The sequence below is a fragment of the Chondromyces apiculatus DSM 436 genome (genome assembly GCF_000601485.1).
GTDB lineage: Bacteria > Myxococcota_A > Polyangia > Polyangiales > Polyangiaceae > Chondromyces > Chondromyces apiculatus.
On record NZ_ASRX01000097.1, the window covers coordinates 1 to 41,627 of the forward strand.

A 41,627-nucleotide genomic window follows, 5' to 3' on the forward strand; every position below is an offset into this window, starting at 1 on the left:
CCTCCCCACCTCCCCACCTCCCCACCCCATTGCATCCGCCGTACCGACCCGCCCCCTGAGCGCCTCCCCCGGACCACACGCCCAGGAGCCCACAGGGACCGTCACGGCGCCGTACCAGTGGCATGCGCGCGCGACGGTACGTGATGGCGGCGTGACAGATGCGAAAGGTGGGAAGACGTGCGAGGTGCGACGGAGCCTTCCTCCCCGACGCGGTGCGCCCTCCGGCCGAGAAGCCGATGAGGCCCTGGCGGCTGCCGTCTGCCGCTGTCGCCAGGTCGCGATCCGCGCCTCCGAGCGAGGCGATCGCCTTCAAGACGAACGCGAGGTCACCAGGTTGACGGCTGATGTCGGCCGCGGTCGGCCCCCCCGGCGCGTCACCGCGGCTGAGCGGGAACAGGGGCGCCGCCACGTTGTAGCCATGCGTGGCCAGGTGCTCTGCCACGTGCCGCGCCGGCTCTCCCCGGCTGGTGAAGCCATGCGCGTAAGCCAGGAGCGGGAACCGTGCCCCGCCCGCCACGGGTATGGGCTGTGCCGACGGCGGCGATGTCGAGAGAGAAACGGGGAACGCCGGGTAGTAGACCCTGGTGGGCAGGATCCGCACCGGCGAACCGGGGTAGCTGCGGTTGGGCGGCGTCGCGCGCGTCGTGTCCACCAGCATCAGATCCCGCGTCGCGAAGCCGTACGGCCCCTGCATCGACAGCGCCTCCAGCGAGGCGGGGGACCATGATGTGGTGGGAGCGGCGGACGAGGGATCGAGGCGCGCCTTGGCGGCAGAGAGAGGCAGTTCGTCCTCGATGCCCATACCCTCGTGGCAGGCTGCGACGAGCGTTGCCACGCCGGACGCAGCTACGACGGCCAGCATGGCTTGAGCGCAGCGCCACGGCGAAGGAGCCCGATGTTCCTGGTGCATGGTCCACCACCTGTTCACCACGTGCGGCACCCGACATGGCGTCGGTGCGGGACATGGATGCGCCATGGACATGGCGCCGTGTCTTGCGCATCGCAAGGGCACGGAACCGCGGGGGCGTGGCGGAGCGTGGCGGAGCGTGGCGGAGCGTGGCGGAGCGCGTCGCGGAGCGCGTCAACGTTTGCGTCAACGATCGCGCCGACGTGCGTGGACGCGCGCTACCCGCGCGGCGTGACCCACTCGACCAGCTCGATGGTGACCCCGTTGGGGTCCTGGACCTGGAACAGACGCTCTCCCCAGGGCTCCTCCCGCAGCGGCATGGTGATGGTGACCCCCTCGCTGCGCAGGCGGGCCTCTTCGGCGGCGAGATCGGTGACGACGAAGGCGACGATGACGCCCGCTGCGTGCTGATCGCGGAAGCCCTCGGGGAGCACCGCGATACCGCGCTGCATGAAGATGACGTTCATCGCGGCGTCGTCGCGTCCGAGGGAAGCAAAGCCCTCGGCAGCCATCTGCTCGCGAAAGCCGAAGTGCGCGACGAGGAACTTGCTGGACGCAGCGACGTCGTCGACGGTCAACGACACAGCGGAGGCGGTGATGCGCATGAAGACTCCGTAATTCGGGGTTGCGCCAGGCGACCCACGCGCCTAACGTACGGTGTACGCTATTTGGTACGGAGGTCGAAAGGCAATGGCAAGTGCGCGCGGCTGGTGAGGCATGCCGTCGGTCCTCGCCCGCGAGGCTTGCTCGATGTTCCATGACCTCGAACAGCCGGGCCGCTGCTCACCGCGGCGCCCACCGCACGTCATCCGTGGGGACCACGCCGAGTGCACGCCCTCCGTGCCGCACCACCACCCCCTTCGGGTCATCGTGCACCCAGAAGTCTCCGGGACCTGTGCGCAGCATCTCGATCTCCCGCACGGGGGCGCTCTGGCAAGCTTCCATCAGGTACAGACTCACCCGCACCACCTCGATGTAATCGCGGCTCACCCGCACCACGTAGCTCGTCGGGCTCTCGCCCACCCAGCCCCAGTCGAAGTCCACGCCGACGCCTTCCGTGGACTCTTCCAGCGCGGAGCGTGACGCTCCTCGGGTGCACTCCAGGGCGAGCGTCTTGCCATCCGCGGAGGGTCGCTCGGTCAGGTGCACGTCGTCGGGGCGCTGCCCGAGGGGCAGATCCCGCCCCTCTTCAGGGTCGCGAAACCCGGGAGGCTCCGCGGGGTCGACCTCCACCTTGAGCGATGGCCAGAGGCGCGCGTTGACCCATGCATGGCAGCCCCCCGCGTCGAAGGCGATCCAAAACGGGCACCTCGACAGCCACACGCCGTCCGCGCGCACGGACAGATGCACCTTGTCGCTGGGCACGAGGCCGTCCACGGGGTGACCCTGGGCATCGCGCGGCTCCGGTTGCTCCCAGGTGGACGGGGGCGGCTGGGACAGTTCCTGCCAGCGACCGTCGTGGAGCAGCGCCACCTCACCCGAGGCACGCAGGGCGACGAGGCGCTCCCGGTCCACCCAGGACCACTGGAGGATAGGCTCGCCATGGGCGATGCAGCGCGCCTCGGCAAGCCGATCGGGCCAGGCGTCCCGGATGCAGAGCGCCGCGCCGTCGTCGTAGGCCAGCCTCGCGCCTGGTTCGGGTGCTGCTCTCTGCGCGGAGGCCAGCGCCGGAGCGCGGGGCGAGGGGTCAGGAGAGAGGGGCGAAGGCGGAGACTTCACGACGGCGCCACTGCACGTCGCGGCCATCCAGGCGGCACCGCCGCACGCCGCGGCGACCAGCGCCACCGCGAAGGCCGTGAGGGCGGGTCTGGAATTGCGAGAGGAAGGACGCCGCATGGTTCCTCGTCCAGAAGGACTTTCGAGACATCGCAGGGCTTGGAGGCTGAGGGCGGTGGGTAGAAGTGGCTCCGCAGCGACCTCACCGGGACGCGGGGGAGGGGGCGAACGCGGCGAGCGCAGCGGAGAAGGCGTCGAGGTCTGCAGGTGAGAAGAGCACGAACACGATGTGCTTCACGGAGCGCATGGCGCCTGCGAGGTGGTCGATGGCTTCGCCGAGCGCGATGGGGGCGGCTTTGTGGATGGGGTAGCCGTACACGCCCGTGCTGATGGCGGGGAAGGAGACGCTCTGGATGGCGTGCTCCTCGCAGCGGCGGAGGCTCTCCTCGTGGGCGCTGCGGAGGAGCGCCGCGCACTCGGCGTCACGCGAGGCGCTGTAGCGGGGGCCAACGGCGTGGACGATGAAGCGCACCGGCGGCGGGATGCGGCCGGCGCCGGTGATGACCGCCTTGCCGGTCGGGCAGCCGCCGAGAGGGCGGGTCAGCTCGTAGAGTTCCGGCCCGGCAGCGCGGTGGATGGCGCCGTCGACACCGCCTCCGCCTGCCAGCGCCGCGTTTGCAGCGTTGACGATGGCCTCGGTGCTGGCCTTGACGATGTCGCCTTGGACCAACTGCACTCGCCCTGCGCCCACCTGGAGTTCTTTCATTGTGCGCCGCAGTGTAGGCGTTCTTGCGGGGAGGCGCCGGTAGTTCCTCAGGCAGCGCCGTGGGCCTCGACGAGGTGGGTGCGCAGGCGTCGCTCCGACCGGGGACCACTCGGCCAGGGCTCTCCTGGGCTCGACACCCGACGCTGACCGGGAGTGATCGCACCGCGCGCGCGGCCCACGATTCAGTCGAAGCGGCGCGCGAGGTCGTCCGATGAATCGGGCGGCTTCACCGGGCGGAGCGAATTCAAGAAGCGGCACCGCTGAATGAACCAGATCAGCACGAAGAAATTGCAGGTGACGATGCAGAGGCCGATTAACTAGGCGATGCTCATGTACGGCACGGCGATTGCCGGGGCACGTTTCTTCTTGCGGGTCTTGGCCATCGTCGGGAGTGTACCAGAGCGAGAGCGCCACCAGGCCCCCAGGCAGAAGCCTCCGCGCAGGTGAGGGCCCCGCGCGCGCCGTGTCGCCACCACGCTTTTGCGGGCGCTCGCTGCGGTCGGCAGTGGTATGGGGCCTGGATGAGCAGCAGCGGATTGTCGAAGGAGCGGCTGCGCCGCATGCACGAGGCCATGGAGGGTCACGTCGCGCGCGGGGCCATGCCCGGGCTCGTGACGCTGATCAGCCGGCGCGGTGAGGTGCACGTCGATGCGGTGGGCATGAAGGCGGTCGCCGGCAGCGACCCGATGCGCCGGGATACCCTCTTCCGCATCGCCTCGATGACCAAGCCCATGACGGCTGCGGCGGCGATGATCCTGGTGGAGGAGTGCACGCTGCGGCTGGACGATCCGGTGGACCGGCTGCTGCCCGAGCTGGCCGATCGGAGGGTGCTGAAGCGGCTCGACGGGGCGCTCGACGACACCGTGCCGGCGCGGAGGCCCATCACGCTGCGTGATCTGCTCACGCTCCGGATGGGGCTCGGCCACATCATGGCGCCGTCGAGCGATTACCCGATCCGGAAGGCGCTGAACGAGCAACAGCTTCTCCTGGGGCCCCCGCACCCGCAGGAGCTTCCGACGCCGGACGAGTGGATCCGGCGGGTCGCGGCGGTGCCGCTGATGCACCACCCCGGCGAGATGTGGATGTACGATCTGGGGCTGGACGTGCTGGGCGTGCTGATTGCGCGCGCTGCGGGGCGGCCGCTGGAGGCGTTCATGCGCGAGCGCCTCTTCGAGCCGCTCGGGATGAAGGACACCGGCTTCAGCGTGCCGGCCGAGGCGATTGACCGCCTCGCGACCAGCTACGCACCCAACCCGAAGACGGGCGCGCTCGATCTGTACGATGTGGCGAAAGGGGGTCAATGGAGCCGCCCTCCGGCCTTCGCCTCGGGCAGCGGCGGCCTGGTCTCCACCGCCGACGATTGCCTGGCCTTCGCGCAGATGATGCTGAACAAGGGGCGCCACGGGCGCGAGCGCATCCTCTCTCGGCCCTCTATCGAGCTGATGACGACCGACCACCTGACACCGGAGCAGAAGGCCGGGAACCGCATCTTCTTCGGAGAGAACTGCGGCTGGGGATTCGGGATGTCGGTGATCAACAGGCGCGGCGATCTCGCAGAGTCTCCCGGGACCTTCGGCTGGGATGGCGGCCTGGGCACCTCGTTCCGGTCGGATCCCAGGGAGGAGCTGGTCGGCGTCCTGCTGACCCAGAGCGCCTTCACGTCCCCGAGCCCCCCGGTGGTCTTGCTCGACTTCTGGACGTCGGTCTACCAGGCCATCGACGACTGAACCATGCAGCCGGGGACATTGCCCGCTTCCTGAGGCGACGGACGTCAGGCCCGAAGCGGCAAGGGGATGCCGTTCACTTCTCGGCGACGGTCTTCATGGCGGCGAGGCCTTTCTCGAAGTCCTTGCCGATGAAGCTGTCCATGCTCACGAAGATGCACATGATCTTGCTGATGAACGAGTTGGGTCCGTGCATGGCCCAGGTGACGTTCGTGGTGCTCCCCTTGGGCTCCAGCGTGAACTCGGCGGTGTTCTCGGCCTCGAAGGGCTTGATGAAATTGAGCTTGATCACGATCTTGGAGAGCGGCGTCGCGTCCGTGATCTCCATGCGGCCCTGGCCCACGTCGTCATTGCCTTCCCAGGCGTACACGGCGCCCTTGCCGCTCTCCGCGCCGCTGTAGGTCTGCTTCAGCGAAGGGTCGAGGCTCTCGTAGGGTGACCAGGACTTCCAGCCGTGGAAGTCGGCGATGAGCGGGTAGATCTTCTCCGGGGGCGCGTGGATGCTCGTCGTGCGCTCGACGTGGAAGGTGTCGGGCCTCGTCGCGGCAAAGATGAGGAACGCGGCGAGGAGGACGGCAACGACGATAGCGATTTTCTTGGCCATGGGACTTTCCGAGACGGTGAGTGAAGGCGTGGGGGCTGTCGTGCGAACGATCCGTGGATTGCGCGAGGCGCTGATTACCGCGTACCCCCGACCGAGGCGTACCACGTGGGCGCCACGTCCGCGATGCGCGCGACGAGCTCCGGCGGGATGTCCGACTCTGCCGTCAGCGGGCGCACTTCCATCACCTCGTCCGCAGCGCCGCTCGGGTAACGCAGGGCCCACGCAATCGCCTCTTCCCGGGACTTCACGTTGATCAGGTAGAAGCCGGCAATCAGTTCCTTGGTCTCGGCAAAGGGGCCGTCGACCACGGTGCCCTTCCCTCCCGAGAACCGCACATGAGCGCCCTTGGAGGCGACATTGAGCCCCTCGGAGGCGACCAGCACGCCGGCCCTGTGCAGCTCCTCGTTGTACTTCATCTGCGCGTCGAAGAGCTTCTCGTCGAACGGCATGTCCGCCTCGGCCTTGGTGTCGCTCGGGATCAGGCTCGGGATGAGCAGGAATCGCATCGTCGTCTCTCCTTCAGAGGTGAACAGGCATGGGTCAACGGAGTGGAGGGGGGCCCCGGACGGTGCTGGCCGGAGGGGAACCGTGCCTTCACCAGCACGTCGAACGACGCTCGGCTGGATCGACACCCCGACCCAACTTTTTGTGCATGAGCATCAAGTGCACGAAATCATGAGGGTCCTGGGGCCCGCCTCCGCCGATTGTACCCCGGAGGTGCAGTGGAGACGGTTCTTGGCGCCGCAGGTAGACCTTGAACAAGCGTTGGCTGCCTGGCGTGTGGGCCTTGAGCAGGCATTGCGTGCGCTCTGTCGGGATTGCCATGGGCCTACAGCACGACCTGAAGCGACGCTACGGCACGGCCCGATTTGCAGCGTGCGCCGTTGAACCGAAGGCAGCGCGACCCCCTGACTGATTAGGCTCGACCCGGGACGGGTTGCCAGCCTGCGAAGCCCCCTCGGAGCTTGGCGGAGAGGTACGCATGTCGGTGATCAGGCAGGCGAGGGCATGGCGGCGAGCGGCGTCGGAGGGCCGGGAGGGGTCCGGGCTGGAGCCGAACCCGACGGTGGCCTCGGATCCGCCACCGCGCTCCGGGGCGGGGTGCACCACGGTGCAGCAGACCCTCGATGGGGAACTCACCGTGGTGCACCAGCAGCAATATGCGGTGCTCGCCGAGGTGGCCCAGGGCGGCATCGGGCGGGTGCTGGCGGCGCAGGATGTGCGGCTCGGGAGGGCGGTGGCGCTGAAGGAGCTGCGCGGGGTTCCCGGCGGGGTGGCCGAGGAGCGGTTCCTGCGGGAGGTGCGGCTGACGGCGCGGCTGCAGCACCCGTCGATCGTGCCGGTCTACGAGGCGGGGCGGTGGCCGGACGGAAGGCCGTTCTACGCGATGAAGCTGGTGTCGGGGCGCTCCCTGGCGGAGGTGATCGACGAGCATGCGCTGCTCGACGAGCGGCTCCCGCTGCTGCCCCACGTGCTGGCCGTGGCCGAGGCCATGGCGTACGCGCACCAGGAGCGGATCATCCACCGCGATCTCAAGCCCGCCAACGTGCTGGTCGGGGCGTTCGGGGAGACGCTGGTGATCGACTGGGGTCTCGCCAAGGATCTCGCGCTCGAGCACGACGATCTCGACAGGCGGGTGATGGCGCGGCCGCCTTCCGTGCCAGACCAGGAGGCGCTGACGGTCGACGGGTCGGTGCTCGGCACGCCGGCGTACATGCCACCCGAGCAGGCGGCGGGAGAGTCCGTGGACGAGCGCGCGGATGTCTACGCGCTGGGAGCGATCCTCTACCACGTGCTCGCGGGCGAGCCGCCGTACCGCGGCAGCCCCCTCGACGTGATCGAGGCGGTGATCGCGGGGCCCCCACCGCCTCTGGAGCAGAAGCAGAAGGAGATCCCCTCGGACCTGCTCACGGTGGTCCGCAAGGCGATGGCCAGGAGCCCGCTCTCACGCTACCGGACGGCGCGCGAGCTGGCCGAGGACCTGCGGCGCTTCCAGACGGGCCAGATCGTCAGGGCGCACCGCTACTCTCGCGTGGAGCGGGTGCGGCGCTTCGCGCGGCAGTACCGGGCGGCGCTCTCGGTGGGCGTTGCCGCGCTCCTGCTGCTCGTGGTGCTCGGCACAGTGAGTGTGAGGCGGGTGGTCGTGGAGCGGGATCGGGCCGAGGCGCGGAAGTACGAGGCGGAGGCGGCGCAGCGGCAAGCGCTCGATCGCGCCGACGAGCTGACCCTGATGCAGGCGCGCGCCGCGATCCCGGTGGTTCCGAACCGCGCGCTGGGGTGGCTGCGCAGCCTGTCGCCGCAGTTCTCCCGGTGGGCGACGGTCCGGCTCCTCGCGGCGGACGCGCGTGAGCACGGTCTCGCGACCTTGCTGCGCGGGCACACGGGGGCCGTGAACGCCGTGGCCTTCGGGCCCGATCAGGCGACGATCGCGAGCGGCGCCGACGACGGCGCGGTGTGGGTGTGGAACCTCGGCGCAGGCGCAGGCGCAGGCGCAGGCGCAGGCGTGCGGCTCACAGGTCACACGGACGAGGTGTACCGGGTGGTGTTCTCAAGCGACGGCCGGAAGCTCGCCAGCGCGGGCAAAGATGGGACGGTGCGCCTCTGGGACCTGGCGACGCGGGCGGGGCAGGAGCTGGGGCGGTACGAGGCGCCGGTACGCGCCCTGGAGCGCTGCGGGGAGGGGCGGGTCGCCGCAGCCGGGCTGGATGGCGCCCTGCGGATCTGGAGCTTCGGCGGCGAGGAGGTGCGCGTGCTCGCCCGGGGTGGCGCGCAGGGAGGGCCGCCGGTGCGGGTTCTCTCGTGCTCGCCGGAGGGTCGCGTGCTCGCGGCCGGAGGGCTCGATGGATCGCTGCGGGTGTGGGACGTCGAGACGGGGAAGGTGACCGCGCTGTCGGAGCAAGGCGCTGCGGTGGTGGCGCTGGCCTACGCGCCCGGGGCAGACCAGCTCGCGGCGCGGGACGCGGAGGGGACGGTGAAGGTGTGGAGCCCGTCGCAGCGTACGGAGCGGACGCTCACGCCCCTCGGCGGCTCGGGGCGCGTGCCTTCGGCGGTGGTCGCGGTGGGGGAGCTGGTCTTCTCGCCCGATGGCCGCCGGCTCGCGTCCGTGGGCGAGGATGCGCGGGTCCGGCTCTGGGACGTGCACGCGGGGCTCGGGAGGACGCTGGAAGGGCACACGGGGCGCACGCTGGGCGCGGCGTTCTCGCCCGATGGCCGTCACCTGGCCTCGACGAGCTACGACCGGACGGTGCGCGTGTGGTCGCTCGATGGCGGCGAGGATCGGGCGCTGAACGGCTTCGAGGATGCGGTGATCGCGGTGGCCTACGCAGCCGATGGGATGACGCTCGCCGCCGGGGGCGCGGACCACACGGTGCGGACCTGGGAGGTGGGCGCGTTCGAGGGGCGCACCCTGGCAGGCCACGCGGCCGAGGTGACGGCAGTCGATGCGTCGTCCGCGGGGCCCGAGCTGTTGACGGGAGACGCGGCAGGAAAGCTCTGGCGCTGGGATCTGCGTGAGGGGGTGACGCGCTCGCCCTTGCCCGCGCACGAGGGCGCGGTGCGTCAGGTGGCGTTCTCGGCGGACGGGAGCAAGCTCGCCACCGCCGGAGAAGATGGGAGGGTGCGGGTCTTCGGCCGAGAGTTGGCCGGTGGGGTGCTCTTCGAGGTGGCAGGGACTCCGGTGCGCGCGATTGGCTTCTCGCCCTCGGGGGTGCGGCTCGCGGTGGCGCGGTCCGATGGAGCCGTGGAGGTGCACCGCCTCGACGGAGCGCGGGAAGCGCGCGCGAGGGCGGGCAACAAGGGACACGACGGCGCCGCGCTCGCGCTGGCGTTCTCGCCGGACGGGCGGTGGCTGGCCACGGGGGGGGTCGACGGGGAGATCCACCTGCGTGATCTGGAGGTGGGGGGCACCCGGGTGCTGCGCGGGCACGAAGACGCAGTGGGCGCGCTCGCCTTCGCCCCCGACAGCGCGACGCTCGCGTCCGGGAGCCAGGACCACACCCTGCGGCTCTGGCAGGTGGAGACGGGCGTGAGCATGCGGGTCGATGCGGGGGGCGCGGGGATCACCCAGATCGGGTTCGCCGAGGGCGGGCAGCGGCTGATCACCCTGAGCCGGGTGGAGACGGGAGTGCGGATCTGGGACGCGGCGACGGGGGGCAGGCTGGGATCGCTGCGTGGGCACGGGGGCGAGGTCGTGCGGTTCGCGGTGTCGCCGGACACGCGCAGGCTGGGCACGGTGAGCGCCGACGGTTCGCTGCGTCTCTGGGACCTGGCCAGCGGGGAGAGCCGGGCGCTGCGTGGCCATCGGGGGCCGGCGCTCGCGGTGGCGTTCTCGCCGAAGGGCCTGGTGTCTGGCGGTGAGGATCACTCCGTGCGGCTGTGGGCGGACGATCTGCCCGCCGATCCCGGGGAGCTGCGCGCGTGGATCGAGGGGCATGCCCCCGCGGCGCTCTCCCCGGGCGAGGGCCTCCTGCCGCAGTGAGCGCGAGGGGCGAGGCGTGGGCCAGGGGGTCACGTCCACGGCTCCCGTTCCCGACGAGAAGTGCTAGGACTGCGTCCCCCGAAACCGTGGGCCTGCCAGCCCCTGCTTCCGGTCACGCAGCCCCAGGTCTTCCCAGTGAAACGCCACACGCATTCCCCGGCAGGGCCCCCCCGGAGGCATCCTCCCACCCCCGAAGCCGTCGCGCAGTCGCCCGTCACCTTCCCCGAGGAGCTGCCCATCTCGGCCCGGGTGCGGGACATCGCCGAGGCCATCACCGCGCATCAGGTGGTGATCGTCGCCGGTGAGACCGGCTCGGGCAAGACGACGCAGCTCCCCAAGATCTGCCTCGCCATGGGGCGCGGCCTCGACGCACACATCGGGGTGACGCAGCCCCGCCGCATCGCCGCGACGAGCGTGGCCGCGCGCGTGGCCAAGGAGCTGGACGTCGAGCTGGGTCAGGAGGTCGGCTACAAGATCCGCTTCGCGGACCGGACGAGCCGGTCGACGTACGTCAAGTTCATGACCGACGGGATCCTCCTTGCGGAGCTGCAGGGTGACCCGTTGATGCGGGCTTACGACACCATCGTCCTCGACGAGGCCCACGAGCGGAGCCTCAACATCGATCTGCTCCTCGGCATGATGAAGCGGCTCCTCCCGCGGCGGCCGGATCTGCGGGTGATCATCAGCTCCGCGACGCTGGAGACCGAGCGCTACGCGTCCTTTTACGGGGGGGCGCCGGTCATCCAGGTCTCGGGCCGCACCTTCCCGGTGGAGGTACTCTACCGGCCCCAGAAGGACGGTGAGGGGGAGCTGAGCGAGGTGGTGGCCAACGCCGTCGAGGAGGTCACCTCGCTCGACCCGCGCGAGGACATCCTGATCTTCCTGCCGGGGGAGCGCGAGATCCACGAGGTGGAGAACGAGCTCGCCGGGCGCTCGCTGCGCCACACGACGGTGCTGCCGCTCTACGGGCGCCTGGCGCAGTCCGATCAGCAGCGGGTCTTCCAGACCCTGCCGGAGCGGCGGGTGGTCCTCGCCACGAACGTGGCCGAGACGTCGCTGACCATCCCCGGGATCGTCTACGTCATCGACGCGGGGCTCGCGCGCGTGAACCGGTACAGCGCCCGCACGGGCGTGACGCAGCTCCAGATCGAGCCCGTCTCCCGGGCGAGCGCCGACCAGCGGAAGGGGCGCGCGGGCCGGGTCCGGAGCGGGGTCTGCCTGCGGCTCTACGAGGAGCGGGACTACACCACGCGCTCGGCCTACACCGACCCGGAGATCCTGCGGGTCGGCCTCGCGGGCGCGATCCTCTCGATGAAGTCGATGGGGCTCGGCGCGCTCGAGGACTTCCCCTTCCTCGACCCGCCTCCGCGCAAGGCCGTGGAGGAGGGATACCGGGTGCTGGAGGAGCTGGGCGCCCTCGACGCCGAGGGCGCGCTGACCGACATCGGCCGGAAGCTCGCGCGCTTGCCCCTCGATCCACGGATCGGGCGGATGATCCTGGCCGGCGCGGAGGAGGGGGCGCTGCGAGAGATCCTGATCCTGGCCGCGGCGCTCGGGGCCCAGGATCCGCGGGAGCGGCCGCTGGCGGCCCAGAAACAGGCCGACGAGGCGCACCGGAAATTCCGCGACGAGGCGTCCGACTTCGCGGGGCTGCTCAAGCTCTGGCACTTCTACCAGGACGCGCAGGAGCGGCTGACCCGCGGGCAGCTCCGCAAGCTCTGCCGCGACAACTTCCTGTCACACCTGCGCCTGCGCGAGTGGAGCGACGTGCACCGGCAGCTCTCGGAGATCGCGCGCGAGATGGGCCTGCGGCCAGGGGACCAGGCCGCGGGCGACGAGGCCGTGCACCGCGCGATCTTGCCGGGCCTGCTGAGCCGCATCGGGATGTGGCAGCCCGAGAAGCGGGTCTACGCGGGCGCGCGGCAGACGCGCTTCGTGCTCCACCCTTCGTCGGGTCTCTCCCGGAAGCCTCCGGCCTGGATCATCGCCGCGGAGCTGGTGGAGACGTCGCAGCTCTTCGCCCGGATGGCGGCGCGCATCGATCCGGCATGGCTCGAGCCTGCCGCGGGGGCGCTCTGCAAGCGGAGCTACGGGGACCCGCACTGGGAGCAGCGGCCCGCGCAGGTGGTGGCGAAGGAGCAGGTGTCGCTCTACGGGCTGCCCATCGTGCGGGATCGGCGGGTGCACTACGGCCCCATCAACCCGGCGGTCGCCCGGCGGGTGTTCCTGCTGCATGCGCTGGTGCGGCAGGAGTATGCGGGGCGCGGCACGTACCAGGATCACAACCGCGCGGTGCTGGAGGAGGCGAAGCGGCTGCGCGACAAGGCGCGGCGGAGCGATCTGCTGGCAGACGAGGATACGCTGCTCCGTTTCTTCGAGGCCCGCATTCCGGAGGGGATCTACAGCGGCAAGACGTTCGAGGCGTGGCGCAAGGAGGCCGAGGAGAAGGATCCGGGCGTCCTGCACCTGTCGCTCGCCGACGTGCTGCTCGACGAGGCTGCCGACCTCGCGCCGGAGCGGTTCCCCGACGAGATCGAGATCTATGGCGCCACCCTGCCGCTGATCTACCGCTTCGAGCCGGGCGAGGACGATGACGGGATCACGGTGACCATCCCGCTGCCGCTCCTGCCCCAGGTGGATCCGGCCGTGATGGAGTGGACCATCCCGGGGTGGCACGAGGAGAAGGTCACCTTGCTCCTCGACTCTCTCCCGAAGGCGCTGCGCAAGGAGCTGGGGGGCATCCGGGAGGCGGGCAAGGATCTCGCCTCCGAGCACCGGCCGTTCGAGGGGCCCATGCTCGCGACGCTGGGGCACGCCGTTCAGGAGCGCACCGGCGCGCGCGTGCCGCCCGACGCCTGGGACCTGACGGACCTGCCGGCCCACCTGCGCTTTCACTTCCGGCTCGTTGACGCGGCAGGAAAGGTGGTGGGGGAAGGCCGGGACCTGCGCGAGCTGAAGGAGCGCTTCGGGGCGCGGGCGCGCGAGGCCTGGAGCCGGATCCCGGCGGAGGCGTGGACCAAGGAGGACCTGACCTCGTGGAGCTTCGACGCGCTCCCCGAGCGGGTGCCGATGCTGGTCGGTGGCGTGAAGCTGTGGGGGTATCCGGCGCTGGTGGACACGGGGACGAGCGCGGCGCTCCGGGTCATGCCGTCGCGCGAGGTGGCGGAGGAGGCCATGCGCGGGGGGCTGCGGCGCCTCCTCTTGCTCGGCGCCGGCAGCACGCCGCAGAAGCTGGAGCAGCAGCTCCCCGTGGCGCTCGACAAGGGGATGCTCGCCGAGCGCGTCGCGCTCCGCGCCTCGCCACTCGCCCGGGAGGGCACGCCGCTGGGACCGCGCGCGCAGATCGCACGCCGGGCGCTGGACGAGGCGTTCCGGCTCGATGATGCGCAGGCGTTTCCGCGCAACCGGGCGGCTTTCCAGGCCCGGCTCGCCGAGGGTCGGGCCGGCATCGGCGCGGCGCTGCCCCGCCTCGCGCGCCTCGCACAGGAGATCGCCACGGAGCTGGAGCGGGCGGAAGCGGCGCTGCGCGTGCTCTCCAGCAGGCCCGTGTCGCGGACGGCGCTCGACGACATGCGGACGCAGATCGCCCACCTCATGCCGCCGGGCATGTTCCTCTCCACGCCCCCCGAGCGGCTGGTGCACCTGCCCCGCTACCTGCGCGCGATCCAGGTCAGGCTGGAGCGGCTCCCCAACGGGCCGCAGAAAGACCAGGCCAAGGCCGACCAGGTGCTCCCCTTCTGGAACAACTGGCTCAAGCACCGCGAGGGGCTGCGCGCCCGCGGGGTGCCCGTCGAGGAGCTGGAGGCGTTCCGCTGGATGATCGAGGAACTCCGGGTATCCACGTTCGCACCCGAGCTGAAGACCGCGGTCCCCGTCTCGTCGCAGCGCATCACGGAGCAGTGGCGAACGCTCACGGGCTGACCTCCTGACCCTGAGATTCGGCGCGGAGTCGGCTTGACCTGACGCGGGGCCGCCACCATTCTTCGCCCCCCTCGCGCTCCGGCGCACGCGGCCATGCGCCCCAGGCTCTCTTCCGAACCATCCCTGTGCCTGCTCCGCGGCTGCCTCATCCTCGCGCTCGGGGCCGTGGCAAGGGTTGCCCAGGCGCAGCCAGCGCCGGCGCCCACGGAGCCCGTGGCCGCCCCGCCGATCGCGCCACCGCCCGAGCCGGAGCCGCCGTCGTCCGGCGCCGTCGAGGTCACCATCGAGGGCGAGCGGGTTCCGGACAATGCGACGACCCTGTCGCGCCGCGACATCCGCGAGATGCCGGGGGTGCTCGGGGATCCGTTCCGCGTCATCGAGATCGCCCCCAGCGTCACCCCGACGGTCAGCGGCTTTCCCTACTTCTTCATCCGCGGCGCTCCTCCCAGCAACGTCGGGTACTACTTCGATGGCATCCAGGTGCCGCTCCTCTTTCACGTGGGCGGCGGTCCCAGCGTCATCCCGCCTGCCCTGGTCCAGCGGGTCGACCTGCACCTGGGGCCCTACCCTGCCCGCTTCGGGCGGCTGGCCGGCGCGGTGGTCGAGGCCGAGATCACCCCACCCCCCTACGACTGGCGGGGCGAGGCCAGCGTGCGGCTCGGCGATCTCGCGGCCCACCTCGAGGGACCGGCCCGGGACGACCTCACCGTCTTCGTCGCGGGCCGCTGGGCAGCGGGGGTCGCGCTCATCACCGCGCTCGTGCCGAGCGTCGATCTCAACTACGGCGACTACCAGGCGCGCGCGACCTACGAGCCGCGCAAGGGTGACCGCCTCTCGATCTTCGCGTTCGGGGCCAAGGACTACCTCGCTGCGGCCATCGACGGCGACGAGCCCGAGGTCCTGCTGGACAGCGACTTCCACCGCCTCGACCTGCGCTACGGGCACGACATCGAGGGCGGGGTGGTGGACACCGCCGTCACCCTCGGCGTCGACCAGTCCCGCGGGCTCGGGGGCGTGGAGCGCGCGCGGGATTGGAAGCTCGGTGCGCGCGCCAGCGTCGTCCGGCAGGTGAGCCCGAGGGCGATCCTGCGCGGGGGTCTCGACGTCGCGCTCGACGCCTACGAGGTGGAGCACGGAGGAGAGGGCGGGACCGGCGGCATCTTCCCGGATGCCTCCGAGGGCCAGCTCGACGATGCCTTCTCCGATCTGTTCCAGAGCCGCCTCGACATGACAGTGGGCGCCTGGGCCGAGGCGACGCTGGCGCTCGATCAGCGCGCCACCCTCACGCCGGGGCTCCGGGTGGACCATCACCGGTCCATGGGCGAGACGGCGCTCGCGGTGGACCCCAAGCTCGTCGGCAGCTTCGGCATCGGCGAGCACCTCCGCCTCATCCCCGCCGTCGGCATGGCGTCCCAGCGGCCGGGGTTCCTTCCCGTGCCAGCGCTGCAGATCGCCGGCATCCCTGGCGGGCTGCAGCGCAGCCTGCAGACGAGCTTCGGGGCCGAGGTGAAGGTCGGTCCCCTGGAGCTCGGCGGCACCGTGTTCCGGCAGGCCACGTTCGGCCTCACCGACGCCCTCGGCACCGGTCGCGGCACGGAGCTGTCCTCGTCTCGCTTCCTCGCGCGCAGCCTCGGCGACGCTTATGGCGTGGAGATCGGCGCGCGGGGTGCCCTCCGGCGAGACCTGCTCTTCATGTTCTCGTACACCCTGTCGCGGACGACGCGGGAGCGCGACGGCTTCAAGATCCCCTCCGCCTTCGACAGGACCCACGTCCTGCACACGGCCCTGCTCTACGATCTCGGGCGCGGGTGGCGCGCCGGCGTGCGCCACATGTTCTACACGGGCTTCCCGGCCGACGAGGCGGCCGTCGGGCGGGTCACAAACGAGCACCCGGATCGGGTGCGCCCCTTCTACCGCTTCGACGTGCGGGTCTCCAAGCGGTGGCGCATCGGCGAGCACGGCTACCTGAGCCTCATCCTGGATCTGCAGAACGCCACGCTCAGCCGGGAGATCATCGACGTGACCTGCGACGCGGGGGGCTGCTCTCCGCGGGTATTCGGCCCGATCACCCTACCCGCGCTGGGCCTGGAGGCCGGGTTCTAGGTACCACGTACCCTGGATCAGGGGCCTCTCGGCCCCTGCGCTCCCGGTGATCGACCCCAGTCGCTTCGCTCGAACGCTGCGCTACGGACATGACGCCAGGTCGAACGAGAAAAGAGCCATGAGCAAGACGGGGGATGCCCCCCTGATCACGCCCGACGGCCGCTATCTGGTCGTGCGCGGTCGGTTGTGGCGCTGCGCCAACCCACATCTCGATCCGGAGACCCGGGAGGGTCTCGTTCGGGAGCTGATGGCCGCCCGGCGTTCGGTAGGCCAGGCGCGACGCTCGGGCGACCACGACGCCCTCCGCGAGGCAGGCGCCCGCGTCCATGCGGCCAAGGTGGCCCTCGGCGAGCGGGGGCCGGTGTGGTGGGACGACGGCGCGCCCGATCAGAACCGCCATCTCGTCCGGAACACGCTCTACGCCTCCTGGTACGAGGCCGTCACCGCGGCCCCGCGCAGCGCGCCGCGCACAGCCGATCCGTCTGCGCTACGCCCCCGACCCCGAAAGCGATAGTGGCTGTGCGAAGACGTGCCTCAAGCAGCGGCTGGCCAATGAAGTGCAGCACACCGGTCGTGAGGCTGCAGTGGACCGTGGCCATGCGCAGACTCTTCCGCCTCGCCGGGTGACGCCGTATCCTGAGAATCCTGTTCAATCCAAGACACGTCGCACCCAGCCAAGCGGCATGGATCACCGGCCGGCTGTCCTCGGCAGCCGGACCACAAGACCTCGTGAGGGATGAACGCAGGCGGTGGGGGATGTTTTCTGGAGAAGCGGGATGTTTACAGAGGAACCGAGCTACGACGTGTTGAAAACCGAGAACGCGTTCCTCCGCGCACGTGTCCAGGAGCTCGAGCGTGCCCTCGAAGCCTGTGTGCCGCGCGAATCCGCCGAGGAACAGCACCACGTCCCCTACCGCAAGATCTTCGACGCCCTGCCCGTGTCGCTCGGCGTGTACCGCCGTGATGGACTCTCCGTGGCGATGAACACCACCAGCCTGGAGCTGATCGGTGGAATCGGGGACGAGATCATCGGCAAGTTCAACATCCTCGAAGATCCCTCGTCGATATCTGCCGGCTTTGTCGAGAACTTCCAGCGGGCTGCGGCGCTCGGCAAGAACGTGACCATGCCCCCGTGCGCCTACGAGACCGCGGGCTCGACCCTGGCGACCATCGACGAACGCACGGTGTGGACCGAGACCACGTACGTACCCATCAAGGGTGACGCGGGAATCGAGTTCCTCGTGGAATGCAACATCGACGTAACCGAGCGGCAGAAGACCCAGAAGGCGCTCGAAGAGAAGCACGCCCTGCTGCAGGCGCTCATCGACAATGCCCCGATGAGCATCTTCGCCAACAATCTTGAGGACCGGACGATCCTCGTGAATCAGCGCTGTGCGGACGCGATGAGGCTCCCTCCCGAGGCCATTCTCGGCAAGACGCCGAGAGACCTTCTGCCCGAGGATAGGGCCGAGGAGTATCTCAGGGAGGACCGACAGGTCCTCGAAAAAGGGAGCGGCATCGAGTGGGAGAGTGAGCGCGTCCGGGATGGCAAGCCGTACCACATCCTGATGACCAAATTTCCGCTCCGCGAAACGAACGGCAAGGTCTATGGCGTGTGCGGGATCTCGATGGACATCACCCAGCGCCGGCGCGCGGAAGCGGACAACAGGCGCCTCCAGGAAGAGATCATCCGGATGCAGGAAGAGAGCCTGCGCGCCCTCTCGACGCCGCTCATTCCCATTGCCGAGGGCGTGGTGGTCATGCCCCTCATCGGGAGCGTGAACGGGACGCGCGCCCAGCAGGTCATGGAAGCACTGCTCGAAGGTGTCTCCAGGCATCGCGCCTCGATCGCCATTCTCGATGTGACGGGCGTGACCTTCGTGGACCGACAGGTGGCGGATGCGTTGATCAGGGCAGCGCAGGCGGTGAGCCTGCTGGGCTCCAACGTCGTGCTCACAGGGGTACGACCCGAGATGGCCAGGACCCTCGTGGAGATAGGGGCAGATCTCCACGGTATCGTGGTGCACAGCACACTTCAAAGTGCCATTCAGTACGCGCTGATGTATTGAGCGCTCGCTGCACGCCGCAGGCCCGTGACCGCCTGCGGCCCGAGGTTCGGTGGCGCTGTGAGGTGGCCCTCCTGCGCCGCCTGCGCCGCCTGCGCCGCGTGCCCGTGCGTGTCCCCGCGGCGTGTATGTGCATTCGCCGCATGTATGTGCATTCGCCGTATGTATGTACATACGCGGCTTGCATGAATGAAATGCAGGGCTTCGACGAACGTGCTGCAAAGCCGCTCCATGAATCCTCGTCGCGCGCGTCGCTTGACAGTCGCGCCGCGACCGGGTGAACCTGAGACGTTTCGGCATTCGCGCCTGGTGCCGGGATCTTGTGGACCCAAGCGCTATGGAGGGCCTCATGCTCGGGCTCCGACTTCGCCATTGCGTCTCAGCGCTCCTCGCCGCTGGTACGCTCTCCGTCACGACCCTCGATGCCTCTGCCAGCGAACCTCCTGCGTATACCCTCTTCGAGAGCGGCCATGTGCGCCCGCTCGCGCTTTCACCTGACGGAAAGCACCTGTTTGCCGTCAACACACCGGATGGTCGCCTCGAGATCTTCGCCGTCAACCAGGGCGGGCTCGTGCATGAAGGTTCGGTCCCGGTAGGGGTCGATCCCGTCGCCGTCGCCGCGCGGAGCAATGACGAGGTGTGGGTCGTCAATCACGTGTCGGACAGCGTGAGCATCGTCGATGTGAGCGATGCCCAAAGAGCGCGCGTCGTCCGGACGCTGCTCGTGGGCGATGAGCCACGAGACATCGTCTTCGCCGGGACCGGCCGCCGGCGCGCGTTCATCACCACGGCCCACCGCGGCCAGAACAGCCCCATCGATCCCCAGTTCACCACCCCTGGCGTCGGCCGCGCCGATGTCTGGGTGTTCGACGCGGCGGCGCTGGGCTCCACGCTGGCAGGGACGCCCCTCACCATCGTCACCCTGTTCAGCGACACGCCACGCGCCCTCGCCGTCTCCCCCGACGGGAACACCGTCTATGCCGCGGCATTCCACTCCGGCAACCGCACCACGGCCGTCAGTGACCTCCTCGTGCCGGACGGCGGCGAAGCTGCAGGGGGCGTCCCTGGACCCAACACGAACTTCCAGGGCTTCCCGCAGCCGGAAGCTGCCGTCATCGTCAAGCACGACGGCGCGCACTGGGTCGATGTCCTGGGACGCACCTGGGACAACTCGGTGATGTTCTCCCTGCCCGATCGGGACGTCTTCGCCATCAATGCGCGGGCCAACCCGCCCGCCCAGATCCCCGGCGCTGCGGGCTTCTACACCGGCGTCGGCACCATCCTTTACAACATGGCCGTCAACCCGGTGAACGGGAAGATCTACGTGAGCAACACCGACGCGCTGAACGACACGCGCTTCGAGGGCGCCGGGATCTTCGCCGGCGAGACCCTGCGCGGCCACCAGCACGAGAGCCGCATCACCGTGCTCTCTCCGGGCAACGTCCGGCCCAGGCACCTCAACAAGCACATCGATTACGGAAGCTGCTGCGCGCCCCTGCCCAATACCGAGAACGGCCGCAGCCTCGCCCTCCCCCAGGGCATGGCCGTCACCAGCGATGGAGCGACCCTCTACGTCGCTGCCCTGGGCTCGCAGAAGGTCGGCGTCTTCAGCACGGCCGCGCTCGAGAACGACACCTTCGTCCCCAGCGCAGCGAACCACATTCCCCTCTCCGGGGGAGGTCCCGGGGGCCTGGTCCTCGACGAGGCGCGCAAGCGGCTCTACGTGCTCACCCGCTTCGACAATGCCGTCTCCGTCATCGACACGGTGACGCGCACCGAGAAGGCCCACGTCCCCATGTTCAATCCCGAGCCCGCGCACATCGTGGAGGGCCGTCCCTTCCTCTACGACGCCGCGTTCACCTCGAGCCACGGCGACTCGGCCTGCGCGACCTGCCACGTCTTCGGCGATTTCGACAGCCTGGCCTGGGATCTCGGCAACCCGGACGCCATGACCATCAACAACCCCGGACCGTTCCTCGTCGACGACCCTGACGACCCCAACTACCGGCCGCTGAAGGGCCCGATGACCACCCAGAGCCTGCGGGGGATGGCCAACCATGGCCCGATGCACTGGCGTGGCGATCGCACGGGCGGCAACGATGAGCCCTCGCTCCAGCCAGACAGCGGCATCTTCGACGAGCGGGCAGCCTTCGAGAAGTTCAACGAAGCGTTCGTCGACCTGCTCGGGCGCCACACCACGCTCTCGACGAGCCAGATGGAGTCCCTCACCGATTTCGTCCTCGAGATGACCTACCCCCCCAACCCCGTCCGGGCGCTCGACAACGCTCTCACCCCGGATCAGCAGGCGGGGCTCGCGTTCTTCTCGGGTCCTCTCTCCGACGTCACCCACGAATGCAGGGGCTGTCACGAGCTGAATCCAGCGGGCAATCCTGGGAGCGCCAGGCCAGGGTTCTTCGGCACCTCGGGGCTGAGCACCTTCGAGGGAACTCCCCAGACCATGAAGGTCCCCCACCTGCGCAACATGTACCAGAAAATCGGCATGTTCGGCATGGCCGAGGCCCCCGGGATCGAGCCAGGCGACAATGGCTTTCAGGGCGATCAGGTTCGTGGCTTCGGATACCTCCACGACGGCGTGATCGATACCATCTTCCGTTTCATGAAGTTCGGCTTCGGCGAGAGCGCCCTCAACCCGGAAGGCTTCCCCACGGGCCCTGCGGGTACGCTCCTGCGCCGTCAGGTGGAGTCGTATCTCCTCGCCTTCGATTCCAACATGGCGCCCATCGTCGGCCAGCAGGTGACCCTCGCCCAGGGGAGCGGCGCCGACGTGCACGCGCGCATTCACTTGCTCCGGGGCCGCGCCGACGCGGGTGAGTGTGATCTCGTCGTCAAGGGCCGCTTCCTCCTGCAGGAGCGCGGCTTCCTCTACCGGGGTGGGGGCGTGTTCGAGACGGACCACGCCTTCGCCCCCTTCCTCCCCGACGCCGCATTGCGGTTGCTCGCCACCCTGCTGCCCATACCGCTCACCTACACCTGCGTGCCGCCCGGCTCCGGGAAGCGCTTCGGGATAGACCGAGATGGGGATGGCTTCCGGGACGGCGACGAGCGCCTCGCGGGAACAGACCCAGCCGACCCCTCGGACCCCTGAGCGGTTGCCCCGCGGCGCCCGGTCCTCGTGACCGGGCCGGCCCTCACTCCGGCAGGAGCAGAACCTTGCCCGTGGTGCCACGCCCGCCGAGCGCGCGGTGGGCGTCGGCAGCCTGGGACAGGGGGAACGTGGCGCCGATCCGCACAGAGAGCTCGCCGCGCTGGATCGCACCGAGCACGTCCCCGGCGCGCGCCAGCAGATCCTCCCGCGATGCGGTGTAGTCCTGCAGCTTGGGTCGGGTGAAGAACAGCGACCCGTGACGGGCCAGGAGCTGCGGATCGAAGGGTCCGACCGCGCCGCTCGACTGACCGTAGAGCACCAGCATCCCGAGCCGACGAAGGCACGTCAGGCTGCGCTCGAACGTGTCCTTCCCGACGGAGTCGTAGACGACGCTCACCCCCTTCCCAGCGGTGATCCGCTGGACCTCCTCCGCGAAGTCCTGGCTCGTGTAGAGGATGGTCTCGTGCGCCCCTGCCTCGCGCGCGAGCGCAGCCTTTTCCTCGGTGGATACGGTGCCGATCACCATCGCCCCCGCGCGCCGCGCCAGTTGACACAGCAGCAGCCCCACCCCGCCCGCGGCCGCATGAATCAGGCACACGTCCCCTGCCCGCAGGGGATAGGTGGTGGTGGCGAGGTACTGCGCCGTCATCCCTTGCAGCATGGCCGCCGCGGCAGCGCGCGCGTCGACGCCAGCCGGCACCGGGACCAGGCTGGAAGCGGCGACCACCACGTGCGTCGCGTACGACCCGGCTCCGGCGGCCCACGCAACCTGATCCCCTGCCCTCACCTCCGTGACGCCCTCGCCCACCGCCTCCACGACACCTGCCCCTTCGAGGCCGAGTGGCATGGGAAGGGCCATCGGGTACTGGCCAGTACGCTGATAGATGTCGATGAAGTTCACTCCCGCGGCCTCGATCCGGACGAGCACCTCACCCACCGCAGGCGAGGGCGTGGGGTGCTCTTCGACGACGAGGATCTCGGGACCACCTGGCTGCTGGGGTCGGATCGCGCGCATGACCCGCTCTGTCCGTCCTCCGGATCGCTGTCAACGCACGAGATGGGTAGTCACCGCGGCAAACGCCATGCATGCTCGGCGCGACACGCGGCCCCCCGCACGTGCCACAAGCCTTGACGGTACGGCACGTTTGTGTAGGCTGCGCACCCCTCGCCTGAAGAAGGTCGAAAAAAGCACATCATGGCCAACACCTCGAAGTGGAACGTCCGCCTGCGTCACGAATGGCTCTCCTCCCCGCTGAAGAAGAAGCGGGTGAAGCGGAGCGAGAAGGCCCGCATCGGCCTGCTCGACGCGGAGAACCGCAAGGCAGCCAAGGAAGAGAAGAAGCAGGGCGGGTCCGAGCAGCAGACCACGGGCTGACGCGCCTCTGTTTGCCCCAGGTGCCGGCGCCGCGCGCAGCATCGCTGCGTGCGTGACCCGACGTCCGGCACCGGCACGCTCTCGGATTCAACCGGTCAGAAACGACAGCAGCAGCGCGTTGACCTCTTCCGGGCGTTCCCGCTGCACGAAGTGCCCTGCGGCCACGATGGCGTGCACGTCGACGTGCCCCGTGTAGAAGCGCTCCTCATCCCCTCCTTGATGGCCTGCAGCTCCGCGCGGGTGGCGCGATATCCTGGAGACCAGTCACGCCAGAGCGCATCCACGAGCGCGAAATCGTCCCTCTGAAGGCGTTCCTCGGCGAGACCGGGACCTGGAACAGGCCCATGTACCAGGAGCGCTTGAGCTGCGCAGCCGAGGCCAGGTGGGCCTGGAACGCCCGGGGGTGCGGGATTGCCAGAGCTGCCAGGTGAGAGATGCGGTGTGGCGCCAGCGCTGCCGCGGCGAACCCAGCAACCGCCCCCCAGTCATGGCCGATGACCCGAAACCATGCACCGCGATGACCAGAGGACGCGCGCTCCTGGCGGCCCCGGAGGCATCGCGTGAAGACGCAGCCTCCCCGCTGACGTCAACCGCAAGCGTCACGTCGCCGAGATCGATCTGCACGCACCCCCTCGCAGGGACAGAGAAGATGGGTCCGACAGAGGGTGGCTGCGGCCGCGTCAGTGCTGCAGGTGGCGCTCACGCGCCGCGGACATTGCCCGCGGCGCCTTGGCCTGGAATTACTTCTTTCCCTTGGCGGAGCACTGCATGTTGCACATCAGGTCATCGGCGCGGCACCCGCAGTTGCCGCGTGCAGCCGGAGCCTTCGTGGTCGCCGTCGCTGCCGGCGCTGCGCCACTCCCCGACTTCGTGGTGGACCCGCCGCCGCTGGACTTCACGGTCCCTCCACCCGCAGGGCGCGAGCCGCCCGTCGGTGCCTTCGCGGCTGCCACGGCGCTCGCGCTGGCGCTCGCAGAGGCCGCAGCCGTCGCCCCTGGGTCCACGGCCGTGGGGATTGGCTCGGAAGGAGGCGGAGCCGCCGGCGCCGTCGTCTGCGTCACCGCTGGCGTATCGGAGGCGGTGGGCTGGGGCTGCGGATCGTCGCCCTTGGCCGCGAAGAACGCGATGGCGATCGCCACACCCGCGACGGCCACACCGATGCCCACGAACAGTGGACCGCGGTTCTTCGGCGGCAGGTCCGCGATGGGCGCCACGGAAGGCGCGGCCGACGCAGGCGCACCGATCGGAGCGCTGAGCTGGAACAGGCCGCCATCATCGGGCACGAGAGCCGCGGCCGGAGCGGGTGCTGGCGCTCCCGACGCCAGCGCCTTGAGATCGATGAGCCCCGAATCGTCACCGCGCGCCGTGGTCTTCGCCGTGGGCGCCGTCGGAGCCGCTGTGGACGACTTGGAGGTGAGCGCGGTGAGCGAGAACAGCACCGAGTTCTCTTCCCGACGACCGGCACCGCCTCCGGCACCGCCGGGGCCACCGCCACCGCTGAACAGCGGCGCGCTCGTGGCGACATCGTCCGAGGGCCGCTGCGACTCTCGACCGCCTGCACCGAACAGATCGTTGCTGGGCCGTGCCTGATCCCGGCGCGCTGCGCGGGGCGCCGACGCCACTGGCTCGGAGGCCGCGGCGGCACCGTAGCCCTGGGGCTGCCCAGCGCCGTAGCCTTGCGGCTGCGCGGCGCCGTACACCGGCTGCGCTGCGGCGGCAGCAGGCGCGGCGCCGTAACCGCCGACGGCGCCTTGCTGGGCAACGGGAGCTTGTGCAGGCACCGCGCCGTACGCCTCGGGAGCAGCCGCCGCGCCGCCGTTCAGCGCGGCCACGATCGACTCCACCTGGCCGAGCGGCTGCCAGTCCGCCATGCCCTCGGCCCACACGTACGTCTCCGCAGTGATCCCGCCGCTCTGGTAGAGCGACACCAGCTCCCCGAGGGACAGCGAGCGCTGATCGCCATCACCGACGTTGACCATGTACGTCGCGGCGTCGCCCGAGACGCCAGCCGCAGATACCGGATCTGCGACGCCGCCTGGTGCGGCGACCGCCCCGGAGCTGTTCACCAGGATCGTCGCGCCGCACTTCCGGCACTTGATCTTGACTGTTTTGCCTTGGACCTTCTCGTCCGAGACCGTGTACTTCGACTGGCAGGACTGACAGGTGATCTTCATGAGGGCTCGCTCGCAGGGGCTGGCTCCAGCGAGGCACAGACACGAGTGTAACCCGAGCGCTGGCCTCTTGCCTGATTCCTGACGGACGTCTTGCGCGGATGGTCTCGCGGCGCGCGAGTTCAGAATACTCAGGTCGATGCATGGACGTAAGCCCAAGCCGACGCGCCCCCCTCGTGTCTCAACTTTTTCGCTTTCTCAAGGCTCGGCGGTGGGCATCCCCCCTCCATCCACCCCGCCCTCCATATCCCTCATCGCCATCTTCCGGAGGTGCTTCCGGCGAGCGATGCAGATCACGAAGCGTCGCGCGGCGTCCCCTCGTCCCCGGCCTGCTCATCGGCGGCCCCCTGCGCCTCGTCCGACACTTCGGCAGCCTCGGCGTCGCTGGCTTCCTGAGGCTCCGCGGCCTCGCTGGTGCCCTGAGCCTCCTGCCCGCCCACGTGCTCGCCGTACGCCTGCAGCTTGGAATACAGGCCACGACGGCTGATCCCCAGCACCCGGGCAGCCCTCTGCTTGTTGCCGCGCACCGCCTCCAGGGTCAGCAGGATGAGCTGCCGTTCCGCGTCGGCCAGGCGCGTTCCCACCGGCAATCGAAGCACCAGCGGGTGCTCTCCTGCGTCGCTTGCTTCGCGCCCCCCTTCGTGCTCCCGCCCCGAACTCTCCGTGGGACGCGCCACCTGCCCTGGGGCTCCCGCAGGGGCGACCGGCGTGGGTATCGGCAGCCTCGCCTCGGTCTGCACCGTCAACGGAGCGGCCGTCAGCGGCCCGCCCGATGACAGCGTGGTGGGCTCACCGGCCGCATCGAGATGGGTGACCAGCGCGCCTGGCGCCCTGTTCCCCTCGAACACCGGCGCCACCCACGGCCCGGCGGCCCCCTCGGCCGTCAGCGCTCCGCCCCCCGACGTGATCGACGGCGGCGCCCCAGCCTCGGCTGCGCGCCCCTGCGGCCACGCCGCCGCCCCTTGGCTCCACGAGCCGGGCCCAGCCTCCGACCGCGGCGGCCCCTGCCCTTGCCAGCCCGCAGCATTCCCCGACGGCGTCCCTGCAACGCTCGCCGGCGGCGCCCCCCGGCCCTGCGCCTCCGATCGCGGCCCGTGCGGATGGCCGCCGCGGCGCTCGATGCGCCCCTGACCGATCTGCACATCGTCCCCGCCCACGACCTCCCCGGGCGCGAACAGCGCCGTCTGCTCCATCGCGTTGCGCAGCTCGCGCACGTTGCCCGGCCAGTCGTGCTCACCGAGCCGTTGCACGGCGCCCTCGCTCAGCCGACGCGCCGGCGTGCCGTACCTCCGCGCGAACTTCGCGAGGTAGCGCTCGGCGATCGGGTGCACGTCCTCACGACGCTCACGCAGCGGCGGCAGCGTGATGGTGAACACGTTGAGGCGGTAATACAGGTCCTCGCGGAAGACGTTCTCGTCCACCAGATCGAGCAGATCCCGGTTGGTCGCCGCGACCACCCGCACGTCTGCCTCGATCTCCTTCCGCCCGCCCACGCGCGTGAACCGGTAGGTCTCGAGCACCCGGAGCAGGCTCACCTGCACCGCCGAGTCCATCGTCCCCACCTCGTCGAGGAAGATCGTTCCCCCTGCGGCAGCCTCGAACTTGCCCTCGGCCGCCGAGAAGGCGCCCGTGAACGAGCCCTTCTCGTGACCGAACAGCTCGCTGCCGATCAGCTCACGCGGGATCGCGCCAGTGTGCACGGGCACGAACGGACCGTTCCGGCGGCGGCTGCGGTTGTGGATCGCCCGCGCGACCAGCTCCTTGCCCGTCCCGCTCTCTCCCACGATCAGCACCGGCGCCATGGTGGCGCCGACCCGCTCGATGCGCGCGAACACGTCGCGCATCTTCTGCGAACCACCGATCATCCCCTCGAAGACGAGCTGACCATCCTCCTCGTCGCCCAGCGCAACCGGCACCCCGTCCGAGCGCAGCAGCTCCCGCACCAGCGACACGAGCCGCGCCGGATCCAGCGGCTTCTGCAGATAGTCCGCAGCCCCCAGCTTGAGGGCCTCGACGGCGCTCGCAACCGAGCCGGAGCCGGTGACCATCACCACGGCCGGCGGCGGCACCTTCGGCTCGGGCGCCCCGGGGTCGCGCGTGTTCAGGCGCCGCATCAGGTCCACGCCCGTCATGCCGGGCAGGTTCAGGTCCGTGACCAGCACGTCGGCCGGCGTGCGCTGATGCACCTCGAGCGCTTGCTCGCCGCTCGACGCCACCACCACGTCCAGCCCCTCGTGACGAAGCACGGCTTCCAGGATCGCAGCCTGATCCGGTTCGTCCTCGACGAGGAGGACACGACCAGCGCTCTGCCCGCGATGCGAGGGCCTCTGCGGGCTACGAGGAGTCGCCAGGTAACCTTCGTTCGGACCCAACATCATCTCTCCTGATCCTGATCCTGCGAGGGGGGGAGCCGGAAAGGTTCCGGGCTCAAGAAACGTACCGCATAACTTGTAGCCTCCGTCCGCTCCCCATCAACTCAGGAGTTACCTCCTTCTAGGAGCAAGGGACCCCTCATCCAGGTGTCCTGAGGCTGCGTAGCGTCCCAGTCTGTCGGCGCAACGAGCACCGCGGCGCGCGGTGACGCCTGATGCTGATGCCTGGTGACGCGCAGTGAGGCGCAGTGACGCTCAGTGACGCTCAGTGACGCTCAGTGACGCTCAGTGACGCTCAGTGATGCGCATGGCACCCGGTGATGCTTGGGGAGATGTGGGGGCGCGCCATCCACGTGCAGCCCACGCACCCCTCCAAGTACTACCAGCGCGCCGCGATCCCGAGAGCAATTCTATCCGCGAGGGCCATGCAGGTCAGCATCGGATTCACTGCGGGACTCCCTGGAAAGATGCTGGTGTCAGCGACGTACACATTGTCCAGATCGTGGCAGCGCCCCCACTCGTCCACCACCCCGTCGGCCGGTCGGTGCGACATCCGCGCCGTCCCGAAGGCGTGGTTGCCGGCGGTGATGGTGTGGCGCGCCTTCAGCTCCATCCGCCGCAGCACCTCGGCATCCTCCCGCGACTTGAGGAGGTCGGGCACCCCATACAATCCGGGCATCACCGCCTCCGCTCCTGCCGCCCAGCAGATGTCCGAGAGATGCCCGAGCCCCCGCTGGAGGCGGTCCACGTCCCGCTGGTCGAGGTCGAAGCGGATGTCTGGCTCCAGGCTCCCCCGCCGCAGCCGCACCGACCCCCGCGACCGCTCCGCCGCGATGATCACATCGAACGGCGCCATCCGGTCGTAATCCCTGAAGTGCTGCTGCAGATCGTGCCCCATCCCCGGAAAGCGCGCCGCGAGCACGGCCGGGGGTGACCAGAGCACCTCGAGCTTCATCCCCTCCTCCAGGAAGTGCAGCGAATGGTACCCCTGCGTCGCGCCGGCCCACGGATCGATCCGCTCCGGGAACACCGCCATCACCGCCAGCCCCGGGTGGAGCTGCAGCTCCCGCCCCACGTACCCGCTCCCATTGCCGACGCCGCTCCGGAGCAGGAGCAGCGGCGTCGCCATGCACCCGGCTGCGAGCACCACCATCCCGGCCTGGAACACCGCCTCGTGCCCCTCCCGCCCGGTGAACGGCTCCACCACCCGCCCCCGCACCCCCACGGCCCGCCGCCCCTTCATCAGCAGCCGGTCTGCGCGCACGCTGGAGAACACCCGCGCCCCCGCCCGGATCGCCGCCGGCACGTACGACACGTCCATCGACTTCTTCGCCCCGTGCCGGCACCCCGTGAAGCACTCCCCCGACCCCTGACAGCCGCGCACGTTGCGGAACGTCGGCTCGCTCGACAGGCCGAGCGCATCGCACCCTTGCTTGAAGAGCAGGTTCCTCCGGCCCAGCACCGCCGTCGCTGTCGGCTCCACCCCCAGGAATGCCTCCACCCGATCGTAGTGCCGGTCCAGCGCTTCCCGCGTGAGCCCCGTCGTCCCCGTGTGCGCCGACCACTTCTCGAACACCCACCCCGGCGACCGCGCGCAGATCGCCGAGTTCATGACCGAGCCTCCGCCCAGCGCGATGGCCTGCATCGTCGGGATGAACGTGTGCCCGCGCGTCGTGCGCATCCCCCCCTCCCGGAGCATGCGCGACATCGACTCCCCCGCCTCCTGGCGGAAGTCCTTCTTCCCGAACGGCGGCCCCTCCTCCAGCAGGATCACATCCCGCCCCGCCTCCGCGAGCTCCTTCGCCACCACCGCGCCGCTCGGCCCCGAACCGATCACGAGCACCTCGCACTCGGCCCGCACCTCGCCGCGGTAGTCGGCGAACACCTTCACCCCCGCATGGGGGTCCACCGGAGCCCGCTCACGCTCGGCCCTCGGCCCGCGCACCTCTGCCATCGGCAGTCTCATGCTGCCTCCGCCGCCCGGAGCACCGGGATCCCGATCGCCCGCTGCACCCCCGCGTGCGCGAAGTATCCCATCGTGAGCATCAACCGCAGCGACACGAACGCCACCCGACGGAAGTAGATCGGGCTCGCCGCCATCCGCTCCAGCGCCACCCGCTGCTCCTCCGGCAGGAGCCGCGTGAACCGCACCCGGCGCGGCCCCCAGAGCCACGGACCGTGCTCCACGAGCTGAAACAGGAGCCGGATCAGGAGCCGCGACTCCGACGGCGCTCGCTGCAGGTACGCATCCATGTACGTCACCAGCCCCGCCTCCGTCCCCGAGACCGGGATCGGCCCTTCCGGCGGGAACAGCGCATCGGCGCACGCAGACACGATGGCCTGCTCCTTCGGCGTCAGCACCCTCAGCGAAACCCGGCTCCGCCGACGCCCGAGCGCCAGCCCACGCACCACGAACGCTGCCCCCATCACGGCCAGCAGCGCCGCCACCGCCGCCAAGACCCACGGAACATGCTCGACCAGGCTGCTCATGGTTCCCTCCCCTTCTGCGCCTTGTGTCCTTCGTGTCCCCCCGCCTTCTCTCTTTCCCCCTCCCGCGTGCCCTGCCCCTCCCGCGCGCTCTCCCCCTTCCCTGCGCCTTCATCCCCCAGCGCCCGCCCCATGGCGCCGAGGATCTCCACGTCGAGCCGGCCAATCCACGCTTCCAGGTGGCGCTCCGCGGCCTCCGCCTCCCGCGCCTCGATCAGATCCAGGAGCCGACGCATCACCGGTTCGAAATCCGAGGGCGGCAACCCTACCGAGGGTGCCAGCATCACCTGCAGTTCCCGCATCGGCGCCCAGAACGAGTTCGCCAGCCACACCGCCGGCCAGATCCCGCTCGCGCACACGATGGCCCGGAACAGATCGAGCTCCATCGACGCATGTCGCGCCGGATCCCGCTCCTCGGCCGCCGCCGCGAGGATGCCCCGCGCCTCCCGCAGCGCCCCGGGCGCCGCGTAGCAGGCCGCGAGGCGCACCGCTTCCCGGGCCAGCAGCGCCCGGAGCCGCAACAGCTCCTGCGTCAGCGTCTCCACGGGCCGCTCGAACCGACCCGAGAGCACGTAGGGCGCCAGCAGCGCCATCGTTCCTTCTCGGCGGAAATCCAGCACCATCGCACCTGAGCCCCGCCGGCTCTTCACCACCCCAAGCCCGGTCAGGTGCCTGAGCGCTTCCCGTACGGTGCTCCGACCGCACCCGAGTTCCACCGCCAGATCCACCTCTGACGGCAATCTCAGCCCGCTCGGGTAGATACCGCCCACGATCCTCGCCAGAATCGCGTCCGCTACCCGCTGCACTTCCCCGGAGGGCGCTCGTCCAGAAGTCACGTCTGATAGATTAGTCAGACAGGTGCACTGCGCAACCCGCTTCGCACTCCGGTTCTCCCTGAGCAAAAGCGGAACAGTGGGGTACTTTCGCGCCACCCCACCCTGTGAGCGCCCCCCTGGCCCCCCCCTCTTCCCTTCCTTCCCCGTCTTCCCCGGACGCAAACCCCGACGACGCAGCCCCGGACGACGCGGGCGCTCCCCCTGCACCATCTTCCTCGTCCCCCGACGCTCTTTCCCCGGACGCTCCTCCCCCGGACGCTCCTCCCCCGGACGCTTCCCTCCTCGACGCTCCCCCCCGCGCGCTCTCCCCGCGCGCCCATCTCCTCCTCGGCCTCCTCCTCCCCGCGCTCGTCGTCCTCATCGGCGCGGTGCGCGTCTGGCCCTTCACCATCGACGACGCCTACATCTCCTTCCGCTACGCGGAGAACCTCGCCCGCGGCCATGGCCTCGTCTACAACCCCGGCGAACGCGTCGAGGGCTACACCAACTTCCTCTGGACCCTCCTCCTCGCCGGCGCCGCCTTCCTCGGCGCCCCCACGGCCCTCGCCGCCAAGATCCTCGGCACCCTCAGCGCCCTCGCCGCGCTCGTCCCCACCTACTTCCTCTCGCAGCGCCTCCGGCCCTTCACGAACCTCCCCTCCATCGCCACCTGGCTCCTCGCCACGAGCTTCCTCGTCACGGGCTACGCCGTCTTCGGCCTGGAGACGCCGCTCTTTCTCCTCCTCACCCTGACCGGCGTCCTCCTCTTCCTGCGCGAGGAAGACGCCGCAGCCGCCGGCGCCCCCACCCGCTTCCCGGCCTCCGGCGCCGTCTTCGCCCTCGCCGCGCTCACCCGACCCGAGGCCCCGCTCTTCCTCGGGATGATGCTCCTCTGGCACCGCGACACCCTCTTCACCCGCCGCAGCGTCCTCCGCCTCCTCGCCTTCGCCCTCCCCGTCGCGGCCCACCTCGCCTTCCGCAAGACCTATTACGGCGCCTGGCTCCCCAACACGCTCGCCGCCAAGACCGGCGACTTCACCCAGCAGCTCCGCGGCGGCAGCGACTACCTCCGCAACTACCTCACCCACGCCGGCCCCGGCGTCTGGCTCGGCATCGCCTCCATCGCCAGCGCCCTCGTGCGGCCCCGCCGCGACGCGCTCGCCCTCGCCTCCATCGCCATCCTCTTCACCATCTACGTGCTCCTCGTCGGCGGCGACTGGATGCCCTTCTTCCGCTTCCTCGCCCCGGCCGAGCCCTTCGCCTTCCTCCTCGTCGACGACGCCGCGCGCACCCTCGCCGACCGCCACGAGCGCTCGGCCCGGCTCTCCATCTTCACGTTCCTCACCGTCGTCGCCTGCTGGCGCCTCGGCACCCTCAGCGCCGCCCAGAGCGCCATCCTCCGCAACGACAAGACCTTCTGGGACGACGCCGCCGGCCGCACCGCCCAGTGGTTCGTCGACAACACCGAGCCAGGCCCCATCGTCATCGCCGACATCGGCTACGTCGGCTACCGGACCGGCTACCCCGTGGTCGACATGCTCGGCCTGCTCCTGCCCGAGGTCTCCCACCTCCCCGGCGGCTACACGCGCAAGACCGGCGCCGGCTACACCGACATCATCTTCGGCAAGAACCCCCGCTACTTCGTGATCATCGCCTCGGCCCCCGACTGCAAGACCCCCACGGTCCCGTCCTCACGCGCCACCTACAACGACCCCCGCTTCCGCAAGAACTACCGCCTCCGCCACCCGCTCACCCTCCGCGGCGGCACCGCCTGGTGCATCTACGAAAAGACCACCTGGCCCTAAGGCACTGCGTACCCTGGTACTGCGTACCCTGGTACTGCGTACCCTGGTACTGCGTACCCTGGTACTGCGTACCCTGGATCAGGGGCCTGCGGCCCCTACGCTCCCGTTGGTCGCTACCCCCGTTGCGGTTCGGAGCGCCGCGCCAGGGAACCGCAAGGGTTCGAAGAAGAAGCGGGAGATCGCTACGCGATCGATACCTCGTCCCGCCCCGGCAGCATCGCTCCCGTCGCAGGATCCAGCGCCAGGATCATCTCCACCGCGTCCTCGCCGTTGTCGGAGTAGTACCCCTTCCGCACCGACAAGGTGTGGAAGCCGAGTCCGCGGTACAGGCCGATCGCGGGCACATTCGACCGCCGCACCTCCAGCAGCAGGATGCGCACCTGGTGCTCCCGCGCGTACGCCAGCACCTCCGTCATCAGCGCCCTCGCGCACCCCTGCCGCCGCGCCGCGGGCGCCGTCGCCACGTTCAGCACGTGCACCTCGTCCGCCACGTGCCAGGCGATCAGGAACGCCAGCGCCTCGCCCCCACGCCGCACCATCCAGCAGCGCGTCCACGGCCGCGACAGCTCCTCGCGGATGGAGAACTGCGGGTGCTCGAACGCCGCGAGCGCCACCCCATCCACCTCGTCGAGCCCCGCGGTCTCCGCCGACAGCCGCGTCACCTCCATCGACGACGCCCCTCGTCCGCCCGCCCCTCGTCCGCCCGCCCCTCGTCCGCCCGCCCCTCGTCCCCCACCCTCACTCCGCGACCTCGGTCGGGCACCCGGACACGATCTGCACCTCCTGCACCTGCCCCATCTTCCACCGCGTGCACGCCTCTCCCATCAGCTCCACCTCGGCCTCCGACAGCCACCGCCAGCCGTTCTCCTCGCTGTACGGCAGCACTTCCTTGTCGAAGTACACGTTGGTCTGCCCCGCCTCGGGCGGCGCGCTCTCCAGCGCGAACGTGCACGAGATCAGCCCGCCCGCGATCTCCGCGAGCACCCCGCCCAGCGCGTCCAGATCGTCGACCTTGTAGTAGTAAGGGCTCACGAACCGCGGCGCCCCTCCTGCGACCGCCATGTCATCGAGCACGTCCCCGTAGACCTCGCTCCCGGGGATGCCGATCACCACCACGTCCACGCCCATCGCCGACAGCGTCGCCACCGCCGCCACCGTGTCCGCCCGGTCCACGCACCCCGAAGGCCCCGACAGGCCCCCCGGCGCGCAGCATGAGGCATCGCAGCTCCCCTCGAGGTACGGGATGCACGCGCTCGCCCCGCACGACGCCTCGTAGTTGCAGTTCGGCCCGCCGTCCGTCGCCAGGACCACCACCGTCTTCCCCGCGATCGCCGCGAGCCCTGGCGTCAGCGCCTCCACGGTCGCCGCGGTCGGCGTCCCCCCGAACGGCTGGATCGTCAGCGCCTCCTCGAATGCCCGCGTCGTCGGCCCCTTCCCCTGTCCCTTCACGTACGGATCGCCTGGCGACACCTCCAGCACTTGCTCGCCGATCGCGCAGCCGTCGTCGCCTCCTCCGCCGACCGGGAACAGCGCAGCCCCCACGTTGATCAGCGCCCCCAGCCGCCGCACCAGATCCACGGCAGCGTCCTGCACCCGCGCGTACCGCGTCCCGCCGCCTTGCACCGGCGTCCCCATGCTCCCGGACGCATCGATCAGGAAGTACAGGTTCGGCACGTCCGTGATCACCGGCCGGTGCAGCTCGTTGCCGCACAGCCCCTCGGTGTCGAGCGGCGGCGGCCCCGTCGGCACATCGATCCCGAGCCCCGGATCCTGCCCCGGCACCCCGGTCCCTGGCCGTGGCGCACCGAGCTTCTCCTCGCTGCAGGACGACGCCATCGCCCCCAGCAAGAGCGCGGGGATCACCCCCAGCGCCGCGACCAGCCCCGCACGCGCCCCCGAACGACCCGGCGCCTTCATCCCCCGAGCGTACCACCACCTCACCCCCCCGGACAGCGCACCCCCACGCGCGCATCCCTGCTCTCCTCCCTCACGCGCTCTCGCCTCCCGCGCCCCCCCCCTCCGTATTCCCCGACCTCGCCTTCCAGAAGGCGCGCACGTCGTCCAGGCGCTCGGTGCGCGGCGCGGGCGGCAGGCTGTCGAGGAGCACCCGACCGTAGCCGCGCGTCCGCACCCGCCGGTCCAGGATGGCCACCACGCCGCGATCGGTGCGCGTCCGGATCAACCGACCGAACCCCTGCTTCAGGGTGATGGCCGCCTGGGGCACGCTGTACTCCAGGAACGGCTGCCGCCCCTGGGCCTCCAGCGCCGCGCAGCGCGCAGCCACCACCGGATCGCTCGGCACCGCGAAGGGCAGCTTCTCGATCACCACCAGCCGCAGCGCCTCCCCGGGGACGTCCACGCCTTCCCAGAAGCTCATCGTGGCCACCAGCACCGCGTCGCGCGCGGCCCGGAAGCGCCGCAGGAGCGCCCCCTTCGGCGCCTCGCCTTGCACGAGGGGCGCCTCGCCCAGCCTCTCCGAGAGCCCCCGCGCGAAGGCGGCGAGCGATCGGTTCGACGTGCACAGCACGAACGCCCCTCCGCCAGACATCTCCACCAGCTCTCGCGTCCGCTCCACGGCCCGCGCGATGAATGCCCCCTCCGACACCTCGGGCAGATCGCGCGGCGTGTAGAGCAGCGCCGAGGTCGCGTAGTCGAACGGCGAAGGCACCTCCAGCTCCTCCACGGGCACCGTCACCCGCGCATCGAGCCCCATCCGCGCCCGCAAGAACCGGAACCGGCTGCTCCCCGCCGTCGTCTCCAGAGCGCCCCCCGCGCCCAGCGCGCCCAGCGCGTCCACCGCGCCCAGCGCGCCCAGCGCGCCCCCCGACGCTGCCTCCTCCCCGCGCTCCCCGCCCCCGCTCTCGCTGCTCCGCGCCGCGCTGATCTGCGCGTAGCCCGACGGCTTCTTCTCGAACCCCCCGGTCGTCAGCGTCGCGCTCGTCAGCACCACCGAACCGATCCGCTCGAACACCTGATCCCGGAAGATCCACCCGAGATCCACCGGCGACGCGCCCACCGCGATGTCGGCCCGCGACAGCGCCGCCTCTCGCCCCGCCGCCCCCCGCCCGCGCGCCTCGGCCCACGTCACCTGGTTCGAGGCCGGGTCCACGATCTTCGCCGCGTCCTCGCGCATCTGCCCCGCCCGCTGCGACACGAGCCGCACCGCCTCGTCGGAGGACACGTTCGCCGCGTAGTTCACCAGCGCCTCCAGCCCGTCGTCGAGCCGGTGGTACGCCCCCAGCAGCTCCCCCGACCACACGTCGTGCGGCAGCGGGATCCTCCCCTCACCGCGCAGATCGGCCCCCGCCGCCACCCGCGACAGCTCCCCGAACAGCGCCTCCGACGACGACCGCAGCGCCTGCGTCAGCCCCGCCCCCTGCCCGCGCCCGAACACCGGATCCGTCAGCCCCGCCGCGAGGAAGGCCCGGTCTGCGTCCCGCAGCATCGCCTCCACGCGCGCCCGCGACAGCCGCACCCCGAAGAACGAGGTCGCGATCTCCTCGAGCTGGTGCGCCTCGTCGAAGATCACCGCGTCGTAGTTCGGCAGCGCCCGCGCCCCCGCGAACCCCCGCTTCGCCGCCGCCATCTTCACCGCCAGGTCCGCGAAGAACAGGTGGTGGTTCACCACGAGGAGCTGCGCCTCCTCCGCCTCGCGCCGCATCCCCGTCACGAAGCACTCCTCGTTGTACGGGCAGGACGATCCCAGCCGCGTCTCGCTCGACGACGACACCTCCCGCCAGATCGGATCCCCTTCCGGCAAGGACGCGAGCTCCGCCACGTCCCCCGTCTCCGTCTCCTTGGCCCACCGCTCGATCAGCGGCAGCGCCCGCCGCACCTCGGCCCTCCCGGCGTCAGGGCTCTTGCGCAGCTCGTTGTACCGCCGCAGGCACAGGTAATTGCCCAGCCCCTTCACCAGCGCCGCCCGCGGCCGGAGGCCCAGGTGCTCCGCGATCAGCGGCAGATCCTTGGTGTAGATCTGATCCTCCAGCGCCTTCGTCGCCGTCGACACCACCACCTTGCGACCGCTCAGGATCGCCGGCACCAGGTACGCGAGCGTCTTGCCGGTCCCCGTCCCCGCCTCGCAGAGCAGCACCCGGTCCCCGGCGAGCGTCCGCTCCACCGCGTTCGCCATCGCGAGCTGCCCCTCGCGCTCCTCGTAGCGATCCAGCGCTGCCGCGAGCGGACCCCCTGGCCCGAGCAAGCGCGCCGCGCGCCCCATGGCCATCATCGGCTCCCCTCCCATCGGCCCCGCTCCCATCGGCCCCGCTCACGCAGCGGGTGCCTCCAGCGGGCGCCTCTCGCGCGAGCGCCCCCCGCCCGGGCGTCCTTCACTTCCTTCACTACTGAGGCGCGGACGATCGATCCAGCGTCAGCGCGAACCGGATCTCGCTGATCGCTCCCTCGATCGAGTCGACCGCCTTCTCGAACTGCACCTCGCACCAGGTATCGATCGTCCTCTCCGCGTCCCCCGGATCCTGCACCTCGCGCAGCGCGCTGCCGCTCTCGCGGAACCCCCGCGGGAGCGCCGCCGCCCCGTACTTGCGCGCCCGCTCGAAGAGCTGGTCGTCGGGCACCCCGGGAAAGTCGGTGCGCTGTGCGCGCACCACAAATCCCACCTTGGGTCCGTGCGCTTCCACGAAAATGCCGGAGTCCATCAGCAGGTTCTCCCGCACCCGCTCCGCGATGTGCACCACATCGCCGCGAGTGCGGTAGATCTCCACTCCAGCGTCACGTAGGGCTGTCTTGATCTCCGCGGGCGTCGGCATCGTCCGTTCGGTTCGCGAAACCCCCCACCTTCACTGGTCGAGGGTTCCATCTCAGTTTTGCTGCCGCCTCGTCAAGCTTCCCGGCGCCGGAGCAAGCAACTCGTTTCCATCCTCGGTGGATTGCTCCAGATCGTCCCTCATTGCCGGGATCACACCCGACGCCACCACCTCGTCCGTGGCCACGTCCAGGTATGCGACGCCGACGATCGCCCCGTCTCTCTCTTCCTGGATCCAGACGATGCGTCCCGGCCGCGCCTGGCCGTCGCCCACGGAGACGTAGATCTCCTCTCCGAGCACCACCGGTTCCTCCACGATGGCCCGGAGCCCACCAAGGCTCAGGTTCAGGGTCCACCCCGTGACTTCCCTGTCGCGGATGATGAAGCGGGCCCGCTCGCTGCTCTCGCGGCGCGCGGCGCGACGCCGGGTGGCGTGCATGCCTGGAATTGCCTGGGACGACGGAGGTGTAAGCGTTCTGCGTCGAATCACAGCCAACCGAACGTAGCACCCCCCGTGCCGAACGCCCGCGTGGCCTGATGAACACGGCCGTCAGCAGCCATGGCCCCCGTGCCAGCCCATCTCAACGACGGGTTCACGGGGTGAAGTCGCTGACAAGGTAAGATTTCAGTGTTCGTGCGCGTGATCCGGCTGGTGCCCGGACCCATCGGCAGGCTCCTGGTAAACCGTCACGGCTTCCAGCATGGAGAACTGCTCACGCTTGATCCCGACGCCCTTGTCGGAGAAGTGCAAATCGTTCTCCTCCAGGTTCGCCCGCACCCGGGCCACGAAGAGGATGGGCATGCCTGCCTGGGTGTACCCGAGCTGGACCAGGGTGCCCTTCGGCCACTTTCCGCCGTCGAACGACAGCTCCTTGCGCAACGTGTAAAAACCCTCCGCCGGCAGCTTGGTCAGGGTCTCGGCCCAGGTCAGGCCCCGGAAGGTCACGGGAGGGCCATGAAAGTGCCAGCGGTTGTGGATGTTGTGATCCGGCGTGGTCACCGTCGGCAAGCCGCTGTCCGAGTGGTTGTGGAAGGAGATGAGGGTCCCGGCCGGGACCTTCTCCTCGTTCCCCGGGAGAGCCCGGGTGGTCAGGTACAGGCCGCATTCGGGAAGGAGTGACTTGGGTTGCGCCATGGCTGCCCCTCCTCCTAACCACGTTCCCCCGCGTCGTAAAGACACGCCGACGCCCTCGTGCTAGCAAGCGTCCCGTGAACCGGCTCAGTCAGCTCATCACCGGCCTGGTGGTCTTCGCCATTGCCGTGGTTTTCGTCTCCAGTTTCGGACCGAGCACCGGCGCCTCCCCGGCGAAGGGCGCCGAGATCACCTGCGCGGTCGAGGTCCAGGGAGACTGTGTCAAATCCACGGACTTCTGGGCAGCCTACCGCCTCATCGCCCCGCGCAACGCCGACGCCGAGCGCATCAAGCAGCTCGGCCTGCGTCAGCTCACCGCCGAGGGCCTCTACGAGCGCTGGCTGCTGCTCGAAGACGCGAAGCGCCTCGGTCTGGCCATCTCGGACGACGACCTCAACACCGAGATCCTCGCGGGCCGCGCCCACGTCACGGTGCCCGTCGACGCCGTCGGGAACGACCGCCGGAACCAGCTCACCAACATGCTCGGCCTCCCCGGCGACGGTGAACATTTCCGCGTCCTCGACGTCAACGACCGCAAGACCAAGAAGTTCGACAAGAAGCGCTACGAGCGCGACGTCCGCCTCCTCACCAAGATGAGCCCCTCGGACTTCCGCGAGTTCCAGCGGAAGGAGCTCCTCGCCGGCCGCGTGCGCGATCTGGTCCGCGCCCGGGTGCGCATCAGCGAGGACGAGGCCTACCAGCAGTTCGCCCGCGACAAGGGCACCCGCACCATCGACTACGTGCGCTTCGACCGCCGCTTCTTCGCCGATCTGGTGGTCGACATGTCCGACAAGGCCGTCCTCGCCTGGTCCGACCGCCACAAGGAGGAGCTCGACAAGGGCTGGGACGCGCGCAAGGCCCAGTACCAGCCCGAGTGCCGGGTGGCCCGCCACGTCCTCGCCCGGGTGAAGGAAGACGCCGACGACGCCGACAAGGCCAAGGCCAAGGCTAAGATCGCCCGCGCCGAGGCGCTGCTCAAGCAGGGCGTGAACTTCTCCGACGTCGCCCGCCGCCTGAGCGACGACACCAGCGCCGCCCGCGGCGGCGAGCTTGGCTGCATGGGCAAGGGCAAGACCGTGAAGCCCTTCGAGGACAAGCTCTTCTCGCTCAAGGCCGGCGAGGTCTCCGGGCCGGTGGAGACCGAGTACGGCTACCACCTCATCCTCGTGGATCAAATCGCCGCCGGCGACGACAACGAGAAGATCGCCCGGGGCCAGCTCGCCCGGGAGATGTACCTGATGCAGGAGGCCGATCGCCTCGCCGCCGACGCCGCGAAGCAGGTGCTCGCCGCCACGGGCGGGGGCAAGTCCCTGAAGGACGCCCTCGACACCTACCTCGCGGGCCTGACCGCCGCGCAGGACGAGGCGAACAAGGCCGCCGGCAAGGACAAGAAGAAGGCCGCCACCACCACGAAGCCCAAGGCGACGAAGCCCGAAAAGGCCGCCGCCAAGTCCGAGGGAGAGGGCGCCGACAAGGGGAGCGCCGACGCCGACAAGTCCGAGGGCGCCGACAAGCCGGAGGCCGCCGCAGGAGCGGTGGAGGAGAACGAGATCCTCACCTTCGCCACCCACCCGCACCGCCCCACCATCGAGACCAGCCTGCCCTTCAACCAGAGCGGCAGCCCGCTGCCCTCCGCGCAAGACGGCACCGGCGTGGCCCGCAACGTGTTCGAACTCGCCAAGGCCGGCGACACGCTGAAGGACGTGGTGCAGCTCGCGAACGGCTACGCCGCCGTGCAGCTCAAGGAGGTCACCGCCGTCACCGACGAGCAGTGGCAGAAGGACCGCGAGACGTACATGGGCAGCCTGCGCGGGGCGAAGCAGGACGACGCGGTGCTGAACTACGTGCGCCGGCTGAAGAGCACCCTGGGCAGCGAGGTGAAGTACGACAAGGCCCTCGTGACCGAGCCCAAGGCCGGCGAGTCCGACGGCGCCCCCATGAGCGACGAGGGCGAATGAGCGCAGCGCCGCCCTCGATGTCGATCGAGCCCGCCACCCTGCAGCACGTCGACGTGACGCTGCCCAACGGGCTGCCCGTGGTGCTGGTCCCGCAGCCGGGGGTGCACCGGGCCGTCGCCACGCTGTACCTGCGGGCGGGCTCCCGCTTCGAGACGGAGCACACCAACGGTCTCTCCCACTTCCTCGAACACATGGTCTTCCGCGGGACCACGACCCTGCCCACCGCCCACGCCCAGGCCCTCGCCTTCGAGCGCCTCGGGGGGACGCTCTACGCAGCGACCCACGTGGACCACGGGGTGATGAGCGTGTCGGTGCCCCCCGTGAGCCTGGGCGCGGTGCTCGATCTGCTCGGTGAGGTGACGACGTCCCCGCGCTTCACGTCCATCGAGGTGGAGCGGGGCATCGTGCGCGAGGAGATCCTGGAGGACCTCGACGAGGACGGCCGCGACATCGACGCCGACAACAACGTGCGGGCGCTGATGTACGAGCAGCACCCGCTCGGCTACACGATCACCGGGAAGAGCGAGGCCATCGATCGGTTCGACGAGGCGATGCTCCGCACCCACCACGCGCGCCACTACACGGCCGCGAACGCAGTCCTGTGCGTGGCCGGTCGGATCGGCGATCCCGAGGCGCTGATGAAGCGCATCGAGCAGAGCTTCGGGGCGATGCCGCGCGGCACCGCGGTGCCGGCTGCGCCGCCCCCCTTCTCCCAGAAGAAGGCGCGCTTCAAGTTCCTGGAGAACCAGTCGAGCCAGACCGATCTGCGGGTGGCCTTCCGGGGGGTGAGCGAGCGCGATGCGATCGAGCCTGCCGTGGAGATGCTGCTGCGGGTGCTCGACGACGGGATGTCGACGCGGCTCTACGAGCGGATCTGCGATCGGCTGGGTCTCTGCTACGACGTGTCGGGGATGTTCGAGGCCTACGAGGACGACGGGGTGGTCGACATCGCGGCCGGGGTGCAGCACGATCGGGCGACGCTGGTGGTGAAGGAGATCTTCGCGCTCCTGCACGAGCTGAGCGATCAGGGGCCCCGGGAAGAGGAGCTGGAGAAGGCGCGGGACCGGCACCTGTGGTCGGTGGAGGCGATGCGCGACGACGCGGAGTCGACGGCGGGCTTCTACGGGTTGACGAGGCTGGCGGGGGTGGCGCGGACGCCGGAGGCGCGGCACGCGCAGCTCGCGGCGGTGACGGTGGGCGATGTGCAGGCGGCAGCGCGGGCGATCTTCCGGCCGGAGCGGCTGAGCGTGGTGGCGGTGGGGCTGCTGCGGTCGTCGGAAGAGGCGCGGCTGGAGAAGGTGGTCCGGAATTTCGGGGGCTGACCTCCGGGGTAAGGCGGCGGGGGGCGGCGGGGGGCGGC

Annotated in this window: 29 protein-coding genes and 1 pseudogene; 11 read left to right on the forward strand and 19 right to left on the reverse strand. The window is 70.2% G+C overall.

Annotated features, from left to right (window positions below):
* From CAP_RS38990 to CAP_RS39005, 4 genes are all read right to left on the reverse strand, one after another.
* On the reverse strand, positions 1–835 hold an 835-nt coding region (locus CAP_RS38990), incomplete at its 3' end, for an alpha/beta hydrolase (RefSeq protein ID WP_231511960.1).
* Positions 836–1,125: 290 nt separating this feature from the next.
* The gene (locus CAP_RS38995; RefSeq protein WP_044250401.1) at positions 1,126–1,512 is read right to left on the reverse strand and encodes a VOC family protein; all 387 of its coding nucleotides are present in this window, start codon (positions 1,510–1,512) and stop codon (positions 1,126–1,128) included.
* A gap of 178 nt (positions 1,513–1,690) precedes the next feature.
* Positions 1,691–2,743, reverse strand: coding sequence for a hypothetical protein (locus tag CAP_RS39000; RefSeq protein WP_044250403.1), 1,053 nt, complete (start codon positions 2,741–2,743; stop codon positions 1,691–1,693).
* Positions 2,744–2,825: 82 nt separating this feature from the next.
* Positions 2,826–3,359: a macro domain-containing protein gene (locus CAP_RS39005; protein ID WP_231511961.1), complete on the reverse strand. Its 534-nt coding sequence runs from the start codon at positions 3,357–3,359 to the stop codon at positions 2,826–2,828.
* A gap of 551 nt (positions 3,360–3,910) precedes the next feature.
* Here CAP_RS39005 and CAP_RS39010 point away from each other — a divergent pair.
* The gene (locus CAP_RS39010) at positions 3,911–5,116 is read left to right on the forward strand and encodes a serine hydrolase domain-containing protein (protein WP_044250408.1); all 1,206 of its coding nucleotides are present in this window, start codon (positions 3,911–3,913) and stop codon (positions 5,114–5,116) included.
* A gap of 73 nt (positions 5,117–5,189) precedes the next feature.
* On the opposite strand, the gene CAP_RS39015 is transcribed toward CAP_RS39010, so the two are convergent.
* Complete coding sequence (locus CAP_RS39015) at positions 5,190–5,717, reverse strand: SRPBCC family protein (protein WP_044250410.1); 528 nt, start codon at positions 5,715–5,717, stop codon at positions 5,190–5,192.
* A gap of 74 nt (positions 5,718–5,791) precedes the next feature.
* Entirely contained in the window at positions 5,792–6,223 is a 432-nt protein-coding gene (locus tag CAP_RS39020; protein WP_044250413.1) for a YciI family protein, read from the reverse strand.
* Positions 6,224–6,699: 476 nt separating this feature from the next.
* Here CAP_RS39020 and CAP_RS39025 point away from each other — a divergent pair, with 476 nt between their 5' ends.
* The 6 genes from CAP_RS39025 (at position 6,700) to CAP_RS39050 (ending at position 21,390) form a co-directional block, all read left to right on the forward strand.
* Positions 6,700–10,194: a WD40 repeat domain-containing serine/threonine-protein kinase gene (locus tag CAP_RS39025; protein WP_044250415.1), complete on the forward strand. Its 3,495-nt coding sequence runs from the start codon at positions 6,700–6,702 to the stop codon at positions 10,192–10,194.
* A gap of 135 nt (positions 10,195–10,329) precedes the next feature.
* Positions 10,330–14,115 carry an ATP-dependent RNA helicase HrpA gene (gene hrpA, locus CAP_RS39030; protein ID WP_044250417.1) on the forward strand — a complete coding sequence of 1,262 codons (3,786 nt, stop codon included), beginning with the start codon at positions 10,330–10,332 and terminating at the stop codon, positions 14,113–14,115.
* 165 nt (positions 14,116–14,280) lie between these two features.
* Complete coding sequence (locus tag CAP_RS39035; protein ID WP_231511962.1) at positions 14,281–16,218, forward strand: TonB-dependent receptor plug domain-containing protein; 1,938 nt, start codon at positions 14,281–14,283, stop codon at positions 16,216–16,218.
* 118 nt (positions 16,219–16,336) lie between these two features.
* Positions 16,337–16,732 (forward strand): hypothetical protein, encoded by a 396-nt coding sequence (locus CAP_RS39040; protein ID WP_052376750.1) that lies wholly within the window; start codon positions 16,337–16,339, stop codon positions 16,730–16,732.
* Between the two features lie 262 nt (positions 16,733–16,994).
* Positions 16,995–18,287 carry a PAS domain-containing protein gene (locus CAP_RS46545; RefSeq protein WP_063748828.1) on the forward strand — a complete coding sequence of 431 codons (1,293 nt, stop codon included), beginning with the start codon at positions 16,995–16,997 and terminating at the stop codon, positions 18,285–18,287.
* Positions 18,288–18,633: 346 nt separating this feature from the next.
* A complete protein-coding gene (locus CAP_RS39050; protein WP_044250448.1) occupies positions 18,634–21,390 on the forward strand; it encodes a beta-propeller fold lactonase family protein in 2,757 nt (918 codons plus the stop codon).
* 43 nt (positions 21,391–21,433) lie between these two features.
* Here CAP_RS39050 and CAP_RS39055 read toward each other — a convergent pair whose 3' ends face one another.
* Positions 21,434–22,405, reverse strand: coding sequence for a quinone oxidoreductase family protein (locus tag CAP_RS39055; protein WP_044250418.1), 972 nt, complete (start codon positions 22,403–22,405; stop codon positions 21,434–21,436).
* Positions 22,406–22,585: 180 nt separating this feature from the next.
* Between CAP_RS39055 and CAP_RS39060 the strand changes: the two genes are divergently transcribed.
* Positions 22,586–22,765, forward strand: a complete 180-nt coding sequence (locus CAP_RS39060; protein WP_044250420.1) for a hypothetical protein — start codon at positions 22,586–22,588, stop codon at positions 22,763–22,765.
* Between the two features lie 740 nt (positions 22,766–23,505).
* Here CAP_RS39060 and CAP_RS39065 read toward each other — a convergent pair.
* The 6 genes and pseudogenes from CAP_RS39065 to CAP_RS55915 all read right to left on the reverse strand — a co-directional run.
* Positions 23,506–24,939: a zinc-ribbon domain-containing protein gene (locus tag CAP_RS39065; protein WP_044250422.1), complete on the reverse strand. Its 1,434-nt coding sequence runs from the start codon at positions 24,937–24,939 to the stop codon at positions 23,506–23,508.
* Between the two features lie 290 nt (positions 24,940–25,229).
* Positions 25,230–27,182, reverse strand: a complete 1,953-nt coding sequence (locus CAP_RS54565) for a sigma 54-interacting transcriptional regulator (RefSeq protein ID WP_231511963.1) — start codon at positions 27,180–27,182, stop codon at positions 25,230–25,232.
* 505 nt (positions 27,183–27,687) lie between these two features.
* Positions 27,688–29,274, reverse strand: a complete 1,587-nt coding sequence (locus CAP_RS39075; RefSeq protein WP_044250424.1) for a GMC family oxidoreductase — start codon at positions 29,272–29,274, stop codon at positions 27,688–27,690.
* Complete coding sequence (locus CAP_RS39080) at positions 29,271–29,798, reverse strand: hypothetical protein (RefSeq protein WP_052376751.1); 528 nt, start codon at positions 29,796–29,798, stop codon at positions 29,271–29,273. The genes CAP_RS39075 and CAP_RS39080 overlap by 4 nt, the downstream gene beginning before the upstream one ends.
* Positions 29,795–30,388 (reverse strand): FCD domain-containing protein, encoded by a 594-nt coding sequence (locus CAP_RS49340; protein ID WP_044250426.1) that lies wholly within the window; start codon positions 30,386–30,388, stop codon positions 29,795–29,797. The genes CAP_RS39080 and CAP_RS49340 overlap by 4 nt, the downstream gene beginning before the upstream one ends.
* A 36-nt stretch (positions 30,389–30,424) precedes the next feature.
* A pseudogene (locus tag CAP_RS55915) lies at positions 30,425–30,841 on the reverse strand (FadR/GntR family transcriptional regulator); the annotation flags it as partial.
* Here CAP_RS55915 and CAP_RS39090 point away from each other — a divergent pair.
* Entirely contained in the window at positions 30,736–32,415 is a 1,680-nt protein-coding gene (locus tag CAP_RS39090) for a DUF8728 domain-containing protein (RefSeq protein WP_052376752.1), read from the forward strand. The pseudogene CAP_RS55915 and the gene CAP_RS39090 sit on opposite strands and share 106 nt — an antisense overlap.
* Positions 32,416–32,597: 182 nt before the next feature.
* Here the strand turns inward: CAP_RS39090 and rimI are convergent, their stop codons facing one another.
* The 6 genes from rimI to CAP_RS39120 all read right to left on the reverse strand — a co-directional run bounded on the left by rimI (position 32,598) and on the right by CAP_RS39120 (position 38,312).
* A complete protein-coding gene (rimI, locus tag CAP_RS39095; RefSeq protein WP_052376753.1) occupies positions 32,598–33,083 on the reverse strand; it encodes a ribosomal protein S18-alanine N-acetyltransferase in 486 nt (161 codons plus the stop codon).
* Positions 33,084–33,153: 70 nt separating this feature from the next.
* Complete coding sequence (locus CAP_RS39100; RefSeq protein WP_044250428.1) at positions 33,154–34,332, reverse strand: vWA domain-containing protein; 1,179 nt, start codon at positions 34,330–34,332, stop codon at positions 33,154–33,156.
* Positions 34,333–34,402: 70 nt separating this feature from the next.
* Positions 34,403–36,643 carry an ATP-dependent DNA helicase gene (locus CAP_RS54570; RefSeq protein WP_231511964.1) on the reverse strand — a complete coding sequence of 747 codons (2,241 nt, stop codon included), beginning with the start codon at positions 36,641–36,643 and terminating at the stop codon, positions 34,403–34,405.
* Positions 36,644–36,755: 112 nt separating this feature from the next.
* Positions 36,756–37,181, reverse strand: coding sequence for a hypothetical protein (locus CAP_RS39110; protein ID WP_044250430.1), 426 nt, complete (start codon positions 37,179–37,181; stop codon positions 36,756–36,758).
* Between the two features lie 51 nt (positions 37,182–37,232).
* Positions 37,233–37,616, reverse strand: coding sequence for a PilZ domain-containing protein (locus CAP_RS39115; protein WP_044250432.1), 384 nt, complete (start codon positions 37,614–37,616; stop codon positions 37,233–37,235).
* A 186-nt stretch (positions 37,617–37,802) separates the two neighbouring features.
* Positions 37,803–38,312 carry a hypothetical protein gene (locus CAP_RS39120; protein WP_044250434.1) on the reverse strand — a complete coding sequence of 170 codons (510 nt, stop codon included), beginning with the start codon at positions 38,310–38,312 and terminating at the stop codon, positions 37,803–37,805.
* Positions 38,313–38,386: 74 nt separating this feature from the next.
* Here CAP_RS39120 and CAP_RS39125 point away from each other — a divergent pair, with 74 nt between their 5' ends.
* Together CAP_RS39125 and CAP_RS39130 are read left to right on the forward strand one after the other, a co-directional pair.
* Positions 38,387–40,267, forward strand: a complete 1,881-nt coding sequence (locus CAP_RS39125) for a peptidylprolyl isomerase (protein WP_044250437.1) — start codon at positions 38,387–38,389, stop codon at positions 40,265–40,267.
* On the forward strand, positions 40,264–41,589 hold the full coding sequence (locus CAP_RS39130) for a M16 family metallopeptidase (RefSeq protein WP_231511965.1): 1,326 nt from the start codon (positions 40,264–40,266) through the stop codon (positions 41,587–41,589). The genes CAP_RS39125 and CAP_RS39130 overlap by 4 nt, the downstream gene beginning before the upstream one ends.
* Positions 41,590–41,627 lie beyond the last annotated feature (38 nt).

Excerpts from the sequence above, each read along its gene's own strand:
- CAP_RS39025 (WP_044250415.1), top strand. The coding sequence starts at position 6,700 with ATGTCGGTGATCAGGCAGGCGAGGGCATGGCGGCGAGCGGCGTCGGAG.
- CAP_RS38995 (WP_044250401.1), bottom strand. The coding sequence starts at position 1,512 with ATGCGCATCACCGCCTCCGCTGTGTCGTTGACCGTCGACGACGTCGCT.
- CAP_RS39015 (WP_044250410.1), bottom strand. The coding sequence starts at position 5,717 with ATGGCCAAGAAAATCGCTATCGTCGTTGCCGTCCTCCTCGCCGCGTTC.
- CAP_RS39115 (WP_044250432.1), bottom strand. The coding sequence starts at position 37,616 with ATGCACGCCACCCGGCGTCGCGCCGCGCGCCGCGAGAGCAGCGAGCGG.
- CAP_RS39075 (WP_044250424.1), bottom strand. The coding sequence starts at position 29,274 with ATGAGACTGCCGATGGCAGAGGTGCGCGGGCCGAGGGCCGAGCGTGAG.
- rimI (WP_052376753.1), bottom strand. The coding sequence starts at position 33,083 with ATGGAGGTGACGCGGCTGTCGGCGGAGACCGCGGGGCTCGACGAGGTG.
- CAP_RS39055 (WP_044250418.1), bottom strand. The coding sequence starts at position 22,405 with ATGCGCGCGATCCGACCCCAGCAGCCAGGTGGTCCCGAGATCCTCGTC.
- CAP_RS39120 (WP_044250434.1), bottom strand. The coding sequence starts at position 38,312 with ATGGCGCAACCCAAGTCACTCCTTCCCGAATGCGGCCTGTACCTGACC.
- CAP_RS49340 (WP_044250426.1), bottom strand. The coding sequence starts at position 30,388 with ATGGCGCTGCTGGCGCCCTACGTGCTCTCGGGTCGGTTCGAGCGGCCC.
- CAP_RS46545 (WP_063748828.1), top strand. The coding sequence starts at position 16,995 with ATGTTTACAGAGGAACCGAGCTACGACGTGTTGAAAACCGAGAACGCG.
- CAP_RS39040 (WP_052376750.1), top strand. The coding sequence starts at position 16,337 with ATGAGCAAGACGGGGGATGCCCCCCTGATCACGCCCGACGGCCGCTAT.
- CAP_RS39050 (WP_044250448.1), top strand. The coding sequence starts at position 18,634 with ATGCTCGGGCTCCGACTTCGCCATTGCGTCTCAGCGCTCCTCGCCGCT.
- CAP_RS39110 (WP_044250430.1), bottom strand. The coding sequence starts at position 37,181 with ATGCCGACGCCCGCGGAGATCAAGACAGCCCTACGTGACGCTGGAGTG.
- CAP_RS39000 (WP_044250403.1), bottom strand. The coding sequence starts at position 2,743 with ATGCGGCGTCCTTCCTCTCGCAATTCCAGACCCGCCCTCACGGCCTTC.
- CAP_RS39100 (WP_044250428.1), bottom strand. The coding sequence starts at position 34,332 with ATGAAGGCGCCGGGTCGTTCGGGGGCGCGTGCGGGGCTGGTCGCGGCG.
- CAP_RS39060 (WP_044250420.1), top strand. The coding sequence starts at position 22,586 with ATGGCCAACACCTCGAAGTGGAACGTCCGCCTGCGTCACGAATGGCTC.
- CAP_RS39080 (WP_052376751.1), bottom strand. The coding sequence starts at position 29,798 with ATGAGCAGCCTGGTCGAGCATGTTCCGTGGGTCTTGGCGGCGGTGGCG.
- CAP_RS54570 (WP_231511964.1), bottom strand. The coding sequence starts at position 36,643 with ATGATGGCCATGGGGCGCGCGGCGCGCTTGCTCGGGCCAGGGGGTCCG.
- CAP_RS39130 (WP_231511965.1), top strand. The coding sequence starts at position 40,264 with ATGAGCGCAGCGCCGCCCTCGATGTCGATCGAGCCCGCCACCCTGCAG.
- CAP_RS39020 (WP_044250413.1), bottom strand. The coding sequence starts at position 6,223 with ATGCGATTCCTGCTCATCCCGAGCCTGATCCCGAGCGACACCAAGGCC.
- CAP_RS39065 (WP_044250422.1), bottom strand. The coding sequence starts at position 24,939 with ATGAAGATCACCTGTCAGTCCTGCCAGTCGAAGTACACGGTCTCGGAC.
- CAP_RS39010 (WP_044250408.1), top strand. The coding sequence starts at position 3,911 with ATGAGCAGCAGCGGATTGTCGAAGGAGCGGCTGCGCCGCATGCACGAG.